This is a genomic window from Mesorhizobium sp. GW821-FHT07A06 (assembly GCF_059419085.1).
In genome coordinates this window covers 1-57,546 of record NZ_JBWKRC010000010.1, presented here as the reverse complement: position 1 = coordinate 57,546, position 57,546 = coordinate 1, and the positions used below count along the sequence as shown (strand labels likewise).

The following is a 57,546-nucleotide window of genomic DNA, read 5'->3' as shown; positions in this document are numbered from 1 at the left end:
TTCGCGATCCCTCGAAGATGTTGCCACCATCGATCTTCCGGCCGTTGATATTGCCCGCCTTGCCGGAGGTGCCGCAGGTTTTTTCGAACTTGTCGTAGTAAGGTTCGAGATCGTCATAGGTGATCGGCCAGTCCTGCAGGTGCATATCCGAAGGGATGATCTTTTCGCCATATTTGTCGACCGTCCTGGTGCGCGCCTGGTGGTCCCATTCGAGCCAGCGCCAGGTGACGCCGTTCCAGTGCACGCCGGCGCCACCAACGCCTTGGCCGGGCAGGAACGAGCCGAGTTGACGCATCGGCAGCGCTGTTTGCGATTCACTGTTGCGGAAGGTGATGGTTTCCCGCCGCACGTTCTGCATGAGATCGTGGCGGGCGGCGTAGCGCAGTTCGTCGTGGATCTCCGGGTCGATGAAGTCCGGATTGGTGTCACGCGGGCCTCCCCGCTCAAGGGCTACGATTTTCAGCTTGGTCGACGCGAGCTCCTTGGCGATGATGCCGCCTGTCCATCCAAGGCCGACAATCAGGACATCGACAGCGTTGAGTTTGGTGGTCATGCTATAGTCTCCTTTTCCGTCGGCTAGATGAGGTCCTGGATGCCCTTGGGTTCAGCCTTGTAGGGCCTGTTCCGGAAGGGTTCGATCTTGTCCATGTACATGGCGTCGGCACCTGGGAACCCGATCATCTTCCAAGCCGCCCTGTCCTTGTTCCCGCCATACATCGGGTCCGCGAAATAGCCCTCGATCGTCAGTTGAAGCAGCAGCCCGAAGAAGGTCGCGGTGGGCACGGTTGGAAGCTCGACCTTCTCGCTCTCGAGATCGGCCAGCACCTCGGCACGATCTTTTGCCGAAAGGCCATCGAAGGTGCTCTTGTGGTTCTTCTGCACGAAGGCATTGACGTCGGCGATGCCGGCCCGGATCAGTTCCGACGGCGTCATGGGCAATTGATAGCCTTGCTCGGGCGTACCCTCGCCAAATGGCCCTTCCAGATACAGGCGGTCACCCTTGCCGTATCCACCGGCCATCTGCCGGTCGATGTAGGTCGCAACGCCGAGTTCCTTTGCGCCGGGGCCAGTTGAATCGCTTGGAAGGAGCGTATCGACCGCCGCTTCGATAAAGGCGGATTCGTCCACATTGAAGAATTCATAGCCAGAGCGCCCAACATGAGGCTCGGTGGCGGCGGTCAGGTGGTGATGTTTTGTATCCGCGGCGGCCGCAGCCATGATTTCGTCCGCTGATGCGGATCCGCCAAGCGGCAGAGTGCTCGCCGCCGCTCCGGCAGCTCCGGCCGCGCCGAACAGCTTCAGAAAGTCGCGCCGCCCCACATCGCCTTGGCTCTTTTCTCTCGTCGACATGATTTCTCCTGTGACGCTGCAGGCAAAACGATGGGGAGGATGGAGAGAGCTTGCGCTCGCTCCAACCGGCGCTGCGCAGCATCCAGCGCTAGGCTTGGTGGATTTCGAAGCCTAGCGCCCGCGCTTACTATGTAGCAAACGAAATTCATTGACATTTAAGCGCAATTTTTATGCTATACGCGATATGGACATCGAGCTTGCGCGCACTTTTATCGAGATCGTTTCGACAGGGAGCTTTATTCGAGCCTCCGAGCGTTTGAATGTCGCCCAGACGACCGTGAGTGCCCGAATCCGCAACCTCGAGCAGCAATTGGGCCGACCGCTTTTTGTCCGTCACAAAGGTGGAGCGTCTCTCACCCCGGCCGGTGAGCAATTTCTGCGCCACGCACCAATGTTCGTCCAACTATGGCAACGCACCCTTCACCAGGTTGCAGTGCCCCCGGGACGCCGAGCTGTTCTGACGGTCGGTGGCGAAGTCAGCCTTGCGCAACCTTTTCTGCTCGATTGGGTCCGATGGATGCGCCGCTCGCTTCAGGATATTGCACTTCGGGTACACGTCGATGTGCCGCAGGATTTGATCAATCAGGTCGCGTCAGGAATGGTCGACTTGGCTATCATGTACGCGCCTCCGCACAGACCGGGTTTGAAGATCGATCTGCTTCTTGAGGAAAAGCTCGTTCTCGTGACGACCAAACCCGAAGCACGCGTCCTGGATGAATCCGATTATATCTATATGGATTGGGGGCCGGATTTTGGACTTCACCACGGGATGAATTTCCCGAGTGTTGCGCCGGATCTTTCTTTCGATCTTGGTCCGCTCGCCCTGAACTATGTTCTCGCAACCGGCGGCTCCGGATATTTCAGAATGAGCTCAGTGCAGGCCCACATAGCGGCCGGGCGGCTGCACCTTGTGCCCGAAATGCCCCAGCTCTCTTATCCAGTCTATGCAGTCCAGTCCGCAAATGCCGACGAGAGCATAGTTGGCCCTGCCCTGGCAGGACTGCACTCCGTTGCAAGCGACATCAAATCGCAGGATTCCTTTTCGACGCTAAGTAGCCTGTTCGATTGATGGGAATAGGAGATCGACTGTCGTGCCGACGCCTTGCTCACTCGCAACCCGGATCCGGCCACCAACCATCTGCGCCAATGCCTGCACGTGCGACAGTCCTATCCCTGTGCCCTTCTCGCCCTTTGTCGTGAAGAAGGGATCGAATGCCTTTTGCAAGACCTCCGGAGGCATGCCGCAACCGTGATCCTTGACGCGAACGCACGCGTAGGTTCCCGGCCCGGGCGGATCAGGTGATGCGTTCGTCTGCACCAATCGCCCGGTAGTGACCTGGATCTCGCCGCCATTTGGCATGGCATCCCGCGCGTTGATAACGAGATTTAGCACCGCAGCGTCGAAAAATGCGGGATCGATCAGGCAGCGCGGGATACCGGGACCAAGTTCGAGCTTCACGCTGATGTCGGGTCCGGCGCCATACCTGAGGAAAGGCTCGAAAGACCTGAGAAACTCATTCAAGTCGCCAGCGTGGGCATCGAGTTCCTGATGCTTTGCGAAGGCGAGCAGCTGCGACGTTAATTCGATCCCTCGATCGATTCCTTCCCGCGCTGCCGCGATATAGGCCCGCACACTTTCGGGCTCATCGGCTCGTTTCTCCGCAAGCCTTAGGCCGGATTCGATGACTGCCAGAAGATTTCTGAAATCATGGGCAATACCGCCAGTCATCTCGCCTAGGGCGGCAAGCCGACGTGTCGCACGCTCACGTTGTTGGGCGGTTCGGACTTCGAGAGCCATGTTCGATATATGTGCGCTCTCGTCGCGCTCCGCCTGAGATCGTGACTGAGTTTCGTACGGAAAAATATCGTCTGCCATCCACGCGCCCTTACCGATCACTGACTACAGCTAGAAAACCCGCGCTCCCGCTCGCTTCGCCGTATTCGGTCCTCCTTCTTGCTGATATCCGTGTCGTGCATGCACATCGCCTAAACGCGCCGGACGATCCCTTTCGTCATGATGTCTTCGACCATTGGAAACGCCTTGAGGGCCTCCTCTGGAAGGTCGTCATTCGCGCCGGTCAATTCAGCCCAGCCGTGCGTCGCAGGTTCGCCGACAATGATGCGGCCGACCATTCCAGCATGCTCATGCGGAATGCAAAAATAGTCATAGACCCCCTGCTCGGTGAAGGTAACCGAAAAGCTCTCGTTGGGCAGGAGGTAGTCGGAATCCCACGATCTTGCTGCCTTGGGCATGCGAAGCGGCCGCCCGAAATTTGTCGGGTTGTACGCCGTCGTTGTGTGCGAATTGCCAGGATTGAGATTGGTCCAGCGCACCGTCTGACCTGGTTTGATCAGAATGCCGATCGGATCGAACCAGACTTGGGAACCGTCGCCGCGCCCTTGCATTTTTATGTCCACCACCTCACTGGCCCATGCGGTCAACGGGAATAGGGAAAGGGCGGCGGCAAGCCCGCCGCCCGCGCCCAGCATCTCACGACGCGTGAGTGTCACTTGGCGACCCGCGCCTCGTCAGCTACAGAGACATGCCACAGCACGACGTGGACATGCGGCTCTTCAACCCCAGGATGGCCGGCATTGTAGTAGACGTCGACATGGTCGACATTGCCGCCGGGCGCTGCGAGGTTGTCAAAGCGTTTGTCCGGATTAAGATCCTTGATCGGCAGCATGTAGATGGTGCTGACGAGCTTGCCGTCGTGGTCATAGGCAAGGAATGGACCCGTCGGCAATGCAGTCGGGTCAACGAAAAGTTGGCCCATACCCGGTAAGAAGTCGGGCAGCTTCACCAGCTTGCTGACCTGTTGGTAAGGCGCTGCCGGTGGCGATTTGGCGACCTCAGCCGCCGCCACAGCGCAAAGTGGGCTGGCCATTGTCATGACAACTGCGAGGGCAAGCCTTTTCATCATGGTAACTCCTTGCTGAACCAGAACCGCGATGGCCGAAAATCTGGAAGATCGCCAAAATCCGATCTTGTTGCTGGCACGACCTGTTGGCATCCAGCCAGCAAGCAGAAGACGGTTCTGTTCGTCAAACGAAATTAAATGAGATTTCAGTGCATTATTTCTGCATGCCCTTGCGCTTTGTTTGGTATCTTTGGATCCGGTTTGCGATCGATCAATCCTCTTGCCGCATTCGACTGCGAAGATTTCGGAATTCGCGTTGCCATGACGCCAAGATCGTGCCCGACAGGTCGCGAACCAAAGCCGAGACGCACTAATGGTCGAGCGGGAGCTACATCCCGCAATACGGAAATACCGCGACGCGATCGCAGCCCTGACACCACTTGATTCCGAAAAACCTTTCACTACATTTGAATCGCTATGAATATTTTCATGCTAATTCTTCGGCGAGAGCCGCAGCGCCTCAAAGCAGGCCTCTAGCCCGGACGCGAAAAGACCCTGGCTTTGCGTTCGGGACAGCCAGGATCCCAATTCAGCCCAAGGTAAACGTTGCCTCGCGCAGGCAATGTGGCTGAACGCTCGTCCGCAATCTCGTTTGGATCGGCTTGGAGGCGACTGTAATGATCCCCAACATCTTGTCGGAAGCAGACATTTCGCTTGACCTCGCGACAAAGGGAAAGCATTCGGCCTTGTCGAGAATCGCCGTCAGGATTGCACGGAGATCGGGGCTGGACGAGCAGACGGTTCTCCGCAGCCTGTGGCACCGCGAGTGCCTCGGTTCGACGGGCATCGGCCGTGGCGTGGCGATCCCACACGCTTTGTTCGACATGATCTCTTCACCTGTCGCATCTTTCACACGACTGGCTCCGCCTATCGACTTCGACGGACCGGACGACGATCCCGTCGATATCGTTTACACGTTGTTCTGGCCACGTTCTGACGTTTCCGCCTTCCTTCCCACTCTTTCACAGGTGTGCCGGGTGCTTCGGGCGCCTCGGACTCGAGAGGGGCTGCGGCAGGCGCAGTCAGCCAGCGAGGTGATAGCGATACTCGATACCGACCCGCGTCCGCCATTTCGGCCAATTCGCACACTTGACAGGCCGGGCTTGGCATCGTCACGCCTAGGCGGCCGAGTTGCTGCGCCCCGGAATGCCCAACCCGCCGACGCTTCGGCCATGAGGCACTCCCAATAAACCTCGCCCTCCTCGGCTGAGTTCGGTTCAACAGAAAGCCTATCAATGCATCGCGTCCCCACGTCTTGATCGCCTTTCCTAAAACATATATTGACAATGTACGTTTTAACTCGGATGCTTGCTCGAGTCCAAGCCAAGGCACCATGAGAATGCGAGCCATCGATCCTCATCGCGAAACGCGGCTGCAAGCTTGCGCACTTTCGATGCTGCGTACGAGGCAATCCATTCGCGTCGGCTGTCGACCAGCACGCTCAAGGAGCCAGTACAATCGGCAGCCTGGATGTGCGGGGCGACGATGCCCAAAGGCTGCCTTGGCGTTGCGGAGATGGGAGCGCGCACATGAGCGAGCCTAGTCGGAACAAGAGAACGATCATCGTCGACGGCGTTCCGTTGCCTGACGTGCTTGACCTGCTGGACGAGACCATGATCCGCGGCGTGGTTCACGGTTTCTATGATGAAATTCGCCGCGATGAGCTTCTTGGTCCCATCTTCCACCAGAGGATACCGCCCGACGAGTGGCCGCGTCATCTGGGAAAGATGTGTGACTTCTGGTCCGCGACACTGCTGCGAACGGCCCGATATGAAGGGCGGCCCCTGCCACCGCATCTAGCGATAGCCGGCCTTGGCGAGGTGCATTTCCGGCGTTGGTTGAAGTTGTTTCGCGCCACCGTGCATCGCATCTGCCCGCCCGAGGTTGCGGCGCTGTTCATGGATCGCGCGTTGCGGATCGCGCACAGCTTTCGTCTTGCGGTCGCTTTCAATCGTGGCGAGACCACGATTGGCATCGAACCGATTGCCGAGAAAGACCTGTGATGCCGAATTGGTTTGTGAGTGTTTCGCAAAACAGCGCGTCAATCCAAGAGAGGAACGGCCCATGAGGCTGACCAACTTCTCGGACTTTGCCTTGAGGATGCTGATGTATGCGGCCGCCGCTGGCGATCGTCTGATCACGATCGAGGAGACTGCCCGCACCTTCAAGGTGTCGAAGACACACCTCAACAAGGTCGCCAACACCCTGACGCGCGGCGGCTATCTGAAGGCGGTCCGCGGCCGTTCCGGCGGCCTTGTTCTGGGGCTTCGGCCCGAGATGATCCGGATCGGCGATGTCATACGGCTGACCGAGCCGGATTTCGCGATTGTGGAGTGCTTTGCCACTGGAAACCAATGTGTGCTCACCGGCTCCTGCAAGCTTTCAAGCATGTTTGGCGAAGCGATAGCCTCCTTCCAGAGCATCCTCGATCGTTACACGTTGGCCGACGTCGCGCTGATGCCTCAACATTTCCTCGGAAGGCCCTCACCACCCCAAGCTTCCGGCGCGGCGCGAGGGGGTGGGTAAAGGTCAAGGTTTCTTTACGATCGGAGACAAAATGTTTCGCCGTGAAGGAGAACCGCACCATCTCGTCGCCGGATCAGTTTGAGGACGGAGCAGACACGCCCCAGTCACCTACGCAGGCGTCGTCCTTTACCAGACGCATGCCGATTTTTCTCGCACGGAGACGAGCCATGGTTGAACCAAAGAAGAACGATAAGCCGATGCCGATAACAAAACAGTTTGATGCTGGTATCGACCCTAACAACAGTCTGTTGCCGATGCTGATCGGCGGCCTTGTCCTGATCGTCATCGGCGCGATCATCGTCATGATGTTCGTCTAGTTTCAGCTTCATCCTCAGGAGATAGCCTGGGACTCATCCCGACAGATCGGGCGTGAGCTGAACGACCGCGCTTTGTCGCCGGTGCTAGAGCATCGCCGCTCTTGCGCTCTTCCGGTTCGTTACGCCTGGCCTCCTCCTCGATCCGGCTCCAATGCCGGCGCAGGTCTATATGACTGGTAGGGGACCGTCCACACACGGCGATTGGAATTCCAGGATGCAAGCGCCACCTCGCGCATGTCGTCAGGCGTCACGATAGGATAGCTTGGCTCGGACGGAACACTCAGGAGAAAGCGCGGCCAGTGTTTTCCAGGCAGCCAACTGCGTCGGCGGCGGGACCGACATCTTCGAAAGTAGGTCGACATCTCCTGACCACGGCTGGAGGCGCCGCATCGCATCCGCCAGCCTTATTTGCCGCTCGGCCTCCACGGCGCGCGCCTCTCGAATTTCGCGTGTGTGACTACTCTGCTTCGCCCCCGACACGGCTGCCATCAGTCTGGCTCTTGCGGGCTCGGGCACTGCCCTCTCCTCGCCAACTCGGCCTCGCGCAGCGTTGAGCCGGTCGAGCGCGGCAGCGGCTTCATCGCGGGCCATCTGCAGGCTCGTCGTGATCCCGGAGCGTTGCTCGACCATATTGCGGAGGGTGCCTACCACAAAGGCAGGCAGAGTGAGCCGGGACGGATCCTGTTCGGCCGACCTTCCGAGCGCGGCGAGACAAGTCGCCACGACCTGGTCGAGCATCTGGACTTCCATCTTGCGGGTCGGCAGATCCATGCCCGCGGACAGATATCGCGCCTTGCGATCGGCAAGTCCTCGCACCTGCTCCGAGATCGCCAGCACAGCTTCATCGACAGCGATTGCTTCGATCTTTGCCTTCGCGCGCTCGATCTCATCGGCGTTGGCCTGGAGGCGGGTTCTCAAACGGGTATCCTGATCGATCAATTCCGCGACGCTGCCACTCCAGGTCCGGGAAGGAGACGGCATGTCAGGCAGCTCAGCCAGCCTGCTTGCCTTGCGTTTTATTTCGGCAAGGAGCGGCGCGGCGCGCGCATATCGTTCGATCGTGGCGAGCCGCGCCGACAAGACCGCGCGTTCAGCCAGGCTGCGGTCATACTTGTCCTGTGCTTCCACCCTTTCCGCCTCGAGCGCCTCGAATGTCGAGGCCAGCGTGTCGATCGCCTCCTTGCGTAACTTGAGCTCCGCGAACCGCTTCTTCAGCAAGGCGATTTCGGTGCTCTGGGCCTGTTTGCGATAAAGACCGTCTGCCTCCGTATCCAGTGCAGCCAGGACGTCGCTGGCATGCCCAAGCCCGGCGCTGGCAGTGAAAAGGAGCTTGCCGAGATCGCCACGCGATTCAAGGATCGCTCTGCCGCCCGCTTCCAGCGTCTCGTCATCGAGTGAGAACATGCTGCTGTAGGCATCGCGGGACAAGCCCGTGAGGTTTGCCGAAATGGCAATTTCGCTGAGCGGCCTGCCTTCAGCGTCGTGCAGGGAGTTACCGCGGCTTTTGGTGCGTGAGACGGCAAGCGTCCGTCCCTCGAATTCCAGCAACCCGCCGATGCGCATGGAGCTGTATTCGTGCAGAAAATTATAGCGGCTGCGCTCCTCGATGCCAAAGAGCAGATCCAAATAGGCGGAAAGCGCTGTCGACTTGCCGGCCTCATTCAGGCCGAAGACGATATGCAAATCCGGGGCCGAAGACGGCTTCTCCCCGAAGTCGATCGCTTTATCGGTAAACTTGCCATAGCGGGTCAAGTCAAGGCGACGCAATCTCATCGCGTCGCGCCTGCCTTGAGCCGGGCCGTGACCAGGTCTACGCTTCCGGCAAGCACATCGTCGAGAAACTGTTCGAGCCCTGCTTCGTCCTTGCCGGCGAAGCGCCGCGCATCGGGCGGCAGGTCCGCGATCGTCTTCAACACGAATTCGCGCGCTTCGGAGCGAAATGCTTCCGAGCTCGCATTGGAGCGCATTGATTGAGCGAGCTCCAAAGTGGGATCCGCAACATTGCCCAAACCTCCGACAGCGGAAGCCGAAAGATCAAACTCCAGCTTCTCCACCCAGGTGTCGCCCACCTGCTCCGCTGCCTGCTCGGCTTCTGCGACGGCCAAGTCCCGGTCGCGCATCAGCGACCATGAAAGGGCAGACGTGCCGACCAGGCGAAGGCGGGCAACAAGGTAGCGCGACCTGGCACCCTCCCGGAATTGCTCCAGCCCTGCTCGGACACGAATGACGGCCTCGCCCCATTCCGACACCCCGGTCAGATCGACACTCACCCGCTCGAACTGCGCGACACTGGTGAGCCTCTCCTCGATCTCGACCGAGCGATCATCGCGGATAGTGACCAGCGTGACCGATTTCTCGCCTGCCTCGTTGACGTCCCTACCCTGAGGAATCCCTGGCATGACGAGCGCGCTCGCACCGGAATACACCTGGCGAACGTGAATGTGGCCAAGCGCCCAATACTCAAACCCGTGGCCGTGCAGGTCGGCGACGCTGCAAGGTGCATAAACGTCATGGCCTGGGGAGCCGGCCAGGCTCGTGTGCATAATGCCGATGTTCGCAGCTCCCTCTTGCGGCGCGGCATATTTGGGCAGCAGGCTTTCGGGCGCCTTGGGGCTGGCGAAACTCAGACCATGGAACGCAACGTCCACCCCAGGGCCAGACTGGATCACGGATTGGCAGCGGCCGCCAAAAATGATCACCGTGTCGGGCAACACAAGCTGCTTCGTAATCCGCGACATGGCGTCGTGGTTGCCGCGGATCATGTAGACCGTGACGCCAGCTTGATGGAGACGCGCCATCTGGGATGCCAGAAAGCGTGCCGTCTTCATCGAAGTCTGGTCGCCATCGTAAAGATCACCGGCGATCACAAGCGCATCGACACGCTCCGCAAGGCACAAATCCACGATCGCGGTGAATGCCTGGCGGCTGGCATCTCCGACGAGCTCGGCAAGCTCGGCGTTGCGCAACGCCAGCGAGCGCAGCGGGGAGTCTAGATGAATGTCGGCGGTGTGTACGAATCGAAATGCCATTCAGATCTCCGGTCGCTGAACATACTGCGTTGACGAGTTCTTCATAGGCCGGGCATGTGCGCGACGGGTGCGGCGGCGACCGCGACGTTCGATCAAATTGAGCGCGCAGTTCGCGACCCAGGAAACGTGTGGACAGAAATGCTGCGGAACCGTTCGGGCCAGCGCCAAGGCAACACGCTTCGTAAGCCGTCATCGGAGCGCTTGCAGGGTCGGATGCGCGAAATGGTGAAGGAGATCTCGGCCGCGACGGAGCTCACCGGCGCCGTCGACAAGGCGATCTACTGGTATCGCAACGAACCTATCGCTGACTATGGCCATCACACGGCGGCCGAACTCGTCGCTGACGGTCAGGTCGAAGCGGTTCTGGCCTTCATCCGGGATCACGAGAATGGGGCGCGCGGGTGAAAGTCACCCGCGTCGGCCCCGACGAGATCTTCCATCGCTATCTGACACCCAAATGGGCTTTCCTGCCCACAAGCGGTGCAGGCGCGGCGATGGACGGCGGTCGTTTCAACCTACCTGGCATCGAAGCGCTTTATGTGTCCCGTTCGGGCCAATCTTGTCGAAGGCGATAAGGTCACGGTCCATGATCCCGATCCCCGGCTGCCGCACGACCAGTCGTCCTGGCCGTGAGTGATCTACTGTCTCTGGGATCACAATGAGCTGACGCCCGCGTCACGGCGCTTGGTCCTCAACGACATCGTCCGTACCGTCGCCCTCCCCGCTAGCCAGCCCGGCTGGGATATCGCCGGCCAGCAGCTTGTCCTTCGACAGCAGTCCGGCATCCTCCAGCGCCTCGAAATCCGGCAGCTGGCGCAGCGTGTCGAGCCCGAACTGCGACAGGAAGTTCTTGGTCGTCACATATGTGTAAGGCGCGCCCGGCTGCGGGCTGCGCGGCCCCGACGCGATCAGTTCCTGCGCGCGCAGCACGCCGATCAGATCGCGCGACACTTCCTTGCCAAAGAAGCTCGACAACTCACCCCGGGTGATCGGCTGAAAATAGCCGATGCACATGAGGACAAGCGCCTCCGCCTGCGACAGCTCTTTTTCCCCCTTGCCGCTTCGCTGGCCGAAGGCGGCGTGTATGACGTCGCCAAAAACCTTTTTGGTCCGGTGCTGCCAGCCGCCGGCGACCGAAACCAGCTCGTACGGGCGGCTGACGAGCTCGGCGCGAATGTCGTCGATGATCAGCTCAAGATTGCAGCTTTTACCGACGACGCGCGCCAGCACCTCGCGCGGCACCGGTTCATTTGCCGCGAAGATCACCGCTTCGACGCGGCCCATCCATTCGCGCCAGCGAAGTTCTTGCGGCAGGTGCTCAAGCTCAGTGTCGACCAGCATCGGCTGGACATCATCCTTGCCCCGCGGGCGTTCGGATCGGGCGGCCTCGCTCATCGCTAGAGCCCAAACAGTCGAAAGCTTGCGCGGCCGGACAACTCGTGCACGGCTTCGAGTTGTTGCAGCCGCTCGAACAGCCGCCGCGATGCAAAGCGCGAAAGACTCTTCGTCGTCAGCGATCCAGAGATGGCGTCTTCACTGAGCAGCAGAAAGATTACGTCGCCAGCGCCTTTGGCGCGCAGTTTCGGCGCCACCGCCAGGAGCCTTTCGGCCCGGCGTGCCAGCTCGGCGGCCAACCGACAGGCGTCTGCGGCGGCAGCAACGAGCGAGACGCAAACCGCCCGCTCAAAATTCTTGTCCCCGGGCCGGATGCGCCGGCCACCGCCGGCCCCGATGCGAAAGGATGGTCCAAAAACCTGCGCCATTAGGAGCGGCAGGGGCTGCGGCCAGCCCAGGCGTTGCGCCAGCACCAGGTCGGCGAGCCACCAGCCAAAGAGTTCGGCATCCGGACGCATCGCGACGACCTCAGTGGCGATCGCCGCGGCGTCGAACGGCGCCGGACGCTGGGATACCCCGAGTTTTTCGACCTGGGAGCAAAGATCGGCGAGCGCCCCGCCGTCCCAATGGAGGCCAAGCTGGTCAAGTATCTTTCCGAGCCGGTCAGGAGTAGCGGCGGGCGACTGCCTGGCCAACTGCCGCCAGGCGCCAAAGACGGCGCCGGCGGGGCCGGGATCACCACCTGGGGGACGCAAATGCCAGGCATCGCGCAAGGCGGCGGCGTCCTCGGCGCGGCCGGCAAGCCGCATGCTGGCGGCGGCGCAGCTAAGCGCCAGCCGCTGCCGCCAAGCGCCGGCCCATGCAGGCTGCGCGCGGGCGAGCGTGTCGAGGGCACCCAGGGCGGCCCCGGCCCGGAAGGCGGCGCCGCCGTCGCTCGGCGCGCCGGAGCTTGTGATCGCCCAGGCCGGAACGGAGGGCGGCGCAGAGAAGCTGGCGGTCGCGGGATCGAGGCGAATCATGATCTGGAGAGTAAGGCGCCGGTGCGCTTTTTGCTATGATTGTTGCACCAAAACGCACAGCCTGTCGGCGTGACAAAACAAATGATAATCTTGCATTATCATTCGTTTCACCCTCCACAGGAGAAATGGCCGTTTTCGTCGAGCAGAAGCACAAAATTCACGCCCAGCGACCCTCCGGACCATCCCACAGCGCGACGGTCTTGCTGTAACGGTTACAATAGCGCGGATGCATCCCCACTGACCCTTCAGGCGTGGGGCCGCGAACCTGGCGCCACCCGGTAGAAGATCACCCGCACCGACGGAACAAGTTGGTTCAGGTAGTCGAAATCTCCAACATTGCCGGTCAGGACCGCCGCTCCCAAAAGACCAGCCTGGTGAAAGATCAGCGCGTCGTTGAGGAAGCGGCGTTCATGCCCCTCCCCTTTCGGTAGATGGCTCAGCCGGAACAACAGACCGGCCAGCATACCGGCGCGTCCCCAGGTGGTGGCGTCGGGTGCATGCAGCCGGTGCGCCGGAATATCCTCGATCGTACCCGCAACCGCTTTCAGGACCGACTTTGTCTCAGGGTGCACCGGGTCAAGCCGACCGAACACGTGGCTGAGCTCGGCAAGGCAGACGGCCGAGTGGTGACAGAGCCGATAGGTCAAAAGGTTATCGACCGCTTCGGGCGTGCGTCCCTGCAGGACATCCAGATACACGCTGGTATCGAGGAGCAACACGCCGCCGACAGGCGGCTGGTCACCTGCCCAGGACAGGGCAGAATCTGGTCGCCGTTCCAGCCCCGCGCTACGCCGCTGTGGTTTTAGGGAACGCAGTGCACTCCCTAGATCAAATGCCAAGATCGATGTCCGCGGAGATGCTCCCCTTGCGGCCGACGAGCCGCGCGCCAAAATCGTCCTCGAGGGCCAGTCGCGACAAGGCGAGCTCCAAAAGCTCGGTGTCGGAGGTCACATGAGCGCGCTTCTTTGCCGCCTCGATCAAATCCGACGGCACCCTGCCGGAAAGGCGTGTGTTTTTGGCCGCGCCAAGAAGACCGACCGCCCTCGCCTGCTCAAGCACCAGACGGTTGCGGTTGCGGGCGATCTGCTCCTCGCTTGCGGCTGCCGTTGCGCCACGTATGGTCATCTTGGGAATCTCCATCTGTTGAACGGAATATAAAGACTGTTGAACATGAAGGCAAGGAGAGACCACCCACTAAGAGGCCATCACTTGACAGGACAGGCCCGCTCCCGGTGATGCGATAACCGGACCCGACGGGACGCAAATCTCGCAGCTATGCTGTCACGCGGCTCGCGGTGGACAATTCCGCGCTTTGGCAGCACCTTGGCTCCCAAGAATCGCAGTGCTGTGACATTAAAATGGACGAGACTTGATGGGCAATGCCCGTAATTTGATGGTGCCCACGGGCGCAATCGACGCCGATGACCTGCCGGACATTGTCGACGTCGTCATGGAGATGGGGCGGCCGGATGAAGGCCCCTCCCCTTCCCCGCAGGTCTTCGACCCGCGACAGGCATCGTTGCCTACGCATCTCGAAAAGCTCGCCGACCGCGCGCGCGACTATGTCGAGGCCGCCAGTTCAGCAAACACCCGGCGAGCCTACGCCGCCGACTGGAAGCATTTTTGTGCCTGGGCGCGCCGGCAGCATCTCGAGGTGTTGCCGCCAGATCCGCAGGTCGTCGGCCTCTACATCACGGCTTGCGCGTCCGGTAAGGGAACGGGAGACAAGAAACCGAACGCCGTCTCGACGATCGAGCGACGTCTCTCATCGCTGACTTGGAATTTTTCTCAGCGTGGTCAGCCGCTGGACCGAAAGGATCGACACATCGCCACCGTCATGGCCGGCATTCGCAACAGCCATGCCTCCCCTCCCCGGCAGAAAGAAGCCATTCTTCCGGAGGATCTGGTTGCCATGCTCGAGACGCTCGACCGCGGCACGCTGCGTGGCCTGCGCGACCGCGCCATGCTGCTTTTAGGCTTTGCCGGCGGCCTGCGGCGCTCCGAGATTGTCGGGCTCGACGTTGCCAGGGATCAAACGGAGGACGGCCGCGGTTGGGTCGAGATTTTCGACAAGGGTATTTTGGTGACGTTGCGCGGCAAGACGGGCTGGCGCGAGGTCGAGATCGGTCGTGGCTCCTCCGATGCGACTTGCCCCATGGTCGCCCTGCAGACCTGGCTGAAACTGGCACGGATTGGGCACGGACCGCTATTTCGACGCGTCACCGGCCAGGGCAAGGCTGTCGGCGCCGAGCGATTGAACGACCAGGAGGTGGCGCGCCTGGTCAAGCGCGCGGCGCTCGCTGCCGGCGTGCGCGGCGACCTGTCGGAAGGCGAACGCGGCCAAAAGTTTTCCGGCCATTCGCTGCGCGCTGGCCTCGCCTCGTCGGCCGAGGTCGACGAGCGCTATGTGCAGAAGCAACTCGGCCACACAAGCGCTGAGATGACCCGCAGATATCAGCGGCGGCGCGACCGGTTTCGAATCAACCTCACCAAGGCGTCGGGATTATAGAGGACGAAGTCCCCGCCCCTGCCAATCTGGCATACCTCTCCCAAACTTGGGCGTTGCGTGCCAATAGCTCAATTACGCTGACCAATTTCGGCGTCCGTCCTTGCAAATCAGGAATTGCACTCCATAATTGCGAGGATGATCAAGCGCCGCATCGAAACGCAACTCGCCGAACTGATGGACACTATCCCTGCGGTGGCACTGATTGGGCCGCGCCAAGTCGGCAAGACTACACTCGCGCTCGAGATAGCCCAGACACGGCCGTCGATCTATCTCGATCTCGAGTCCGATGCGGACAGAGCCAAGCTTGCGGAGCCGGAGCTCTACCTTGCCGAACATGAGGGCGAGTTGGTGATCCTCGATGAGGTCCATCGGCTTCCAAACCTATTCCAGAATCTTCGTGGCTTGATTGACCGCGGTCGCCGCAGCGGCAAGAAGACAGGGCGCTTTCTGCTGCTCGGGTCCGCTTCCATCGATCTCCTCAGGCAGACTGGGGAGACGCTCGCTGGCCGCATTGCCTATCTTGAGATGCATCCGATTGACGGACTGGAGGTGCCGGCCGAACAATTGAACCCCTTGTGGGTGCGCGGCGGCTTTCCCGACAGCCTTCTGGCGGCGAGCGACCGCGCCAGTCAGCGGTGGCGGCAGGACTTCATCCGCACCTACCTCGAGCGCGATATCCCGCTGCTCGGGCCTCGCATTCCGGCCGAAACGCTGCGCCGCTTCTGGACCATGCTGGCACATCATCAATCAGGGCTCCTCAACGCTGCCGACTTTGCCCGGGCCCTCGGAGTCGATGGCAAGACAATTGCCTCGTACCTCGACCTGCTAGTCGATCTGCTGCTGGTGCGAAGGCTCGAGCCGTGGCATGCAAATGTCGGAAAACGTCTGGTCAAGTCGCCGCGGGTTTACGTGCGCGACAGCGGCATTGCACATACGCTGCTTGGACTGACAACCCTTGAGGACGTTCTCGCTCATCCCGTGGCCGGCGCCAGCTGGGAAGGTTTTGTTATTGAGACGTTGATTGCGGTCGCACCATCCGGCACAGCAGCTAACTTCTATCGCACATCCGCCGGCGCCGAGATCGACCTCCTCTTGACCCCTCCAGGCAGCCGTCCATGGGCGATCGAAATCAAGCGCAGCCTGACGCCAAAAGTGGAGAAGGGCTTTCATCTGGCGTGCGAGGACGTAGATCCTATCCGTCGCCTCGTTGTCTATCCGGGAGCAGAGCGCTTTCCGCTGAAACATGACGTGGAGGCAGTGCCACTTCATATCCTTGCGAAAACGCTGGTCCAACTTGGCTGATGGGCTCTTCGCCCGACTCTCTGTCCCCTTACGACCCGCCCCATCTGGCACACAGCGCCTTTATAGCATTTCACTCCGTCGCTGACCCGCTGAGGTCTTCTCAAAGCGTTAGTCGCGGCCTAGCCTGCGCCTCGACCCTCGCCCGAAACACTGCGATGAGCATTAGTCCGCCCAGACATTACTCGTTTCAGGCCCGCTCCGCGGATTTCTGAGAGAGCCGCTTTTGCTGTTGATCTGATTGCCCGGTGTGAGATGGCCGCGCCGGTTACTGCGGTCTTGTCGTGTCCCATGACCCTCGATCGTCCAGGACAAGGCAATCGCCGAGGTGGAATTACTACTGCTCATCGTGGCTGACAAGTTCGGGCCGACCACTACGCGCATGTCATTGAAAGGGTCTTCACTCACATCGCCCGGCCTTGCTGACGTCTATTGCTAGGCGATGCCCAGCACGTGGGCCTCGGCTGAATTTGAAGCCTTCTGCTGGTGCCAAAGGGCAACCTCAAAAGTGAGGTTCCTTGTCCGCTGACAAAATCGGCAAATTGCCTAGCGTATTCAATTCCTTGAATCAGATAATATTCGGTATGCCGCGCAGCATGCGATCAGAGGGCATTAACCTCTTGTTAACTTAAAACTTCTTGCCGGTACGAACGAATCGGACATAATGACGGTTGCTTGGCCGCATTCCGCCAAAAATCGTTTTTAGAGAGTCTTGATCGAATGAACGTGAGTTCGCCCGTTCCCGCGAAAACCCCATTGCTGTTCGAGAAACGCATCCTCGAACAAGGGGATCAGATATCAAAGAAGCTGCACCTTCTCTCGATGCAGCGTTTTCCTCCCCACGCCAAGAAGAATTTGCGTTCTTTTTCGTTAGCGGAGGTAGCGACGTATCTCGGTGTTTCTCAGAGCCATCTGAAAAAACTACATCTAGAGGGCAAAGGCCCAGTACCTGAAACCTCGTCTTCTGGCAGACGCTCCTACACGGCCGGGCAGATGATCGAGCTACGCCAATACCTTGACCAACACGGGCGCTCCGACGCCCGCATGTATGTTCCCCATCGTCGGTCGGGCGAGAAACTTCAAATCCTAGCTGTGGTTAATTTCAAGGGAGGTAGCGGCAAGACAACGACAGCAGCTCATCTCGCCCAGTATCTCGCTCTGACGGGACACCGTGTATTGGCTGTCGATCTTGATCCCCAGGCGTCGCTGTCTTCACTGCACGGGTTCCAGCCAGAACTCGACCAAACGAAATCGCTTTACGATGCGATCCGCTACGACGACGAGAAGGTTTCTCTCTCGGAAATCATCCGGCCAACAAATTTCCCAGGACTGGATATCGTCCCAGCAAACCTTGAGCTGCAAGAATTCGAATACGACACGCCTTTGGCGATGACGGACAGGACGTCTAACGTGGGAAGGGCGTTTTTCACGCGCATCTCGACGGCATTGGGTGAGGTCGACGCCCTATATGATGTCGTCGTTATCGATTGCCCGCCGCAACTGGGCTATTTGACAATTACAGCGTTGACCGCTGCAACGTCAGTCTTGATAACGATCCATCCGCAGATGCTCGATGTCATGTCAATGGGCCAATTCCTGTTGATGCTCGGGAATATTCTGGAGCCAATCCGGGCAGCGGGTGCCGAGGTGAACCTGGAGTGGTATCGCTATCTTATAACGCGATACGAGCCGACAGATCAGCCGCAGGCGCAGATGGTAGCGTTCCTCCACACGCTTTTTGGTGAGTTCATCCTCAAGAACCAGATGCTGAAATCCACGGCGATTTCTGATGCGGGGATTACCAAGCAGAGCCTCTACGAAGTCGAAAAAAACGCGATGACTCGTTCCACATACGAGCGGGCAATGGATGCACTCGATGTCGTAAACGGAGAAATCGCTACGTTGATACATAAAGCATGGGGGCGCTGACTTGTCCGCTGACAAAAACGGACTTTTGCGCAGCGCTTTCAACAGACTAGGTTGTATCCAGAGGTAGACCAAGATGGCACGTAAGAATCTTCTTTCCGGCCTCGCAGAGACGGAGGCGGACGACCAGCCGACATCTAGCTCAACTGCGGCCTATCCGATTCGCGGTGCTTCGAAATCCATGATCCGCTCCGTTAATGAGTTGGCAAAGCAGGCGGATGCGTACCTTGAAGGTGAGCATGTAGTCGAACTCGACCCGGACGCTATTGACGGCTCGTTCGTTTCCGATCGCATGGATGACGACAGGGAACAGTATCAGGAACTGCTGGAAGCGATTCAGCAGAGGGGTCAGGATTCCCCCATTCTTGTGCGCCCCCACCCGAGCATCGAAGGCCGCTTCATGATCGTCTTTGGGCATCGGCGTGTCCGGGTGGCCCGAGATCTCCAACGGAAGGTTAGGGCGGTCATCAAGGAGATCGACGACAAGGCTCATGTCATTGCTCAGGGCCAGGAGAATTCTGCCCGAGCAAATTTAAGTTTTATCGAGAAGGCGATGTTCGCAAAGCGTCTCGAGGAGTTGAATTACGACAGAGATGTCATCTCGTCGGCATTGGCTGCAAATGCCGCCGCCGTCTCGAAAATGGTGTCGGTTGCTACACGGATCCCGCCATCTGTCATAAGCAAAATTGGATCAGCTCCATCTATAGGCCGCGAGCGGTGGGTAGAGCTATCCCTGCTGGTCGCCAAGAAATCGGGCATAGTCGATGAAATCCTCTCCGAGCCCGAATTCAGCGGGCTAGAGAGTAACCGACGCTTTGAGCAGTTGTTCATGGCCCTGAACGCAAAGGAAAAGCGCGTCCGCAAGGCCAGTGTGAAACCCGGCGTCCAATCGTGGGCTCCGGATGACAAGTCGGTTAGCGTCAGCGTTCAGAGAGCAGGGAAGGCCGTCACAATTGCCGTAAAGGAGACGGATGGCAGCCGCTTTGGAACTTGGATTTCCGACAATCTGCAAGGACTCTACGAGGCCTTCAGAAAGACGGAGAAAGCAGCAACTGGAGACTGAAACCGCAAAAGAAAAAGGCCCCCAAGCGACTTTCGTCGTGGAAGCCCTTCTCCGTAGTAGCTGACTGAGAATCGCATCTCCACGAATCACTGTCAAGAGTCATTGGCGTCGTTTTGGCGAGCAGGTTTCTTTTGCCTAATCGAGGGTGAAAGAAAATGGAGACGAATATTGCGACGACGCCCTTTGGGCGGCGGCCAATGACGCTTGGCATGATTTCAAGCCAAGTCACCGCGAGGGCCGTGCCGAAGGACGCGACCGTCCACAAATGGCATGTCTTCCAAGATATCAAGGACGCCAGGATCGCTCTGGGCGCCACTGATCGCGCTTTGGCTATTCTCGACGCGCTGTTGTCGTTCCATCCGGACACGGCGCTTTATGGCGACAGGGAACTGGTTGTATGGCCATCCAACGAGCAGCTGATCCGCCGCGCCAATGGCATGCCCCCAACGACCTTACGGCGCCACCTGGCCGTTCTGGTCGAGTGTGGATTGATCATCCGTCGGGACAGCCCAAACGGCAAGCGCTTCGCCCGGAAAGGGCAGGGGGGCGAGATCGAGCAAGCCTATGGCTTTGACATCTCGCCGATCGTGGCGCGCGCTGAGGAGTTCAAGGATCTTGCGGAAGCGGTCAGATCTGAGAAGAAGGCATTTCGTCTCGTTAAGGAGCGGCTAACCATATGCCGACGTGATGTCGTCAAGATGATCGACACCGGCATTGAGGAAGGCGTGCCGGCGAACTGGGGCAGAGTTCAGCAGGCCTACCAGGCGATTGTTGGTCAGATACCTCGCACTGCACCTAGGCAGACTCTCGAGGCGATTGCCGAGGAGCTCGAAGGCCTTTGGGCTGAGGTGCGTGAGGCATTGGAATCATTTGTAAAAACACAGAAAGTGGACGCCAATGAGTCCCAAAATGGGCGCCACTTACAGAATTCAAAACCAGACTTTAAATTTGAATCTGAAAGCGGCTTAGGAAGTAAAGATGAAGCGGGCGGCAACGTTGCGGACACCGACAACGTACGGAGCCTACCGAAACGCGAACTGCCGCTAGGGATCGTGCTGGATGCCTGCCCGAACATGCTTTGGCTGGTGAAGGGCGGCGGCGGAATCCGCAACTGGCGTGAATTTCTGGCCGCGGCCGAGGTTGCCCGACCGTCCATGGGCGTCAGCCCGAGCGCCTGGGAGGAAGCGCGAACGGCAATGGGTGAGCAGCAGGCGGCGGTTACCATTGCCGCGATCTACCAGCGGCAGGACCAGATCAACAGCGCCGGCGGCTATTTGCGCAGCCTGACAGATCGAGCAAAGGTCGGAAAGTTCTCGGTCTGGCCGATGGTGATGGCCTTGTTGCGGGCCAAGCTTGACGCGTCGAAGACGACCGGAACCGGAGCTGAAGCCGCTGCCGTCGATTTGGAGGCGGCAGGCAAGGTTGTGCGCACCGAATCCCGGCTGGAAATCAGCGATGCGTTGCGCCGCAGCCTCGACAAGCCAGGGCGCGGATCATGATCAGCCGGGCGGGTTTCGATCCGTGGACGGTGGCTGCAGCGCTTGTCGGGACGAGCGTCTTATGGAGAGCATCGAAGGCATGAAAAACCAACACGACCAGGAACCGACGCCCGATGAAACCGCCGGAATGGTGTGGTGGAACTCACTCGCCGAAACCGATCGAGCGGCTTGGCTGACGCGGGCCGGCAGCGCTGTTCCAGCTGATGCCTGGGCCGGGTACAAACGGCTCGGGAATGCCGAGCGTCAGCCACAGACTGTAAACTGGACTGTTGTGCAGCGGGATGACGGTCAGCTCGCGGGTAGTTCGGCGACGAGTCCAAGCCGGCGGGCTCGATCGAGTAGGTTCTTGACTGAGGAGGCAGACCATTTTGCGCTTCCTCGTGGGGTTCGTTCATGCAGGCGCTCGAGCTGGCCAGCGATGTCGCGGAGCGACAGGTCTGGGTTAGACTGCGAAATCCCTGCCACAAGAGTCATCAGGCGATCTTCGGGAGGTAGAGGAGACGCCCGCTTTAGCAGTGTGGATTCGGCCAGGTGCTCGGTGACGAGCCACCTCACTGCCCGCCGCAGTCGTTCAGGCGTCCAGTCGAGGCCGCGCTGCTTCAGGACCCGTGCGATGTCGTCCCAGTTATGGTCTGGTCGCACCGGCGGACCGTCGGAAGCCATTCGTTCATACTTGATTGTAGCCGTCGGCCATAAGCCGCCTTTTGTATCGCGGTCATTTTCGCCAGGGCTTCGGGCCTGCGCTCCCGGATACCAGGATTGCCTGGCAGTCGCCCCTTGGATCGTGCAGCGATGATGCCGGCCTTGGTTCGCTCCGAAATCAGTGCACGCTCGAGCTGGGCAACGGCGCCGAGTACCTGTAGCGAAAACATGCCCTGTGGCGTCGACGTGTCGATTGGATCTCGCAGAGATCGAAAATGCGCGCCCTTCTCAGTCAGATCCTCGATCACCTGAAGAAGGTGGCTGACCGAGCGCGCAAGGCGATCGAGACGCACGACGACCAAGACATCGCCGGCGCCGATGTCGCTCATCAACCGCAGTAGGGCCGGGCGAGCTCTCGACGCACCGGATCCATGTTCCTGAACGACGACGTCACAACCGGCCGATCGCAGCTCAATCTCCTGCGCTTCCGTCGCTTGTTCGTCCGTCGACACGCGCGCGTAGCCGATTTGCCGGCCCTTTGGTCGTCTCGGAGCGTCGATCTTGCGCTTCACGGGCCATTTGCGGCGTCTCTCAGCACGGGAAAGGGGTGGTTGTACAAATACCGAAGATATCAACAAACGATCGTTTGTAAACGGCTCTAGTGGCACCATTGGATAGCTCCTACGGCTTCGATGAGCCTGAAAATCAACGTTTTCTAGCCTCCTGACCGCCCCAGGGCGTGGTGCTGTACAGTCCCGATATGAGGTCATTATCGATAGTGAAAAGGCCGCCAGAGAAAGTCCCACACGAGTCAACCTAACAGCGAGATAGCTTGACTATGGCGAATCAACTATCATGAAACCAATGGCTTACGACATCAGCGATTTGTCCCTGAAACCCCTCATAGGGCCGGTTTCCCGCGCCACCGAGGTTTTGGTCCGCCTCGACGAGCGCCTGGCCCGCTCGCCGGTCCGCGACGGCTTTGTCGAGCGCCAGCATTTTGCTGATGCGGCCGCAGCCCTTTGGCTCGCGGGCGAACTCGTGCACATCGAGGACCTTGTCCTGCACGACGCCCACATGGACATCCGCACCCCGACCCACGAACTCACCCGGGCGCATGCGGTACTGCGAACCCGCCGGCGAATTTTTGCCCAAAAACCGGACTGGGCGCTTAGCCGCGACGGTCTTTTGGCCCTGACCGGTCGCGGCGGCGCGACACCCGCATCGGGACAAAAGAGCCGGGAAGGGCAGGGGGCTGGAGCCAGCTCTTTTGGAGCCGACGGTCGGGATGACGTTGAGGACGATCTGCTGGCCGAAGAATTTGCCGAGATCGATGCCGTCCTGGCCCGCTCATCCAGGATTCTGAGTGGCGCCGACGTGCCGGCTCGAAAGGAGCACCGGCCGGAGCCGCAAAACGGCCTGATCTACGATCTCGACTGGAATGAAGAAGAACGCCTCGCCGAATGGCAGGACGTTATCGCCAGAACGCGCGATCTGCCGGTCGTCCTGCGCGCGGCCTTGCTTCTCGACGCCTGGCAGGACATTGAGGTGCTGCAGCATGCCGCCTGGCTCGGGTCGCTGTTGGTTGCCGCGCTGTTGCGCCAGGAGGGTCTCGCCGCCCACCATCTCGCCAGCCTGCATCTCGGTGCCAAAAACATTCCGCGCGAGCGGCGGCGGGCGCGTAATCGGTCCGACCGGTTGCTGGCCTCCGTCGATGCTATCCACGACGCAGCGCTGGTCGGCCTGAAGGAACATGATCGGCTGGTGCTGGCCAAAAGCCAGATGGAGCGAAAACTCCGCGACCGCCGCGCCAGCTCCAAACTGTCCGACCTGGTCGAATTCGTGCCGTCGCGGCCACTCGTCTCGGCTGGCATGATCCAGGAGCGGCTGAAAGTGACGAAACAGGGCGCGCTCAACCTGGTCGGCGAGCTCGGGCTGCGCGAGATGACGGGGAGGGGAAGGTTTCGGGCTTGGGGATCGTGTGATTGAGGCAGTTGGACGTGAGGATTCGGCCAGCTTACGAAATTGTTGAACTTGACGAGCTTGCAATGACGGACAACTTCACAACGGCTCTTCCGCCGACAGTCCGGTTCCTTACCGGCGGTTCCTTGTCTATGCCGACAACGCCATATCCCCGGAGACCTTCACCTCACTTATGGCAGATCACACACCCTGCTGAGGCTTCGTCGATCCCGTACACGTCATCGATGGTGGGCACCTGATTTCCAGCAAGTGGGTTCACTCGGCGCCGAGCCAACAGTCGTGCGCGGCGCTGCTCGAACTCGCGCTCTATCTCGTCAACGCGCGCCGGGGCGCTCAATTCGTCCAGTGCCTCGCCTTGGCTCCACGTAAATGGAGAGCCGTGGTCACGAGCAGTCTTCTCATAACCCTTTGCTTCATCGAACGCATCGGGGTGCTCCCTCATTAGGCGCACCCATTCGATCTTCTGCTGGAAGAAACAGAACGTGCAGCCCGATCGGGTCCGCCAACGATAATACTCGGGTTCGCCAAGGCCGGCGCTCTCCAGCGTCTCAATCACTCCAGCCCGGTTGATGCCGTCTTCGCGTAAGGGGAAGTGGACCTGCATATTGCCGTGTGTCGCCTGATAACCCTCGCGGCTAGGCTCATCTGCCCGGATGGCCACATACGAATGGATAACCACGCCGGCATCGAGGTCGTCGCGCAGCCACTGTTCGAGCGGCCGAAGCTTCAGCTGGCGTGTGCACCACCGGGTCTTGGGCGAGGGCAAGAAGTGGTTGTACTCCTTGAGCCAGAAGTCGAAGTCCCGGTCCGGGTTGAGCCTTGTGATCGACTTGCCTAAAAACCCCTCGAGCTTGTCGAGGAACGTGTAGACCTCGGCCAACTCCTTGCCGGTATCGGTGAAGAAGTATTCCAGCTCAAGCTCGGGCCGCGTCTGACGCATGTGCACGGCGAGGGCCGCGCTATCCCGCCCACCTGAAATCCCCAGAATATGACGCTCACGTATGGCGGTCATGCTCGCTCCATCCCCTTGCCATCAGAAAGGCGTTCCACAATACGCGCGAGGGCGGCGAGCTCGACGGCCGGCCGCATACCCCTGCCACGAAGCTGGGCCATGAGGTCATCCGCCGCCCTGTCTGCCGCCTCAAGCTCTTGTTCGGACACCTGGAAGGCGTGGAACAGTGGCTTTTCTTTCGGATCAAGGCCGATCATCACTGAAATTGCCTGCGACGTCGGGGAGCGACCGCGCACGGCGGCAAACGTCTCGGCCTCGCGGAAGCGCAGGCATAGTTTGGCGAGTTCGAACATCGCTTGCTCGTGTTCGCGATCCGACCAGTTGCGCGGCGGCTTGTGGACCAACAGGCTCGCCAGACCCTCGATGTCGCCTTCGGTTCCCTCGAACGCGCCGGCACGCATGATGAAGGCGTCCACTCTCAGCTCGGCCGATACCCCCGACGCCGTCGAGGATCGAGACCCAATGCCCTCGAATGTCCTGGGGTCCACCCCCAGATTCTCGGCGAGGCTCTTGCGGAGGACATCAAGCATTTTCGGATAGGCGTACTCGGCCTTGTTCAGAGCGGAAACCACTGTCACGGCTGGGTCGGGTTCACCCTCAAGGGCTGCTGCGAGGTCGGAAAACAGTAATGCCTCAGGATCGCTGGCCTTGAGAATGATGTCCCTGACCCTTCGAACTTTGTCGTCCAGCGTCTGAGTGCGCTGCGCCCACAGAGGTAGACCATGGAAGCGTTGATAAAGGGCTGATGCGACAGGCAGTGCCTTTGCCTCGATAGGGCTTGCCTTGCTCGAAAGAAGAGCAGCAAGCTGCTGAACGAACGCGTCGTCGCGCTTCGAACGCGAGATTCGGCGGAACTCGATGGCTGCGGGCTCTTGGAGGATTCGGTCCACCACCACATCATCGATGGCCGGCTGGAAGAGGCCGTCGACATATACCGCTACCGCATTTCGGTGCGCCAGCAGATAGGACAGCACCAGCACCGGCATAACACCTCGCTTGATACCGTATGGCCTGGCCGCCCATCTGCCGAATAGCTCGGCCAGATTCACCCTCTTCTCATTGAGCTCTGCCCAGGCAGGCTTTAGCGCCCTGCCCGCTTTGTCGTCTCCGGGATCTGCGAAACGCCAAATGCCCTTTTCGTCCAGCCGGTGAAGGCCTAGCGGCCGAACAATCGTGAGGTAGAGACCCCGTTCGACGGGGTAGTTCTCGATGCCCAAATCCGCGATGTCCGCCTTCGAGACCATGGCATGCATCAGCGTTCGCAGGCCCGCCATGGCGGCAGAAGAGGGCTTATCTCGATACAGCAGTTCGGATTGCACAACAGGCGCACTGCTGAAGGCGGCCGTCGAAAGCGCCGACGCGACAACCGTCAGTTCCCTGCCATCGAGTTTTTTGCCGGCCGGGTCTTTCACACTGTCGCCGAAGGCCCACCAACGTGCCGACAAGAAAGCCTTGAGCAGGTCGCTTCTCACAATCTCGGCAATCATCGCCTTGCGACCGGATAGTTCCCGGCGCGCGATACGATCCCCCTCGAGTTGTGGATGCGTTTCCTCGATCCGGTCCAACGCATAAAGATCCGTCGCATGATCTCTCAGCAAATAAACCTGCTCGCTTGCTGCTACACCAGCAAGGACCCCGAGCCTTTCGAGTTCCATGCTCAGCTGCTTCGCCGCCACTTTGATCGGCGCTTCGAAGGTTCGTGCATCGGGCAGCAGCATAATCAGAAGGCCAGCGGACCGCCGCTTTGTTTTCGCTAGCGACGCAGCCGTTCTCTTGGCCCATGTGGCGGGACTTTGCGGGCTGTCGTCGGCAAACTGTATGACCACATCGAAGGTGCGCAGGGCGCCTGTCGAAAAATAGTGGCTCTTGGCAGCGATTGGCCCGACACCCAGCCGCGACGGCAAGTCGGCGAGCACATCCGCATCGAGCTTCAGCGCGACTTTGGAGATGGCCTCGTCGAGATCGAAGTCGCTGCCGGCGAATAGAGCGTATCCGCCAAGACGCGGTTGCCGGATGAGGATTGCACGATTGACCAATTCATCGATGGCCGCGGTGACCTCTGATTTCTTCGCTTCCGGTGCGCAAAGCGCGAGGATGTCGTCGGCAACTGACAGTCCAGAGCCATTCCTGAACAGCTCGACCACGGCCGCAGCCTTCGCTAGCTTCGTGGCTAGTGGGCCAAAGAGCGCGGCTTTTTCCACGGCCTCCATCGCCAGGGTCATCCGGTTGCTCTCCGGCCCGACCGATAGAGCGCTGCCGAAATTGGCGACCAGGTAGTCCCAAAGCTGATCTGGTCCATACCAGGCATTCTCAGTGACCTCGGTTCGCGCGAGGTGCGCCTGAAATCCACTGGGTTCGGATGAGGACAGGAATCCGAAGACGCTCCGCTCGTTTTGCGCGAACCGCTGGCGCGACACCGGCCCCAGCAACAGTGCTGAAACCGGGTGCAACGGCCAGGTCTGTGTGAGGACCTCCGTGAGGCCGGCGACATCGACCGGGCGCCGATGCGAAATAGCCTCGGCCGTTCGTCCAGCGATCTCCTTGGCACTAGCCGGCGCATGGTCGCTGCCGATGGCCCGGGCGATGAGCGCGGCGACCTCGTCGGCTTGCGCGACGAAGGGAACGTTCTGGTAGCGGCCCTGTACCTTGGCCCATTCGTTCCGACCCGTGCGGCTCAGCCGATTGGCATATTGCTCGAACGACTGATGCAGGATTCCGACCAGCACCACCCGGCCATCCGAACGCGCCGCCCGTTCGGCGAGATCCTGTAGGATGTGAACGTCTCCGGCGGAGTTCGTGGCGTGCTCGAGGAACTTGCCCAGCTCGTCGACGACGATGAGCAGACCGCCCTTCTGACGCGCCTGGGCCTCCAGTGCATCAATGAGCGCTCTCTCGTCCTGGGCAACATCAATTGTCGCTTGGGGCCACTCGAATGCCCCCGCAGCCGCTTCCGCCAATGCGGCTGCCAGGCTCGTGCGTCTACCCGTCAGGGCGAGGACGTCCCAAGAACGGCCACGCCCGGGAAAGGCCGACGAAAACTGCTCTGCTAGTTCGGGTCCAACTATCCCTTCGGCGAGAGCGCGCTGCTTTTTGTTACCGGCGACAAGGTTGGCAACGAGCAGCGCAGCACAGGACTTGCCGCCGCCATAGGGGCCTGTCCAGGTGAACGCATACTGGGAACCGTCCGCAATCCCTGTCAGCATTGCTACAAGCGACTTGCGCACGCTCGCCTGCAACACGTAGCCGGTTAGGGGCGGCGTGCCATTGAGGTCGGTGTCGATCCTGGCGGAAAGCGCGAACCGGCGTTCTACCTTGACGATGTCGGCAAGCTTGGTCATGCAGACCTCCGAGACCGGTACCCGGCTCTTATGAGACCGAAGTCGTCGATGTCCGCGAGACGGCCATTCAGCGCGACCTGACGGAGCCCCGCCGTGTCGGTCCACACCATCTTTCCGCCGGTCGCGTCCCCGATGCTCATCAAGCGGGCAACCAGGCTGTCCTCATCAAGTTTGAAAACCCGACCCGGGGAGCCAGACCCATACTGCGCCTGCTCGACCGAAATGGTGGGCGAAACGGCGTGGTGACGCTCCCAGAAGGTTTTCAACACCAGAGCAAAGATGCTGTCTTCGAGCGACGGTTTCTGCCCGCGGACGAATTCGAGTTGTCCGGTCGAGCGGAGCTCGCGCAACAGGCCGAGTTCGACCAAAAGCGGTTCGGCGGCATCTTCGCCGGTATCGGCGTGGCGCGGCGCATAGCTGCGCACGAACACTTCCACGTCGCGCTTCAGAGTCTCAGCCGTGGCTCTCGCTGTTGCGCGGGCGTCAACGATGGAAGCCATCGCCCGGACGAGATCTTCGCGCGTAAAGGCAATCTGATTGAGGAGGTTGAATGCGTAATAGAACGTCGTTGCAGCGCGCGGTTCGCTCACGAGGTTGGCATGCAAGAGCCATAGGGTCGAAGGATGTTCCAGGTACGGATCCAATCCATCACCATCTGAGAATATCATCCGGCCAAATTCGCTGGCTCCCACATGCGTGGTGCTGATGTCCTTCAGAACCTTTGTTGCCAAAGCCCAGTGACGCATCGACAGCGCCATGTTCTTGCCGACACCGAAGGTGGCGATTGCGTCTTGTTCCTGAAATGTTCTACGATCGACTCCGTCCGGACCGGACGCAACGTCAAACGCCTTCTTGAGCCACAAGAGCCGAAGCGAAAAGGTCTCGTGGCCCGACACGCGTATAGCGGTGGCCAGATCATAAAGGTCGTTCAACATGGGAACGGATGCTACTGGAGGCGGTCGCCAGCGGCAATCCCTACCGGCTGACTATTTCGGACAGCACGACCGCCGCTTCCGTGGCGTTCGCCTCGCTGTTGTAGCGCGAAAAGTATAACCGGACAGTTTCTGCGGCTTCTGTCTGGGTCAATCCCATGTGGAGCAGGACGTGTGACGCAGTAATCTGTCCGCTCGTGCAAGCCGATCCCTCGGAAATCGCGATCCGGTCTCCAGATCTCGAAATAACGGACATCGCGTCATTGCCAGGAAATCTAAGGCTAAGGCTTCCTGGCACTCGATTTAGCTCGGGAACATTTGCAATGAACTGCACCTGTCTGCTGCGCAGCGCTTCGAGGAACAGTGCCGACAGGTTTCGCGAATGTACCGCATCAGGGCCAAGCCGCGTACTGGACACTTTGGCGGCCATGCCGAATCCCACCAGGAGCGGCGTGGGCAGGGTCCCCGGACGGATACCGGCCTCCTGACTGCCGCCGAAAAGCACCGGCAAAGGCCTGAGGTGGGATGCAGCTGATATGAAAAGCGCGCCAACCCCCATGGGCCCGTACATTTTGTGCGAAGACAGGCTCGCCAGATCGAACTCTGAGCAATCGAGGGCGAGCTTTCCGACGGCCTGCGCAGCGTCGACATGAACGAGAGCCCCAGCCGCGCGAGATATGCGGACAACGTCGGCGAGCGGTTGGATCGACCCGACCTCGTTGTTGACGGCCATCACCGAGACCAACAGCGTCCGGTCGCTGACGAGGCGCTCAAGTGCCGCGATGTCGATGACGCCATTGCTATCGACCGGAGCTTCGACGATTCGGAACCCGGCACTGCGGAGTGAACCGGCGGAGGCGAGCACGCTCTTGTGCTCGATAGCTGACACGACGATCTCCCGCCGGTCGATGCCGGCTTCGAGTGCGGCGAGTGCGGTGCCCCGTATCGCGATGTTGTTTGCTTCTGTCGCCCCCGACGTGAAGACGAGTTCCTGTGGGTCAGCTCCAACAAGAGAGGCGATGTCCGAGCGTGCACGCTCGACAGCCTGCGACGCCAACATGCCCCTCAGGTGAGGGGAATGCGGATTGCCGGCTTGGGCATGCCACCACGGGGCCATTGCCTCTAGGGACTCGGGCGCCAGAGGAGTTGTCGAGTGACCATCAAGATAGATCGGCATGGGCGCCTGTGACTTTGTCGTCGGATCAAGCGCAACCTAATCCGGATCAGCGGGAATTCGAAACAGGGGCCGCCGTGGCCACGGCCTTTTCCTGATAGAGTGTCGGCATAGCGGAGGGAAGAATATCATGCCGGACGGCAAGGACGTAAGCGTCAACGAAATCTACAAAGAGCAATACGCCCATTTCAGAGCGATGAATGACATCCTCTATAAAATCCCGCCGCTGTTTTCGGTGGCGATCGGGGGGCTTTGGTACTTCGCCGCGTCGCAACTCAAGTCCGACAGGCTTATCGCCGTCGGCATCTTCTTCTTCGCCGCCGTTGTGAGCGTGTGCAGCGCGTTCATCATGACCCGCTTCAGCCTGGCGTTCAGCCGCTACATCGGAAATCTGAACAAGCTGGACGGCGACTATGCGGTCTCGTTGAGGGACAAGACGTGGCCACCCTCGACGGTAAAAATAATCCAGTTCTTGTTATGGGTCGCGACGGTAATTTCGCTTGCCGGCGTCATCTATGCCATCGTCCCCCTGCTTTGCCCTCCGCTTCCTTCCTAGTTGGCACCTTGCCGACCATCTTGAGCGGCGATGGCCGACACGACCGCTTCGATATCCTCGTCGGACAGGAACGGCGCCTGGGCAAAGACGATCGAGGGCTCGCCGCTCAATCGGGCCGCCAAATGGCCTAGGCCGAGCAAGTTTTCCGCGCCCTTCATGCCCAACGCAATCTCCGAGGTCCCGACGCTCGCAACCTTGAGGATGAGTCGGTTGCCAAGATTGTCCCGCAGCTGGACCGGCATGACGCCGGCATCAGGTCGCTGCGCCGCAAAGACAAGGTGGATGCCCGCGGCCCGCGCCTTCACGCCGAGCCTCGAGACGATCGAGGTGACTGCACTCTTGTAGTCCTCGGTGAGCATCCATTCAGCGAATTCGTCATGGACGAGGAACTTCATCGGTAGGCGCGCTTCCGGCGCGGCTTTGATGTTGAACGAGCGGATGTCGCGAGCGCCGCGCTCCCTGAACAGCTCGTAGCGGCGATCCATCTCCACGACGAGCCCCTCCATCGTTTCGATGGCCGTGGGCTGATCGATGACAATCCCGCCCTTCACGTGCGGCAGCCCTTCAATGGCAGAATAATCGACACCCATCTTGGGATCGATCAGGTGGATGTGGACGAGTGCGCTCGAGTTGGTCGCCGCAATGTCGAGGATCAGCGCCTGGATCAGAACCGATTTGCCGCTGCCAGTGGCACCGGCGATGAGCGTGTGCGGGTCGTGCTGAGGTCCACCCGCAAATGGCCCTCCGAGATTCAAATACAGTATTTCGCCGTCGAGCTCGCGCAGGCCGAGCAGGAAGCTCGTGTTGAGCCCCGCCGCATTGCGGTTCAGCGCGCGCCGCGCCCAAAGGTCCCACATCGAAACGATCTGGCGTTTCGGCCTTGCCACACCCACCACGATCTCACCGGGCAGCGGAGAGACAGAGATCAGACGCAGCCCGTGCGTTGTCAGAAGAGCAGACTGCTTTGCCTCAATGTCCTCAACCCGAAGCCGGTCGCTGCCGATGAATCTCACCAAGGCAGCATTGGGCGTCAACCGCACACCGGCAATCTTGGCTTGCAGGTTGTAACCCATCAGCGCGGTCCGCAGCTGACCGGCTGTGGCCTGAAGCCATTGGTCGTCCTCGCTGGCCACCGCTTGAATCTGCCCAGCCCGCCGGGACACTAGTGCAGCAAAGCTCTCTGCGCTGCCCGATGCCGCGATGCTCACAGGCTCATGTCCGGTTTCGTGCGCAGAAGTGGATGAAGCCCCCGAAGGATATTCGACGTCCTCAACAATGGCATCGCCGACAGCGGCAGGGGCAGCATCGCCGCCCTTCGGCCGAGTCGGAGATGGCGAGGACAGAGCAGGCCGAGGGCTTGGATTGGAAGGGCTGTCGCCCGGTGCTGGGCCAGATCCTTTTGCCGCATTGTCCTTCGAGGTCCACCGCACGCGCGGTGCGGGCGCGCGGAATTCGGATTTCTCCCATGGCAGGCGATCGCCCAGAGAGCTTCTGATCCCGATGAGCGGACCGGATGCCTCATAGGCCTTGATTAGCTGCCGGAGGCCCTCCCGAGTATAGACCTCTTGCACACCCCGGACCTCCGTAACCTCGTCTTGGTCGCCAGGAGAGCCTCCTGCCTCGGCCGGGCCGGAGACGAAGACGTGGGAGTAGCCCTTGAGGTCAATTTCGACCGTGCCGTTTCGGATGCCGTTCCTCACGTCCTCCAAAGAAAAGCCCGAGCCCAACGCCGACGGCTCATCGAGCAGGATATCTGCGAGACGAGAAAGCCAGAGGTCACGATCAAGCCGTCCAGGATCGCCAAATAATGCGTCCTCCATCCTCCGCATGGTTTGGCGCAGCTGTTGGCTCGAATGGCGTTTCGCTTCGGCCAGGCCGTTCGCTTCCACATACTTTGCTTCTGTCACGACTGCCCGGAGTCTTGGCCTGCCGTCGAGGCCGGGATCCACGCTGAGGGCAAGAATGTCGGCGATTCCCTCTTCTCGCTGACCCAGCCACTGCGCATAGTCGTCGAGGAGGAACCAGGACGCCGGGCGCTTGGGAAGTTCTTCAGCGACGAGAGCACGGCTGAGAACGAGACCAATCAGCTCGCCCGCCGACACCCCACGCTTGGCAGCGCGCAAGATTATGTCCCCGGAAATCGCCGACGCGTCAGCGATCATGCGATCCGCAAGCGCCGCGACGCGATCGTCGGGAAGTCCAAGGCTGAGCTGATCCAGGCGACGACGAACAAGCACCGGCAGAACGCGCAGGTCGGCCGTCGAGGACACCACCATGTTGCGTCCGTGCGTCCGTTCGCGGCGGTATCGGATCACCTTGATCCCTTGAGCCGCGAGCTGCCGCTTGTCGAGAAGGTCGTCATAGGTCGCGACCCACTCGGCCAACCCGTGAACGTCTTTGAACATCGCTTCGAGGCCATGGTCCTGCAGCGAGATTTGCCGGGCAGGCAGATAGTGCTCATTGTCGCGATGGGACTGCTTGCGGATCACCCCCGCCAATGCATCGAGATAAGACCAACCAACACGAGGCTGGCGCGGCGACACCAGATAGCTGGTTGCAGTGAGCTGCTCCTCGCCCACGACCCTGCGATACGACCAGCGTGGCGGGACGTGATCGAGAATCGAGGGGTCGGTGTCGTCATGCCGCGGCATGGAGAACCACGACTCCCGGGCCTGCCTCGACACGACATCATGGAGGAACGCCACATCGACGCTGCGTTCATCGGGCGCACGCCTTCCGGTGCTGCCTTCGAGCATGACACCAATCCTGAGCTTGGACATGAAGTTCAGCGATGTCTCACTCACCACGATCGCGTCGGGGTCGCTGCCCGATTGATCCAGCAGATCGGTATAGACTCGGTTGAGCTTCGAGCGGTCTCGATGGCGGACCAGGACGTTGCAATGAACTTCCTCCTCGTGCACTGACCCCAATGCGTTGACGGTGGCCAAGGGCAGACCGGCAGTATCGCAGTTGTAGAGCATGATGCTGAGATTAGCGCGTTCGTGCGGCTGCAGATCGAGATAGCGGCCGATAAGTCCACGGATCTCTCGTGCGGCCTCCGCCGGATCGACATCTGTCGATGCTTCCGAGGGATCCCGAACTGGCCGTTCCATCAGGCTGTAGTCGTTATGCGTGCTCGTCTCCGTGAGCAGGACAGCTTCCCCTCCGGTAAAGCCGGGTACCGCCTCGGGGTAATAGGGGTGGGCAAGCTCGGAACGCAGATCGGCAAAGAACAGCCGCTGGTCTCCAAAGTTGATCTCCTCGGCTTTCAGGAGGTGATCAACCAATCCGCAGACGGCGCGCATCTTGACCGCTGTCGCGGCCATGCGCATCGGATGCCAAGGGGCCACGATCGCCGCTGGTGCCGCGCCGGCAATTTGTACGGCGCCGATCTTGAGGACCGGCTCCCACAGGTCTCGACGGTTCAGGTCGCCTGGGGCTGAGCCTCGGAGTTGCTCGAGAAGAGCGCCATAAAGATCGGCTTGGTCAAGTTGCGGCGCCCCGCCCATACCGTTGGACCGCCAGTCCTCAATAGCTGCCGTATAGCCGGAGGCGAAAGCGGTCCACGATTCTCCAAGATCCGCTCCGGCGGGGGGCGATAGTCGCCCGGCCGACACTGCGGCCTTGATGGCCCTGGGAAACGCCTTGCCCAAGTCCTCGACATTGGTCGAACGTGGAACGAGGGACCCCGCATCCTGACGGAAGGAGGGCTGTAGCGTGCCGACGTCGCTGAGCGACACCGACTGCATAGCGCCCTTCTTGCTAACCAGCATGCGCGACACTTCGGCTATGCCGAACGGGTTCTTCTCGAGTCGCCCCAGATCGTCCGGCAGGGCCAGCCCGATGGCATTGGGCTCGCCGCGCCAGATCAACTGCACGACGTTCTTCTCGGCGGTCGGGCCGTTCCCCACCGTGAGGGTCAGGTCAAACTTGACCTGGATATTCGCGCGCGATGTCGAGACGTTTTCACGAAACTTCCGGCTCTTGCTCGCCGCTTCGAGCAAGGCCTCGAACTCGAAAATATGCGGTGTGTCCCAGCTCACCGCGTCGGGGAGCAGGTTTTTCAGAGCCTTATATTTGAGACTGAAGGCGCGCGCGACGTCGACATTCATGTCGAGCCACTGCGTCTTTGTCCGGCGTGAGGATCGGACATCGATCCGGCGGGGTACCTTGAAGTTGCCGAGTTGCGCGAACAGGCGCTCGATGCTGCGGACCAACCCATCCAGGAAGTCTGTGCATTCGATTGGACGCCCGTAGACGAATTTCTCCCATTTGGCCCGGAGCTGGCGATTGGCCGCCAAGTCTTCCCGATGCGCTTCGAAAAACTCGCGGTCGTCCTCTCTAGCCTCCTTGAGGGACCTGCCCTTGAGATCGTTGAGATACGCTTTGTCGGCATCGCTCAGCCGATCGGGACGCTCGTAGTCGAAAAACTGAACGGTCTCCTCGGGGAGCTTCAGCTTCTTCAGCCTGAGGCCCGAAAACACGAGGAGGACGTTGTCCTGCTCCCATTCGAGTTCGGCGAGCCTTTCGGTTTCCTCGCGCCAGCCGGCCGGTGATGCGATGAACGCCTCGATGGTTGGATGCAGCTCCGCCGCGATCTCGTCGCGGACCGTCTCGAACTGGTCGCGTAGCTCCTCGGCTTCGATCAGCTGGCGATTAGGCCGCTGTTTGGAGAGCAACGGTCTGCGGTCGGCAATAAGCTTGTCGTAGAGCCGCCGCCAACGGCTTTGCAACTGAAGGTCCTTGGGCCGTTGCGAACGAAAGTATCCGGTGTCCCTTGGCAGCTGCAGCGCCGGCAGCGCCCAGCCGAGTGCATCTGCCACCGGCAGGGACATGGCCTCGATGGCATCGCGCGTCATGGAGACGTAGTTGCTGAGCTGCGCAAGCGGCCACTCATCGACGCTCGATAGCGCCTTGAGGGCCACCTGCCATGCATCGACATGCTCTGGCGGTAGTCCAAGACCATCGGCGGCCGGCAGCACCCAGAACGCCGCACCGTCCTTGAGCTCCTTGGCGCCGATCAGCGTCACGTCGTGAAGGGAGGCGCCCTGATCGTCGTCGGTGTTCGCGATGAGCAGCGCCGGTCGGTCGCACTCGGCATGCCGCCACGCGACAGTCCGCTCATCGGTGATTACGGTTTCGGGGAGCCCCTGACCGTCCACCAAAGCGCGGGGAACGGCGATCTTGACGCGCGATTGGATCGAGGGGTCCGAGACCAGTTGCCTGACGATTGCGGCGACCTGCGGTCCGGTGAGGCGATCCAGCATGAAACGGGCGGTGCCGCTGTCGGGCCCCAGGCCCTGCAGCCGCTCCTCGAGCGCCGCTGCGCCGGCGGTTCCGATGAGATCGAGCGCGTTCATACCCTCACCTCCCGGCGGAACGGGTTCTCGACATAAGCTGCTGAGTCCGAAAGGCGGTTGAGCAGGCCGAGGCTGATCAGCCGCTCCTCCAATCGGCGAGCGTTGTCGGAAAAATCTTCTTGGTCAGCTTTGCCGGCACCAATGATACTCGACGCTTGCTGGTCCCCGATAACGAAGCCATAGCGGGTGAAGAGTTCAGCCAGAAAGTCTTTGAACTCCATCCGTTCCTTGACGCAGCACACCACCAATGTCTTTAGCAGTCGATCCGTAGGTGCGTAACGCACACGTCGGCTGGAACGGCGAGAACTCAGCCCGATTTGCCGCGCCCAAGTGGCGTGGACCTTGCCAACGTGCTGGCTGTGTCGCCCTTTCGCCCGGCTGACGAGCTCGTCGATCAGGTCCTGGGGATTGCTCATCCCGGTCGGAAGTTCGTCCGGGTCCGGCCAGTCGTACTGGCGAGCCAAAACCTCCGCTGCACTAAGGACGGCATCGTCGGACGCCACGGCCACCTGCCAATCGTGGGAGGTTTCGGCGTCGCGGACATACTTTTCTATGGCAAGACCTGGCAGCGCGTTATTCGCCTGAAAGGAGTCCGCCGCCAGGTCGCGAACAACCGTCTTTCGTGGAGAGACAATCTCGCAGACCATTGTGATGGGTACAGAGTCGAGGAGTTCACGCGCGCGGTCGAGCTGGTATCGAACGAGGTTGAGGCCCGTGATGGTGACGATATGGGGCAGGGCATCGAAGACCGATATCGGGCTGTCCAGAATGGCAATCCAGTCGTCCGCGAGTTGATCGAAGATGGGGTGAGTGGAGCAGGGGAGGTAGGAGCCGGGCCGCTCGTTTTCAGCGAGCTGCGGATCTCCCTGCAGCGCCGCAACCAATCGGTCGTAGACGGTGGGCTGATCAAACAGTTTTCCAACCAGCCGTTCCTTGAGGTCAGCGGCTCGCTTTGACCGGCAGAGCATCAGATAGAGAATTTCGCCTGTACGGGCGAAAAAGCGTCGGTCGGTCGACACGCCGGACGCCGTCACGGCCGCGTCCTCGTACAGCGCGCTCGGCCCGAAGGGGAAAACGAACTTCGAGCTCCAGCGCTTATTGCTGGCCCCTTCTATGGCGGAGGACTGCAAGAACCCAACCACGGATGCAAAATCGTCGAAGGAATCGAAGCGGGCGCGCAGATAGCTGAAATCGCGGCTCTCAAGACCCCCCGTGTTCTGTTCCATCAGTTCCAGCCATTTAGACCAGGCTGCCTCGTCGGAAAGACGCTCCGCGCCGATGGTCAAGAGGTAGGGGTTGTTGAAGATGAGATTGCGCAAACGAAGTTGGGTCTGTGGCCGGTAGGTGAGAGTGTTGAACTCATCTTCGGCCAATGCACGGCCGGCGAGCTCCTCCGATCTCAGCACCCCTAGAAATTCGAGAAGGATCAGCCAGGGCGTCTGCTCGTCATGCAGGCGATGTCCCCAGATCGCTTCGTCGATCCAGAACGCGGGTCCAGTGCGATCCTCACGAGAGATCGGTCGCTTCAGAATTTCCATCGCTAGAGCCTCACCGTAACGCTACGCGACGACGCTCTACCGTCGGGATTGAGGTCGATGAACTTGAGGACGATGCCATCGCTTCGATCGTCACCATCGAGCAAGCGCCGCCTCTCGAGGGCGCTCAGGAGCCTTGCCTTGAAGGCGAGGAGGTCCTCATGGCATTCGAGCGAAAAGCTCGTCGGAAGCGCGCCCTCGGCCACGCGTCCCAAGAACTCAAATCGAGTGGTGGAAAGTTGGAGCGTGACCGCCGGCGGGTCGTCGCGCGCGAGTCTGACTACCAGGGTCATGCCCCCCGCATTGTCGCTAAGGAGCGCGACTTCCTCGCCACCCCGGCGGGCCACGGAGACGAATTCCTCCAGCAGAGGACTTGTTCTCGATTGCGACTGGCTTCCCGAACTCGCCAGAACTAGTTCGTCCTGGTTCTGGATGAGCATGCCGGTAAACACGCGATTGAGTCCGCGCATAAGCATTGGCATTACCTGCCGAGGCAGCGGCCGTTTCTCGGCCAAGGCGCGCGCGGTCTCTAGATAGAGGCCCGCATAGCGAAAGACGGTCAGGTCCCACAGATCGAGAGTTTCCGATAGCTCATCGGAAATGGTGAAGAAGAGTCGTTGACGTTGGCCGCGGAGCAGGCCGAGAAAGCGCGCAACTGCGCTTGGATCGTCACCCTCCAAATAGGACTGCTGTGCCCGCTTATAGGCCGACGTCTCGCCATAGACCCGGTCGGACTGCACTAGGGCGCGATAAGTCTCGACCAGTGTCGGATCATCGGCCCCATACACCAGCATGTTATCGACCTTGTTGCTGGTCTCCGCGCCGATCCCGAACAGATTGAGTTTGCGAAATGGCTCGGTTCTTTCCGCCCGGCTCGGCCTGAGGTTGCCGCCGAACACGTTGCGATAGGGACTGGCCCGTTCTGCGGTTCCCGCAGCCGCCGGTTCCGCGACATCGGTGCACGACATCAACCCGTCCCTCGCGTCGGGATGGCCCAGAATGATGTTCGTGACGAGCGAGAGAACCTGCCGGATAGTGAAGTGCCCGCCGTTCTGTTCACTCGCCTCGACAAGATTGCCGAGCCGTCGCCGGAAAAGGCCCTTATCATTGGTCCCCATCAAGCGTTCGCGGTTCTCACGGATGGGGCAGGTTCCTTCGCCCAAGGCGGGACAGTCCGCGCAGCCGTCCCATCCAGGATGCTGCGTGACCGCGTCGATGACCTGATCGATCATCACCGCCGCAGCTGACCGGCTGAGATCTCTCAGATCGAGCTTGATGGCCGCGTTCCCGCTGCGCCCAGCGACCAGCAGGTTCTCCACCACCTCGACAAGTGCCGTTGTGGTCTTGTCGCTACCGGCCGTCTTCATCTTCTCAAGCAGCTGTCCATGATTAGCCGCCATCAGATAGACCCGTGGTGAATTCGGGTCTGCGACGTCCCATGCCATCTGCTCGATGAGTGGCTTGCTCTCATCGGATCGAAGTTCGCTCAGATCCTTGACCACGATGAGTTGCCGAGATCCGAGGCTGAGCCGCTGGATCTTCTCCCCGCCGTTCCATGCTTCGACCGTGCCACCAAGCTCAAGCCATACGCGCCGACAGTGATACGTCTTTCCATCGCCGGCCGTGCCCGTCAGGATGATCGAATGGGGATCCCCCGAGTTGAAGTTTTCAATCAACCATTCCAGGTACTGAGCGGGCAGCTCGATAGGCTGCATTTTCGAGCGGACCAGCGCCCGTTGAATGGTCTCGTCGTACATATTGTCATTGGTGGGGATGGGGCCGTAGTTCCGGAGGAACCGGATCCAAAGGTTAGTCGGCATGCACGTATCCCCCCCACGACTGTCGCCTAGCGCTGACGACCGTCCTGGAATTCCAGCGCAGCCCCATGAAAATCAGTCGGTTGCAGACTACCGTAGAACTTGTGAAACGCAATAATACAACGGGAGCCTCGGTTGTGCGCCGTTGCGCATAGACCAGACTCTTCGCAGAGGAGTTTCGCCGGGCACGCTTTCGCGAGCGCCGACGATCCACCAAGTCATTTGGCTTTAGCCTTAAGGTTCAGATTGATCGACGCGCACTGGCAACGGAACGCCTCGGGGGTTCCGCCACGAGGCGTCACATACAGCCAGGACCCGCAACCCGGGCAGCGCAGTTTATCGAGCAGGTCCTTGAAGGCGGCGACAACCGGCTCGAAATCCTTTTTCCCGAAATTCGCCCACTCGTTGTAGTGCACGGCCTTGTTGACCGCCCACTGCTCGACGTTGCTGGCACCGCTAGACTCGCTCAGGCTGGTCTTGCGCGCGGATACAATCTGCTTGGTCGTGTCATTGCCCCATGACTGCGCGGCTTCCGATGCCTTACCATAGAGATCTCTCGTGCGGCTGAGCACGCTCGGCAAGAGGTCGCCGAGCTCATAGTTGCCGTCGGCGCGGAACACCGGGCGAGCTCCAACCTGGTCAGCAAGATGGCGTGAGACATATTCGAGGTGATGGCGCAGACCATGGGCGGCAGTTTCCACCTTGCCTTTAGCAAGTGCGGCCTGGATTTCGGTCCAAATGTCGGTGTTGGATTCAACCAAGGGCCCGGTGTCTACGCTCCAGCTGTGAAAAGCTAGCGATGTCTTGGCCGTCACAAGCCCAGCCGACCGCATCTGCTCGGCCCACAGGCGGTCATGCGTAGTGATGATGAACTGCGTGTTGGGGAAGTGGACCTTGAGCAGTCGGCAAAATTGGTAGCGATGGCCAGAGTCCACGGACATCACCACATCATCGAGTAGGGCGATAGTGAAGTCCTTGCCGAACAGTCGCTTCATCAGCGCGAGGTAAAGGCAGACGCCCATACCGTCCTGGTGTCCCTCGCTGTGGTAGGCGCCCGGCGGATAAAGCCCGCGCTCATAGAAGTTGACCTTAAGATCGACGCGGCCTTCGCTCGGCTTTAGCTCAGCCGTGAAGGTCGCCTCATCATCCTCGTTGATCATGCGGTAGAAGCCGCTGAAATCGGTCTGGATATCCGCGTAAAGCGCGTTGAGCTCTTCCTCCATCGCGCGGCAGTACTCGTCATAAGCCAGCTTAGCTGCGGCACTCGCTCTTTTTGCGGCCGCTTCCCCGCGCCCGGCCGCCCGGTAATCTTCGAGCCGCAGCTGCGCCGTGATCAGAAAGGTCTGGGCCTCCACGGCCGCGCTTTGATCGGGCTTTGCCTCGACGGTCCGGCACAATGCCGCGAGGTTGTCAGCCACGCCCGACGGCGCGGCGTGCCAATCCTCCGCAAGCCGAACTTTGAGACCGATCAGACCATCGAAATTGCCCAGCTGCGCTTTGAAAGCACCGAGTTCCTTGCCCCAGCCGTTGATGGCTTCCAGGCACCCCTTGTCATCTTCGCCTTTCGCAATGCGGTGCGCTTGGCGAAGCAGGGCAAGCAGTGCGTCTACTTGGCTTGCGATCGCCGCGCCATGTCGGAGAAGTGTCTGCTGTAGCGCGCCCGCGCTCTCGGACTTCGTCAGTTTTGCGCGAAGGTGACTAAGTAGATGTTCCTCGTCCGGCCACGGATGATCACACAGGGGGCACTCTGGACCATCGACTAGCGCCACGCCCTTCTCGAGGAGCACGCGTCGCTGCAGCGACTCGAGCAAGGCGGGGTCGCGCTCGAGCCGTTCGATGCCGGCAATAATGGCCACGCTATCACCAGCGACCAGCGGGGCGATTGCGACGCTGGCCTCATCAAGCGCTGCGAGATCGCGTAGTGCCGACGGCTTGTTGAACTGCGAGGCCTTGTCCGTGTCGGCGATCCCCGCATCCAACAGCGTTTCTGCGGTGAGCTCTGCAATGGTGGGTAGCCCCAACACCACGCGCCGCTTGTTTACCGCTTCAAGCAGATCTGGCACGGCGTTGGTCGCAATGCCCAGATGCCGCTGCAAGGTCGAGCGGCTGTTGGAGACCTGAGAATTGGCGACCTTGAGAGAACTCGCCAGCTTATTCTGTGCCGTGTTGAGAGCACCGCGGGTCTGACCGATTTCCGCGAGCTTGAGGATGGTTTGGATCTCTTCAGACCGTTTGGTCGGCTCCACCAGGATAAAGCGCAGAATATCGCGTCGCGCCAGGGTGATCTCCGGATGCTCAGCGACCTCGGCCAGGACTGCCTTCACATCCTGATCGGCTGGTACGATGATCGGCTTGCCAGGCGCCGAGAGCTTGCGGGTGATCGTCGCCTGCTTCCCCAATGACGGGATGAACACCCGCAACTCGACATACGCCGCGTCGGGGAAGTCGACTTTGTCGATATGCGGCCCGTGTTCTGAGACGCTAAGTCCTTTGGTACCGCGGCCGGCCAGTCGGCCGATGTCGCCTGTCAGACCGAACTCGATCGCATCAATGACGCCGCTTTTGCCTGAGCCATTCGGGCCAGAAATCGCGAACGTCGCCTGGTCGAAATCGATATCGAGCTTACGTATGCCGCGCACTTCTTCGATATGTGCCGCCTGGAGCTTGATCATTTGACCTCACCGCCGGCCGGCGCGGTGAAGACGCGGATAAACTCGTCGGCTTTTGGCTTCTTGCCGCGCGTCAATAACTGACGCAGCTGGGCAATCTCCTCGGCACCGACGTCCTTGTTCTCCGCTAACGCGGCGAGAAACTTCTCGGCGATCTGTTGTTGTAGATTTGCCATTCGGACTCAGCTTACATTTTCGGCGACCCGTAGCAATTCCTGCGCGGCAGATGATCGAAAGCGTTGTAGAATTAAAGTTGCATCCCGGTCCCTCTCGAGCCGTTCTTTAGCAGAGAGGCGGTGAATGCAGCGATGACTTCGAAGAGCAATGCGACCGGGAATTCAGGAGGTGACGCACCGATCGGCGCCAGTGCCTCATTTCCCTATGATCGGATGACCGTCGAACGCTTCCGAAAGAGCTTTCCGCGCGCTCGATGGAGCGATGAACTGAAGGCCTGGTTCGTTCCTGGAAAAACCGCTGCTCTGCGCTTCAATCGCTGGCTGGACCAAGAACTTGCCGGTTCGAGCGCACATGCTGATTCCAAGGGACGCGACGCCTATGCCTTCGATCCCATCGTTTCAAAGTACCTGATTGTGTACGACGATCGGCTGGAAGTCCGGACTCCTTATTCTCGTACGGTAGTCAACAAAATGGGCGAGGTGCCTTATGCGTCGTGGGACCCGGACATGCGCGTTTGGACAGTTCCCTATCGCTCCTACGAGCAACTTCATCGACTCTGGGCCGAGATCGAGGCGGCGGCCACTCGCAATGAGCCCGAAGCACGCAGGCATCGCGCGGTGCAAAGACGTGGATCCGTCCAAGAACTAGCTTCTCGCGCCCGTGCCACGGAACGCCGACGGCGGCGCTATCCTCTGGACCCCGACGATCTGCCAGCGTTCGGCCGGCCCGTGATGACCCGAGGCTACGGCATTGTCGTCTTTATCGAATGCGACGGCGAACATGTCGATCAAGAGATCCTTCGTTCCCGCTATTCCGACGTTCCAAGCAACGTGGACTATGTCTGGGGGCGATGGCGCCCCGCCGACCTCGACGAACTCATAAAGACCTGGCCAGCGCGTTCGGAAGCCAAGCCGAAGAGTGATGGCGCAGTCTGGCGGCAGCCGAGTCTCGACGAACTCAGGGTTGCGCGAAAGTCGGCTCGGGGACTGGAGGGACGGCGCAGCCGGCTGTGAAGCCTATTTGCCACCGTTGAGGCTCTTCTCGATCTGCCCGGCCGAGGCCAGGATGTCGTCAAAGCTGGGCGCTGCGCCGAAAATCATCGCGGTCGTGTTGTCGTAGTCGCGCGCAAGTGCATCGACCATCTTGGGCGTCGGGTCGATCGCGAAGCTCCCTGGTACGGCAGAAGCGAGGTCATAATCGGGCCGATCAAAAAACATGCGTGCATGACGCACGCAGTCGGCGCCGAGATCGCGGTCGGCGACCGCAGCCTTGCCGATTTCCGACTGCATGAGACAGTGCAGGTCGTAGTAGTGCCGTGAAACCCGCTGCCCTGCCTGTCGCAGTTCGCCGCGCCGCTCGTACCAGCGGCGCAGTCCATGAGCGATCACCACCTTGTCCCAGAAGGTCCGCGTCGCCTCTATCGTAGTGACGTCCGGCACGGCGAGATCAACGCCTGCTGCGTCCCCGGCGACATAGGGCGTGATCGTGAGTAGCCGGTGGGGATCGAGCGCCGATTTTGCGCCGGATTCGAGACGGATCGCCGGTCGAACATAGGCGCCATCGCGCGGTTCCACTTCGGGATACCAAAGCAGCAGGGTCTGCCTATCGGGATCGGCTTCATCGATCTCTACGCGCCCCGCCCCCGCGGTGACGTCTGCCAACTGGGCGGCGAGAAATTCATTGAGCGGGCCGGTGATATAGGTGTGGCATGCGTCGCGAATGGCGTCGAGCTTCGCGCGGCGCTTCTTGTTCGAGAGCACCTCGAGTTCTTCAACCGAGGCTGGCTCCTCGAGGTCGTCGCGGAATACGGTGACGTCGATGTCCTCGGAAAAGCGTTTGATGAGGTCATAGCTTTTCGACAGCGATGTGCCGCCCTTGAACAGCAGCCGCGGCTCGCCTGCGGGCCGTTCGTGATAGAGCGCTTTGAGCGTCCAGCAGACCCAAAAATCCTTTTCCACATTGCCGACAGGGGCGCCAATGCGGTTGGCCGTGGCGAGGAACAGATCAAGGCGGTCTCGTGGCGACGCGGCAATAATCTGACGGTAGGCGTCGGTACTCATGGCTTGCCCTCTAGCCCGGCGCCCGGGCTGAGGAGTTGGCGGAGGAACTCCTGCATCCAGATCGGGACTGCGGAGAGACCGGCGCGCAGATCCTCGCGGATCGCCTCGCCATGCTTGGGGTCAGAAAGCAGGCGGCGCAACGTCGTCTCGATCCGCCTGCGCTCGCTGTCCTTGGTCAGCATATCCTGCAGCCAATGCAGGGCCTGGACGACCCGCATACCCGGCCGATCCGCCCAATAAAGGCGGCTCGGGGCAGCGTATTTGAAATGGATTTCCTGGCTGCCGAGCTTGATCGGCTTCAATCTCGCATCGACCAGTACCTCGATCCGCGCAGGCACCGCCGTCGTGAGCCCAAGATCGTTGGCTGCCGTCATGCCGTCGATGACGACGCGCGCGTTGTCGCGGCGCGTCACGGCCCGGATCACGGCGCGATAGTCCGGCACGGTGGCGCGGCCGGTCAGAGTATTCGTACGCGGTCGGTCATAGAGACCCCGGTCGATCCGGCGAAGCTCTTGAGCGGCAACCAGGCGCTGCAGCGTCTTGTCCACCGCCGCACGCCCACCGAGATCGGCAAAGTCGCCTGGGGTCCAAACCTCGTCGGGTTTGGCCTCAATCCGTGCAAGTACGCGCGATCGGAGATCACTGTCATGTTCAACCAAGGTCATGTCCGAAATATGCAACAAGTTTCGGACAGAAGCAAGAGGCCGTCCGAAGATTGCTACAAACTTCGGACAAGTTACGCGTCTGAAGCCTGCTGCAAAAACGCCAGTTGATGTATTGGACCCCTCAAAAATAGGCCTACCCGAACTCTGCCCACGCCGGTGCATGATCGCTCGGCTTCTCCCACCCTCGGGTCTCAACATCCACCCCGGCATCGCGAAGACGGGGCGACAACGAGGGACTGACCAGCAGATGGTCCATTCGCAGACCAGAACTCCTGTCGTAGCCGCCCCCAAAGGAGTGATTCCAATAAGTATAGACCCCCTTTTCCGGATGGATGCGCCGGACCGCATCGATCCAGCCATCCTCAAGCATCCCGGCATAGGCTTGCCGACTCTCGGGAAAGTACACTGCATCCCCAAGCCATCGTCGCGGCGCTACAGCATCAATGGGGGTTGGAACAACATTATAGTCTCCGCACAACACGGTCGGCGCGCCCTCTTTGAGGAGGCCCCGGCCGTAGCTGATCAGGCGGTCGAACCAACGCAGCTTGTAGTCGAACTTGGGCCCAGGGGCGGGATTTCCGTTTGGCAGGTAGAGACAGCCGACTAGGAGCCCGCTCACCTCAGCCTCGATATAGCGGCTATGGCTGTCGTCGGGGTCGCCGGGAAGCCCGCGTCGACGCTCGATGGGCTCGGCTCCGCGAGCCAGAATTGCGACGCCGTTGTAGGATTTCTGGCCGTGCCAGATTGCACCATATCCAGCGTCGCCGATCGCCTCGGCCGGAAACTTCTCGTCCGAGGTCTTGAGTTCTTGAAGACAGACGACGTCATAGTGCGTGGCCTTGAGCCACGCGAGCAGGACCGGCAGGCGACCATTAACACCGTTCACATTGAAGGTGGCGACGCGGACCATCGCTTGGGTGGCCAGCTATTTCTTGAGCTTGTCCTCGACCTTCTTGCGGCTGTTGCCAACCGATTTCACGGCCGACCTAACCTCGGCCTTGCTGGCTCCAGTCTTGCCCGCCTCATATTTCACCTCGTGATCCTGCCCACCGGCGACCTTTGCCCGGTCCTGACTGCGTCCACGGGTTGTTTGAGCAGTGGCCATTTCTTCCTCCAAGGATTGCGTTCTAGTTCCCAACAACGCGGCCGGACTCTTCCGGTTCAATTCATCGACGCGCGTGTGGAACAAAATCCCCGGGAAGAGTATTGAATCGCACCATGTATTCGAGTTCGGTATGTCGGCCGTAGAGGCCGCCCTCAGCAAAAAGCGCGCACCGCGCCGGGACTCAGAATCTACCTCCAAATACCCGCTTCCAAGGTTTCGCCCCTTCCAGCTCTGCACCCTGACTGACGACATTCCGGTGGGAACGAACTGGCTCTTCGAGATGAAGTTCGACGGCTATCGGGCGCAGGTCGCCATCTCCGGATCGGAAGTCGTCGTCTACACCCGCAACGGGCACGACTGGACCCGCCAGTTCAAGGTGGTCCTGCCGCCGCTGCGGAAGCTCACCAAAGGCTCGGCTCTGATCGACGGTGAAATCGTCGCAATCGATAGCCAGGGCCGCACGAATTTCTCCATGCTCAAGACTGGCATCGCTGCCGGCATGCCGCTCAAGTTCTACGCCTTCGACCTGCTGGAACTGAACGGCGGCGATCTCTCGGGCCAACCGCTCCTCGAGCGCAAGGAACGGCTTGCGGCGCTTTTAGGTGAACGCGACCCGGATGACGCTCTGCAGTTTTCCAGCCATATCGCCGATCATGGGGAGAGAATCTTCGAGACCATGTGCGCCGGGGGCCACGAGGGCATCATCGCCAAGCGCGCGGACAGCCGCTATGTCGGCGATCGGACTGCCGCCTGGCTGAAGATCAAGTGCACGAAACGACAGGAATTTGTTGTCGGCGGCTACCGCCCAAGCGACACCGGCCGCGGTATGGCGTCGCTGATCCTTGGTACCTATGAGGACGGAAAGCTGATCTACCGCGGCCGCGTCGGCACCGGGTTCACCGAGGCGATGCGCAAATCCATTCTCGCGCAGTTGGAGAAGCGGCGTCTGGACAAGCCCGCCTTCGTCTCCGTGCCCCGCGACATTGCGCGACGCGCCCGATGGGTAAAGCCCGAACTCGTTGCCGAGGTTACCTATGCCGAAGTGACACCGGACGGCAGCCTGCGGCATCCAAGTTTTCAGGGCATACGCGAAGACAAGCGCGCCGACCAGGTGGTAATGGAGATACCGAAGACCCCCGCGACGCCTGGCTCCGCCGATCTCGATCCGGCGATCGGCACGGAGATCGCCGGGGCGGTCGGCGTCAAGCTCACGCATCCGGACAAGGTCATGTATTCCGGAACCAAGGTGACAAAGGCGACGCTCGCTGCCTACTACGCCGCGGTTGCCGAGAAGATGCTGCCGCACATTCAGGACCGGCCCCTGTCGCTGGTGCGCGACACCGATGGCGACCTGCAGCAGACCTTCTTTCAGAAACACAAGCTGCCTGGCATGCCGAAGGCCATCCATGACGGGCAGCTGGAGAAGATGTCCGGCAAGGAAAGCCGCATCCTCTGGGTCGACGACCTGGCGGGGCTGGTCGCCGGCGTCCAAATGAACGTGCTCGAATTCCACGTATGGGGGAGCCTGCGCCAGCAGCCGAACCTGCCACATCGCATGATCTTCGACATTGATCCCGACGAGGGCCTGGGCTTCAGTGATGTCCAGCAGGCAGCCCTCGACATCCGGGGCATTCTGGAAGCGCTCGGACTGCAGTCGTGGCCGTTGCTATCCGGCGGCAAGGGCGTTCACGTCGTCGTTCCGCTTGTCCCCGAAGCAGACTGGGAAGGGGTCAAGGGCTTCTGCCGGGACCTCGCGGAGTTGCTCGCACGGACTGATCCGTCCCGCTTCGTCGCCAATATGAGCAAGGCAAGGCGCAAGGGTCGCATGTTTCTCGACTATCTCCGCAACGGCCAAGGCGCCACGGCTATCTGTCCCTGGTCGACCCGAGCACGTGGGGGTGCCTCCTGCGCCGTGCCGGTCACCTGGGACGAGTTGCCGACATTCAAAAGCGCCAACACGTTCGACGTTTTTGCCGCTGCTGCGCGGGCTCAACAGCCCGACGCCTGGGAGGGCTATTTCGATATTGAGCAAACGCTGACTGAGCGCATCCGCAAAGCAGTTCAATAGAGACGCTGCCGTCCTAGATAGTCATCGACAGCTGCCGATCGGGCTCGAATCGCGTTTCACCCAAATTCGAGAGCGTCAGTCCGAGCAAGCGAATTCCCTTTGTAGCAGGGAACACCTGATCGAGGAGCGCGCCGCTGACGGTCGCGAGTTCGTCCTCGGTCCTGATAACGCCGGCGATCGTGCGGCTGCGCGTGATCTGCTGGAAATCGGCGAATTTCACCTTGAGCGTCACGGTACGGCCCCGGATCGAGCGTTCTTGGCAATAGCGCCAAACCTTGCCGATCAGTGGCGCCAGTTCCTTGCGAGCAAATTCGAGATCAAACAGGTCGCTCACGAAGGTGTCCTCCGCTCCCACAGACTTGCGCTCGCGATCGGCCCGCACCGGCCGCTCGTCGATGCCGCGCGCGATCCAGTAATAGTAAGGGCCAGCCTTCCCGAACTTCTCCCCCAAGAACGCTAAGCTCTGTGCGTGCAGGTCGGCGCCCGTCTCGATTCCGAGCCGGGTCATTTTGTCGGCTGTCGCGGGACCGACCCCATGAAACTTCCGCACCGGCAAGGCCTCGACAAAGGCCGGCCCCATCTTCGGGGTGATGACGAACTGCCCATCAGGCTTATTCTGGCCGGAAGCGAGCTTGGCGAGAAACTTGTTGTAGCTGATCCCGGCGGAAGCGGTCAGACCGGTTTCAGCCTTGATCTTTGCGCGGATCATCTCGGCGATCGTGGTGGCGATCGGGATGGACTGCAGATTGTCGGTGACGTCGAGATAGGCTTCGTCGAGCGAAAGCGGCTCGATCAGTGGCGTGTGCTCGGCAAAGATCGCGTGGATCTGCTGGGAGACGGCGCGATAGGCGTCAAAGCGCGGCGGTACGAAAATCAGATCGGGACATTTGCGTTTCGCGGTGATCGAGGGCATGGCCGATCGCACCCCGAATTTTCGAGCCTCATAGCTGGCAGCGGCCACCACACCCCGCGCCGCCGAGCCGCCGACTGCCACCGGCTTGCCGCGCAGCTCTGGCTTGTCTCGCTGTTCGACCGAGGCAAAGAAGGCATCCATGTCGACATGGATGATCTTCCGAAGGATGGTCGTGCCTGCCCTCAGCGTATCCGCTTCTAGGCCGTTGTCAACTCGCTCGCCCACTTCATCGTCCCTGCATCACCTGTCGGCATTTCAAGATAAATCGCAACTCGACGGAGTGTAGCCTTTGATCAACTCTCGAAGCGACGCAACGAGTCCGATTGACTCATGGATGCTAAAGAGAACAAATAAGGAACATACCAGCCCCGAAATCCGTTGGGAAGACTGTTTGAGAGTGATTTATCCATGGGTCAGCCCGCCGTCAGCCCCGCTATCGCTGCGCTTCGCGAGCGAATCGCGCGCCTCGAAGGCGGACCGGCGCGCAACCGTGCGACGCTTCCCTTCGGTGTGCCTGCAATTGACAAGGTGCTGCCGGGAGGCGGGCTGGCGCTCGGGGCGCTGCATGAGATTGCGGGTGGCCGGAACGGGGCGATCGATGGGGCCGCGGCGGCGCTGTTTGCCGCCGGCATTGCCGCGCGCGCCAAGGGCAAGGTGCTGTGGTGTGTCACAAGGCAGGATCTCTTTGCTCCTGCCCTTGCCCAGGCTGGGCTGCTACCCGGACGTGTCGTCTATGTCGAAGCCGGCGACGAGGCCGCCGTACTCGCCTGTTTTGAGGAAGGACTTCGTCACGGCGGCCTAGGGGCCGTCGTAGCCGAACTCGCCCGTCTCTCCATGACCGCCTCCCGCCGCCTGCAGCTTGCCGCCGAGACTTCCGGCGCCATCGGCATCGCCATCCGCCGCTGGCGACGGCAAACCGAAGCGACCGATTTTGGACAACCAACCGCCGCGGTCACCCGATGGCGGGTCACCGCGCTTCCCTCCCGCCCCTTGCCGGTTCCCGGCGTCGGCCGTGCTCGCTGGCAGCTTGAGCTGATCCGAGTGCGGGCTGGAGAAAGCGCCGATTTTGAAGTGGAAGCCTGCGATGCCAAGGGTCGTCTCGCTCTTTTTTCCGGCCTGGCCGACCGATCGCCTGCGGCGCGCCATGGGCCAGTCCGCGCCATCAGCTGAAACCCCGGTCGTCATGCTGGGCCGGCAGGGAAACCGGCGGCTCGTGCTGGCCGCCGATGCAGCGGCGCGCGCCGCGGGTCTGCGCGTCGGCATGCCGGCGAGCAAGGCCCAAGTCCTCGTGCCGGGGCTGCAGAGCTTCAATCTTGATCCAGCGGGCGACGCCGAGGCTCTCGATAGAATGGCGCTCTGGTCGCTGCGCTACGCGCCAATCGTCGCCGCCGATCCGCCCGATGGCCTCATCATCGACACCACCGGTGCCGACCATCTGCATGGCGGTGAGGAGACGATGCTCGAGGGCCTGGTATCGCGCATCGGGGTGTCCGGCATCGAGGCACGGGCGGCCGTTGCCGATTCGTGGGGCGCAGCCCATGCCTGCGCGCGATTTCTCGCTCGGTCGACGTTCGTCGCGCCGGCCGGACAAGCCGCCGCGATCGTGCGCGATCTCCCGATCAGCTCTCTGCGTCTTCCGCACGACATTGTCGACGGCCTCCATACGTTGGGTTTCGAACGGGTCGGCGAAGTCGAAGCCGCCCCCCGGGCTTCCCTCACGCTGCGTTTCGGGCCTGAGCTCGGCCGCCGCCTCGACCAGGCCGTGGGCGGGCGCAGCGAACCCTTCGAGCCCATCCGCTCCCCCGAACTGATCGCGGTTCGTCGCGCCTTTGGCGAGCCGATCAGCGCGGCCGAGACGATCGCCCGCTATGCCGGCAAGCTCGTCGTGATGCTCTGCGAAGGACTCGAGACCAAGGGGCTCGGCGCTCGCCGGCTCGACCTGCTGTTCCACCGCGTCGACAACCGCATCGAGGCCATTCGTATCGGCACCGCGGTGCCGGTACGGGACGTCAAACGGTTGACCCGGCTTCTCACCGACCGCATCGAGACCGTCGACCCCGGCTTCGGCATCGAACTGATGACGCTGACCGCAACCCTCGCTGAGCCCTTCGGAGCCAAGCAGATCATCTCTTCGCTGGTCGAGGAGCCGGAGCCGGACATCAGCGATCTCATCGACACGCTCACCAACCGCATCGGCGAGCAACGCCTCTATCGCTTCGCCCCGGTCGAAAGCGACGTTCCCGAACGCTCCATCCGCCGCATCGCCCCGACTGCTCCCGATGATGGGACGAGTTGGCCGGGGGAATGGCCGCGCCCGCCGCGGCTGCTCACCCACCCCGAACCCATCGAAACCATGGCGCTGCTGCCCGACCATCCACCGGTCTGGTTCAGTTGGCGCGGCATCCGTCGCCGCGTCACGCGCGCCGATGGTCCTGAGCGCGTGTTCGGCGAATGGTGGCAGCGCGATGCCGAACTGATCGCCGTGCGCGACTATTTTCAGGTGGAGGACGAGTCCGGAGACCGCTTCTGGATTTACCGCGCCGGCGATGGCGAGGATCCCGAGACCGGCTCGCACAAATGGTTCCTGCATGGGCTCTTCGCATGAGCGGACCGTCCTATGCCGAATTGCAGGTCACCAGCCACTTCTCGTTCCTTCGGGGAGCAAGCTCATGCGACGACCTGTTCGCGCAGGCGGCCGCGCTCGGCATCGAGGCCCTGGCGGTCGTCGACCGCAATTCGCTCGCCGGTATCGTGCGGGCCCATCAGGCTGCCAAGGACACGGGCGTTCGGCTGATCGTCGGCTGCCGCCTCGATCTGGTCGACGGCATGGCGGTGCTGGTCTATCCGACCGACCGGACCGCCTATTCCCGGCTGTGCCGGCTGCTGACACTGGGCAAGAAGCGCGGCGGCAAGGGAAAATGTCACCTGGAATGGAGCGACCTAGCTGCCTATGCCGAGGGTCTGATCGCCACTCTCGTTCCCGACCATGCGGATGACACCTGCGCCCTGCAATTGCGCCGGTTGCGGGAGGCGTTTGGCGATCGGGCCTATTTGGCGCTGACCCTGCGCCGCCGGCCCAATGACCAGGTCCGGCTGCATGAACTCTCCAATCTTGCCACCCAAATGCGGGTGCCGACCGTGGTGACGAACGACGTTCTGTTCCACGAACCCGGCCGGCGCATTTTGCAGGATGTAGTGACGGCCATTCGCCACAACCTGACCATCGACGAGTTGGGGTTCCGGCGCGAGCGCCACGCCGACCGCTATCTCAAGCCCCCAGAGGAGATGGCGCGGCTATTTTTGCGCTACCCGGAAGCCCTCGCGCGCACGCTCGGTATCACACGGCAATGCCGCTTCTCGCTCGACGAACTCGCCTATCAATATCCCGAAGAGAAGATGCTGCCGGTGCTGACGGCGCAGCAGGCGCTCGGACAACTCACCTGGGAAGGTGCGGAGCGGCGCTATCCCGAGGGCGTGCCTGACAAGGTGGTGGCGCTGATCAAACACGAACTGCGCCTGATCGAGGTCCTGCAATACGCTCCATATTTCCTGACCGTGAACGCCATCGTGCAGTTCGCGCGAAGCAAGGATATCCTGTGCCAGGGCAGAGGTTCGGCCGCCAACTCAGCCGTATGCTATGTGCTGGGCATCACCAGCATCGATCCCGAGCGCAACAATCTGCTCTTCGAGCGCTTTGTCTCGCAAGAGCGCAACGAACCCCCGGACATCGATGTCGACTTCGAGCATGAGCGGCGCGAAATCGTCATGCAGTGGGTTTACGAGACCTACGGCCGCGACCACAGCGCGCTGTGCTCAACTGTGGTGCGCTATCATACTAAGGGCGCCGTCCGCGATATCGGCAAGGCCCTCGGCCTGCCCGCGGATGTTACCAAGCTGCTCTCCTCCCAGGTGTGGGGCCACGGCGAGGCCATCGACGAAGCGCGTGCCAAAGAACTCAACTTCAACCTCGCCGATCGCCGGCTGCGGCTGACACTGGAACTTGCCCAGCAGCTCGAAGGAACGCCGCGGCACCTGTCGCAACATCCGGGAGGCTTCGTTCTAACCAATGACCGGCTCGACGATCTGGTGCCGATCGAGCGGGCTCGCATGGTCGACCGACAGGTCATTGAGTGGGACAAGGACGACATCGATATTCTCAAGTTCATGAAGGTCGACGTCCTGGCGCTCGGGATGCTCACCTGCATGAAGCGCAGCTTCGATCTGCTGGCTGAGCACAAGGGCGTGGACCTCGACCTGGCCACCATCCCGGCCGAAGACCCTGCGACTTACGCCATGGTCCGCAAGGCGGATACGATCGGGGTCTTCCAGATCGAGAGCCGCGCCCAGATGTCGATGTTGCCCCGCATCAAGCCGCGCACTTTCTACGATCTGGTCGTCGAGGTCGCCATCGTCCGGCCCGGCCCGATCCAGGGCGACATGGTCCATCCCTATCTTCGCCGCCGGGAAGGCAAGGAACCGGTCGAGTTCCCCACTCCTGAACTCGAGCGCGTGCTCGGCAAGACACTGGGTGTACCGCTGTTCCAGGAACAGGCCATGCAGGTCGCCATGGTCTGCGCCAGCTTCAGCGCCGGCGAGGCAGACCAGTTGCGCCGTGCCATGGCGACCTTCAAGCATACCGGCGGCGTCAGCAAGTTTCGCGACAAGCTGATCGGCGGCATGATCGCGAATGGCTACACGCCGGAATTCGCCGCGACCACCTTCAAGCAGCTTGAAGGCTTCGGCAGCTACGGCTTCCCCGAGAGCCACGCCGCCAGTTTCGCGCTGATCGCCTACGCCTCGAGCTGGATGAAATGCCACCATCCCGATGTCTTCTGCTGCGCCCTGCTCAATTCCCAGCCAATGGGTTTCTACCTTGCCGCCCAGATCGTCCGCGATGCCCACGACCATGGCGTTGAGATCCGACCCGTCTGCACCAATGCCAGCCGCTGGGATTGCACACTAGAACCGATCGGCGGGGACGGACGCTTTGCGGTCCGGCTCGGTCTGCGGATGGTGAAAGGACTGGCGAATGTCCACGGGGCAGCGATTGTCACGGCCCGGACCGACGAACCCTTCGCCTCCATCGATGATCTTTGGCATCGCGCCGGCGTGCCTGCGGCATCGCTCGTCCAACTCGCCGAGGCCGACGCCTTCCGCCCCGGTCTCGGCCTGGCACGCCGCGAGGCGCTATGGGCGCTCAAGGGACTGCGCGACGAGCCCCTGCCGCTCTTTGCCGCCGCCTCGGCGCGTGAACAGCAGACCGTATCCGAAATTCACGAGCATGCCGTAGCGCTGCGGCCGATGACGACCGGAAGGGAAGTTGTCGAGGACTATGGTCATGTTGGCCTCACCCTGCGCAACCATCCGCTCTCGTTCCTGCGGGCCGACCTTGCCCGGCGCCGTATTGTCACCTGCAGCGACGCGATGCAGGCGCGCGACGGCCGCTGGCTGGAGGCGGCAGGCCTGGTCCTCGTTCGCCAACGGCCTGGCTCAGCCAAGGGCGTGATGTTCCTGACCATGGAAGACGAAACCGGCGCCGCCAATGTCGTCGTCTGGGTCAAGGTCTTCGAGAAGTTTCGCCGTGTGCTGCTCTCGTCTTCGATGCTCGCTGTCCGGGGCAAGATTCAGCGTGAAGGCGAAGTGGTTCACCTCGTCGCCCATCAACTCTCCGACCTTTCGGGTGAACTCGCTAGTGTCGGCAACCGCGACACGCCATTTCCACTCCCGCATGGGCGAGGCGACGAAGCCCATCACGGCGGCCCCGGCCTCGATCCCCGCAGCCTACCGAAAGGATTCAGACCGCGCGATATGGTGGATCCCACATTGCAGGTCGATCCGATCAAGGTGAAGACACGGGACTTCAAGTAAACGCTCGCTTGGCGCTTTGGTGGCTCGGTGGGACCGCTTCTTGCCCGTACGGCTTTCGTTCCGAGTCCGCCTCCGACAGCTTCGGCCCCTAGCCGCCACCTAGGATGTTGCGCACTTTCCTTACAAGCCGGCATGCAGCGTATGCTGCTCATAATCATCGCACATGTCCGGAAGATAGCGCGCGGTTCAGGTGTTTCGAGCCAACTTTCTTGGCGGGCGCTGGACGGTGACGACCTCCCTTCCATATTGCGTAGCGATTACGTCAAGGCCGAGATTGTCGCTCATGCAAGGAAAAGCCAGCTGCCAGAGGAGGTGGCATCCGGCTCGAATAGAGATGCGGCGCGGGAGGAGGTGCACCGCATTCAGCGCCGGCATCGCATCTGGGAGGAGTAAATGATGTCATGGCGTGAGTGTGCTCTTTGGCGTCACGAGTCAGTGGCTTGGATGCTCCCGACATCGTTCAATTATCGAGGTGGCATCGGTGGTCAGCGGACTATCGCGTGGCCACGGCCCTGAAGAAGGCCAAAGGCTTGCCATTACCGCCATTTGCTGCATCCTATCTGACGGCAGCGGCCGGTTCGGCCAGCCAAACGGACATGTACCTGCGACAAGGAAACACCTATATGGCGACCGGAACGGTAAAGTGGTTCAACGCGACCAAGGGCTTTGGCTTCATTCAGCCTGACGGTGGTGGGCAGGACGTTTTTGTCCATATTTCTGCTGTGGAGCGCGCTGGCCTGTCGACGCTCGTTGACGGCCAGAAGGTCAACTACGAGATAGAACAGGATCGGCGGACCGGCAAATCGTCGGCCGGCAACCTGAGCAAGGCTGGCTGAACCAGCCATGTGATTTCGGCAAGCGCATCAAGCACGCAAACTACAGTGCACCAAGATGATCAAGCCTGGTGGCCTACCGGCACGTCGTTGAAGTGTCAGCTTGCTGACCTATATGCGCGGTGCGTCGGATGTTTCCTCCCATTCGTCCGGCGCGTTCCCCTCTGGAGGTTTTAACCTTCATACCTGGCCGGACCTTTGGTCCGGCCTTTTTCTTGCGCGCGAGAAATGCTGAGGCCACGACGTCCGGCCGCTGGTTGCGCGATCTGGATGCCCAGAATCGTCCAATATCGCGTTGCCACTTCACCAGGTGAATGAGAACCATAATGAGAGCTGTCAAAGTCGATGGCTTATCTTCGCCAGCCCGACAGGCGGAAGATTGATCCATGGCCGTTTTCTCGGCCTGCCATTCTTGTCGGTCCATTCGAAGGGCAATGGCAATTCGCAGCCTGCTTTTGCAGATATTTTCACAAGAGATGTGGAAGAATTGACTATTCTGCAGCCTTGTTGAAGACCATGGGCAACCCGCGTGTCGATGCCATCTCGACGACCAGTTGTTCGATTGCTTGATCGGAAAGGCGGGTCCGCAGTATCGTGCGAATCCGTTTGACCAGTTCGTGCACCGGCAAAGGCAAGAGATCCTCGGCATCATCGATAAGCCGACTGACTTCGATCACAACGTCAGCATCGATGTCGCTCGGCAAATTTCGCATATGCCATCTCCGATCGAGGTAAATATTGCCGTCTACCTGCCCGTTGTCGAGTCAAGCAGATGAACGTCGGGTTGTTTCCCACGAGGCGCGATGTTCCGCTTCGGCTACACACATCCCGGTCACCGCTGCGACCGGGCGTGAAGCTCACCTTCCCCCAATCACTTTGGAAGCCGCCGAGGCTGCTATCATTTGGACCTCAGTCGCTGCGTAGGATTTTCGCTTCTAACGCCGCTACAACGAAGGCCCGTCTAGCTACCGGCGGCTGAGCTTCACCACGCAGCACCTGAAGACATGCATCCATAGCCAGTTTTCGCTTCTTCGTCTGATGAGGGAAACTCCGCAGCAGGATCGTCGCTGCGTCGTTCACATCGAATATGACGCGCTCACGGTCATGCCGGCCAAATTGCACCACCACGGGCCGGACGAACCTGCTCGACATGCAATTACACTCTCAATTCCGACCATGACACGGTCTTCGCGTATCATGACGTGGGGTCAATTTATACATTTCTGGCTAGGGCCAGAACAGAACTGGCAGTTGCCCAATCTCAAGACAAGTTGCCTGCCCAATTTCAGCGGGCCGCTATCTGAATTCGTATGGGGTTCTGGTCTTGTTGCGCAAGAAAGCACCGCAGAATTCTGTCGCCGGAAGGTGAAGCGGCGCTTGGTCCCAGGCGCGAGCTTTCCTGAAGGCCGAGCCTTCCTTCCTGGGTGCCAGCCTTGAAGCGGCCGCTGCCGCAATGGCGACGCTCATAGTGGCGCGCTGGTGCCGAGAGAGGAAGAGGGCGGGCGGGTTGCGGTGGCGGGTAAAGGTCCGGGAGAGAGTCTCCCGGCGCCCGCCAAGGAGCAACACCCATGACCCAGATGGAAATTCTTGCGCCCAAGCGCAACGAGCGTGCCGGTTACAAGGTCGACCCCAGCCGCGGCCAGCGTATTGGCCGCGTGTCGTCAGAATGGTTCAACCGGCCGGCGGACGAGCGATACCTGTCGCTCAACGACCTTGGAAATGCGGTGAAGAGCCGGTCGGAGCGCAGCAAGACCCGCATCGTCGAAAGTGAGCTGATCCGCGTCGAGGCCAGCCGCGACGATCCGGAGCGCCTAAGGCTAATGCTGCCCGATGCGCCTGCCCCTGTTGCCCCCACGCATTGGAGTTTTGGCCAACTCGCCAGTTTGGTCGGCGCACCGGCCACCTATCTGCGGCAGCTTCCAGCCCCGCTCGCCGCGATCAACCTTCAGCACGGTCTCCTCAACCACCGCGCCTTATCCTGACTCTGTAATCCTGTCTCAGAATCAGGCATTGAGGCGCCCCACCGACTGTTCCGGTGAAGCTCTT

Annotated in this window: 45 protein-coding genes and 4 pseudogenes (1 of these 49 only partly in view); 21 read left to right on the top strand and 28 right to left on the bottom strand. The window is 60.8% G+C overall.

The window, feature by feature from the left end:
- Both AC07SZ_RS26230 and AC07SZ_RS26225 read right to left on the bottom strand, forming a co-directional pair.
- Positions 1–553, bottom strand: partial view of a GMC family oxidoreductase gene (locus tag AC07SZ_RS26230; protein WP_494916490.1) — the start only. Its footprint begins 1,217 nt before the window's first position; 553 of the gene's 1,770 nt are visible here — the first part of the coding sequence; the start codon lies at positions 551–553; the stop codon falls past the left edge of the window.
- 23 nt (positions 554–576) lie between these two features.
- Positions 577–1,350, bottom strand: coding sequence for a gluconate 2-dehydrogenase subunit 3 family protein (locus tag AC07SZ_RS26225; RefSeq protein ID WP_494916489.1), 774 nt, complete (start codon positions 1,348–1,350; stop codon positions 577–579).
- Positions 1,351–1,498: 148 nt separating this feature from the next.
- Between AC07SZ_RS26225 and AC07SZ_RS26220 the strand changes: the two genes are divergently transcribed.
- Positions 1,499–2,419 carry a LysR family transcriptional regulator gene (locus AC07SZ_RS26220; protein WP_494916488.1) on the top strand — a complete coding sequence of 307 codons (921 nt, stop codon included), beginning with the start codon at positions 1,499–1,501 and terminating at the stop codon, positions 2,417–2,419.
- Here AC07SZ_RS26220 and AC07SZ_RS26215 read toward each other — a convergent pair.
- The 3 genes from AC07SZ_RS26215 to AC07SZ_RS26205 all read right to left on the bottom strand — a co-directional run bounded on the left by AC07SZ_RS26215 (position 2,399) and on the right by AC07SZ_RS26205 (position 4,271).
- Positions 2,399–3,226, bottom strand: coding sequence for an ATP-binding protein (locus tag AC07SZ_RS26215; RefSeq protein WP_494916487.1), 828 nt, complete (start codon positions 3,224–3,226; stop codon positions 2,399–2,401). The genes AC07SZ_RS26220 and AC07SZ_RS26215 overlap by 21 nt on opposite strands.
- A gap of 110 nt (positions 3,227–3,336) precedes the next feature.
- Positions 3,337–3,840, bottom strand: a complete 504-nt coding sequence (locus AC07SZ_RS26210; RefSeq protein ID WP_494916485.1) for a plastocyanin/azurin family copper-binding protein — start codon at positions 3,838–3,840, stop codon at positions 3,337–3,339.
- Between the two features lie 17 nt (positions 3,841–3,857).
- Positions 3,858–4,271, bottom strand: coding sequence for a DUF5602 domain-containing protein (locus AC07SZ_RS26205; RefSeq protein WP_494916620.1), 414 nt, complete (start codon positions 4,269–4,271; stop codon positions 3,858–3,860).
- A gap of 617 nt (positions 4,272–4,888) precedes the next feature.
- Here AC07SZ_RS26205 and AC07SZ_RS26200 point away from each other — a divergent pair.
- The 4 genes from AC07SZ_RS26200 to AC07SZ_RS26185 all read left to right on the top strand — a co-directional run bounded on the left by AC07SZ_RS26200 (position 4,889) and on the right by AC07SZ_RS26185 (position 7,114).
- Positions 4,889–5,461 carry a PTS sugar transporter subunit IIA gene (locus AC07SZ_RS26200; protein WP_494916484.1) on the top strand — a complete coding sequence of 191 codons (573 nt, stop codon included), beginning with the start codon at positions 4,889–4,891 and terminating at the stop codon, positions 5,459–5,461.
- A 399-nt stretch (positions 5,462–5,860) separates the two neighbouring features.
- Positions 5,861–6,274: a group III truncated hemoglobin gene (locus AC07SZ_RS26195; protein ID WP_494916483.1), complete on the top strand. Its 414-nt coding sequence runs from the start codon at positions 5,861–5,863 to the stop codon at positions 6,272–6,274.
- A 61-nt stretch (positions 6,275–6,335) separates the two neighbouring features.
- Positions 6,336–6,797, top strand: a complete 462-nt coding sequence (locus tag AC07SZ_RS26190) for an RrF2 family transcriptional regulator (RefSeq protein WP_494916481.1) — start codon at positions 6,336–6,338, stop codon at positions 6,795–6,797.
- A gap of 167 nt (positions 6,798–6,964) precedes the next feature.
- Positions 6,965–7,114, top strand: coding sequence for a hypothetical protein (locus AC07SZ_RS26185; RefSeq protein WP_494916479.1), 150 nt, complete (start codon positions 6,965–6,967; stop codon positions 7,112–7,114).
- A 291-nt stretch (positions 7,115–7,405) separates the two neighbouring features.
- Here the strand turns inward: AC07SZ_RS26185 and AC07SZ_RS26180 are convergent.
- Positions 7,406–8,887 (bottom strand): annotated as a pseudogene (locus AC07SZ_RS26180) (ATP-binding protein); the annotation flags it as partial.
- Positions 8,884–10,143 (bottom strand): metallophosphoesterase family protein, encoded by a 1,260-nt coding sequence (locus tag AC07SZ_RS26175; protein WP_494916478.1) that lies wholly within the window; start codon positions 10,141–10,143, stop codon positions 8,884–8,886. The pseudogene AC07SZ_RS26180 and the gene AC07SZ_RS26175, both read right to left, overlap by 4 nt.
- Positions 10,144–10,314: 171 nt before the next feature.
- Between AC07SZ_RS26175 and AC07SZ_RS26170 the strand changes: the two are divergent.
- Together AC07SZ_RS26170 and AC07SZ_RS26165 are read left to right on the top strand one after the other, a co-directional pair.
- Positions 10,315–10,548, top strand: a pseudogene (locus AC07SZ_RS26170) (hypothetical protein); the annotation flags it as partial.
- Positions 10,545–10,718: an RES domain-containing protein gene (locus AC07SZ_RS26165; RefSeq protein WP_120145563.1), complete on the top strand. Its 174-nt coding sequence runs from the start codon at positions 10,545–10,547 to the stop codon at positions 10,716–10,718. The pseudogene AC07SZ_RS26170 and the gene AC07SZ_RS26165, both read left to right, overlap by 4 nt.
- Before the next feature lie 100 nt (positions 10,719–10,818).
- Here AC07SZ_RS26165 and scpB read toward each other — a convergent pair whose 3' ends face one another.
- The 4 genes from scpB to AC07SZ_RS26145 all read right to left on the bottom strand — a co-directional run bounded on the left by scpB (position 10,819) and on the right by AC07SZ_RS26145 (position 13,622).
- Entirely contained in the window at positions 10,819–11,538 is a 720-nt protein-coding gene (gene scpB, locus AC07SZ_RS26160) for an SMC-Scp complex subunit ScpB (RefSeq protein ID WP_494916477.1), read from the bottom strand.
- A gap of 2 nt (positions 11,539–11,540) precedes the next feature.
- The gene (locus AC07SZ_RS26155) at positions 11,541–12,497 is read right to left on the bottom strand and encodes a DUF1403 family protein (RefSeq protein WP_494916475.1); all 957 of its coding nucleotides are present in this window, start codon (positions 12,495–12,497) and stop codon (positions 11,541–11,543) included.
- Positions 12,498–12,742: 245 nt separating this feature from the next.
- On the bottom strand, positions 12,743–13,336 hold the full coding sequence (locus AC07SZ_RS26150) for a type II toxin-antitoxin system VapC family toxin (protein ID WP_494916474.1): 594 nt from the start codon (positions 13,334–13,336) through the stop codon (positions 12,743–12,745).
- The gene (locus AC07SZ_RS26145) at positions 13,326–13,622 is read right to left on the bottom strand and encodes a hypothetical protein (protein ID WP_091586235.1); all 297 of its coding nucleotides are present in this window, start codon (positions 13,620–13,622) and stop codon (positions 13,326–13,328) included. Before AC07SZ_RS26145 ends, AC07SZ_RS26150 begins: the two co-directional genes overlap by 11 nt.
- A gap of 247 nt (positions 13,623–13,869) precedes the next feature.
- Between AC07SZ_RS26145 and AC07SZ_RS26140 the strand changes: the two genes are divergently transcribed.
- The 5 genes from AC07SZ_RS26140 to repC all read left to right on the top strand — a co-directional run bounded on the left by AC07SZ_RS26140 (position 13,870) and on the right by repC (position 20,793).
- Positions 13,870–15,006 (top strand): site-specific integrase, encoded by a 1,137-nt coding sequence (locus AC07SZ_RS26140; RefSeq protein ID WP_494916473.1) that lies wholly within the window; start codon positions 13,870–13,872, stop codon positions 15,004–15,006.
- A gap of 135 nt (positions 15,007–15,141) precedes the next feature.
- On the top strand, positions 15,142–16,308 hold the full coding sequence (locus tag AC07SZ_RS26135) for an ATP-binding protein (RefSeq protein WP_352699532.1): 1,167 nt from the start codon (positions 15,142–15,144) through the stop codon (positions 16,306–16,308).
- A gap of 717 nt (positions 16,309–17,025) precedes the next feature.
- Positions 17,026–18,234, top strand: coding sequence for a plasmid partitioning protein RepA (gene repA / locus AC07SZ_RS26130; RefSeq protein WP_352699546.1), 1,209 nt, complete (start codon positions 17,026–17,028; stop codon positions 18,232–18,234).
- Positions 18,235–18,307: 73 nt separating this feature from the next.
- Positions 18,308–19,294 carry a plasmid partitioning protein RepB gene (gene repB / locus AC07SZ_RS26125; RefSeq protein ID WP_352699530.1) on the top strand — a complete coding sequence of 329 codons (987 nt, stop codon included), beginning with the start codon at positions 18,308–18,310 and terminating at the stop codon, positions 19,292–19,294.
- 155 nt (positions 19,295–19,449) lie between these two features.
- Positions 19,450–20,793: a plasmid replication protein RepC gene (repC, locus tag AC07SZ_RS26120; RefSeq protein ID WP_494916470.1), complete on the top strand. Its 1,344-nt coding sequence runs from the start codon at positions 19,450–19,452 to the stop codon at positions 20,791–20,793.
- A 288-nt stretch (positions 20,794–21,081) separates the two neighbouring features.
- Here repC and AC07SZ_RS26115 read toward each other — a convergent pair.
- Positions 21,082–22,014 (bottom strand): annotated as a pseudogene (locus AC07SZ_RS26115) (recombinase family protein).
- Positions 22,015–22,299: 285 nt separating this feature from the next.
- On the opposite strand from AC07SZ_RS26115, the gene AC07SZ_RS26110 reads away from it, so the two are divergent.
- Complete coding sequence (locus AC07SZ_RS26110; RefSeq protein ID WP_494916469.1) at positions 22,300–23,424, top strand: RHE_PE00001 family protein; 1,125 nt, start codon at positions 22,300–22,302, stop codon at positions 23,422–23,424.
- Positions 23,425–23,584: 160 nt separating this feature from the next.
- Here the strand turns inward: AC07SZ_RS26110 and AC07SZ_RS26105 are convergent, their stop codons facing one another.
- Genes AC07SZ_RS26105 through AC07SZ_RS26090 form a run of 4 tightly spaced genes read right to left on the bottom strand, consistent with a single transcriptional unit; the run spans position 23,585 to position 29,877 of the window.
- Positions 23,585–24,430 (bottom strand): phosphoadenosine phosphosulfate reductase domain-containing protein, encoded by an 846-nt coding sequence (locus AC07SZ_RS26105; RefSeq protein WP_494916468.1) that lies wholly within the window; start codon positions 24,428–24,430, stop codon positions 23,585–23,587.
- On the bottom strand, positions 24,427–27,768 hold the full coding sequence (locus tag AC07SZ_RS26100; protein WP_494916467.1) for a hypothetical protein: 3,342 nt from the start codon (positions 27,766–27,768) through the stop codon (positions 24,427–24,429). The genes AC07SZ_RS26105 and AC07SZ_RS26100 overlap by 4 nt, the downstream gene beginning before the upstream one ends.
- Positions 27,765–28,703 carry a DUF4007 family protein gene (locus tag AC07SZ_RS26095; RefSeq protein ID WP_494916466.1) on the bottom strand — a complete coding sequence of 313 codons (939 nt, stop codon included), beginning with the start codon at positions 28,701–28,703 and terminating at the stop codon, positions 27,765–27,767. The genes AC07SZ_RS26100 and AC07SZ_RS26095 overlap by 4 nt, the downstream gene beginning before the upstream one ends.
- 40 nt (positions 28,704–28,743) lie before the next feature.
- The gene (locus tag AC07SZ_RS26090) at positions 28,744–29,877 is read right to left on the bottom strand and encodes a cysteine desulfurase family protein (protein WP_494916465.1); all 1,134 of its coding nucleotides are present in this window, start codon (positions 29,875–29,877) and stop codon (positions 28,744–28,746) included.
- A 127-nt stretch (positions 29,878–30,004) separates the two neighbouring features.
- Between AC07SZ_RS26090 and AC07SZ_RS26085 the strand changes: the two genes are divergently transcribed.
- Positions 30,005–30,430 (top strand): hypothetical protein, encoded by a 426-nt coding sequence (locus tag AC07SZ_RS26085; RefSeq protein WP_494916464.1) that lies wholly within the window; start codon positions 30,005–30,007, stop codon positions 30,428–30,430.
- On the opposite strand, the gene AC07SZ_RS26080 is transcribed toward AC07SZ_RS26085, so the two are convergent.
- From AC07SZ_RS26080 to AC07SZ_RS26060, 5 genes are all read right to left on the bottom strand, one after another.
- On the bottom strand, positions 30,427–35,790 hold the full coding sequence (locus tag AC07SZ_RS26080) for an FtsK/SpoIIIE domain-containing protein (RefSeq protein ID WP_494916463.1): 5,364 nt from the start codon (positions 35,788–35,790) through the stop codon (positions 30,427–30,429). The two genes, AC07SZ_RS26085 and AC07SZ_RS26080, sit on opposite strands and share 4 nt — an antisense overlap.
- Positions 35,787–37,328, bottom strand: coding sequence for a hypothetical protein (locus AC07SZ_RS26075; protein ID WP_494916462.1), 1,542 nt, complete (start codon positions 37,326–37,328; stop codon positions 35,787–35,789). The genes AC07SZ_RS26080 and AC07SZ_RS26075 overlap by 4 nt, the downstream gene beginning before the upstream one ends.
- A gap of 2 nt (positions 37,329–37,330) precedes the next feature.
- Positions 37,331–39,145, bottom strand: coding sequence for a hypothetical protein (locus AC07SZ_RS26070; RefSeq protein ID WP_494916460.1), 1,815 nt, complete (start codon positions 39,143–39,145; stop codon positions 37,331–37,333).
- A 215-nt stretch (positions 39,146–39,360) separates the two neighbouring features.
- Positions 39,361–41,814, bottom strand: coding sequence for an AAA family ATPase (locus tag AC07SZ_RS26065; protein ID WP_494916459.1), 2,454 nt, complete (start codon positions 41,812–41,814; stop codon positions 39,361–39,363).
- A complete protein-coding gene (locus AC07SZ_RS26060) occupies positions 41,811–41,987 on the bottom strand; it encodes a hypothetical protein (protein WP_494916458.1) in 177 nt (58 codons plus the stop codon). The genes AC07SZ_RS26065 and AC07SZ_RS26060 overlap by 4 nt, the downstream gene beginning before the upstream one ends.
- 132 nt (positions 41,988–42,119) lie before the next feature.
- On the opposite strand from AC07SZ_RS26060, the gene AC07SZ_RS26055 reads away from it, so the two are divergent.
- Entirely contained in the window at positions 42,120–43,001 is an 882-nt protein-coding gene (locus AC07SZ_RS26055; RefSeq protein ID WP_494916457.1) for a hypothetical protein, read from the top strand.
- 3 nt (positions 43,002–43,004) lie between these two features.
- On the opposite strand, the gene AC07SZ_RS26050 is transcribed toward AC07SZ_RS26055, so the two are convergent.
- The 4 genes from AC07SZ_RS26050 to AC07SZ_RS26035 all read right to left on the bottom strand — a co-directional run bounded on the left by AC07SZ_RS26050 (position 43,005) and on the right by AC07SZ_RS26035 (position 45,818).
- Positions 43,005–44,048, bottom strand: coding sequence for a nucleotidyl transferase AbiEii/AbiGii toxin family protein (locus AC07SZ_RS26050; RefSeq protein WP_494916456.1), 1,044 nt, complete (start codon positions 44,046–44,048; stop codon positions 43,005–43,007).
- A complete protein-coding gene (locus tag AC07SZ_RS26045) occupies positions 44,045–44,713 on the bottom strand; it encodes a DUF6088 family protein (RefSeq protein WP_494916455.1) in 669 nt (222 codons plus the stop codon). Before AC07SZ_RS26045 ends, AC07SZ_RS26050 begins: the two co-directional genes overlap by 4 nt.
- A gap of 133 nt (positions 44,714–44,846) precedes the next feature.
- Positions 44,847–45,623: an exodeoxyribonuclease III gene (gene xth / locus AC07SZ_RS26040; RefSeq protein ID WP_494916454.1), complete on the bottom strand. Its 777-nt coding sequence runs from the start codon at positions 45,621–45,623 to the stop codon at positions 44,847–44,849.
- Positions 45,624–45,638: 15 nt separating this feature from the next.
- The gene (locus tag AC07SZ_RS26035) at positions 45,639–45,818 is read right to left on the bottom strand and encodes a DUF3606 domain-containing protein (protein WP_494916453.1); all 180 of its coding nucleotides are present in this window, start codon (positions 45,816–45,818) and stop codon (positions 45,639–45,641) included.
- A gap of 130 nt (positions 45,819–45,948) precedes the next feature.
- Here AC07SZ_RS26035 and ligD point away from each other — a divergent pair, with 130 nt between their 5' ends.
- On the top strand, positions 45,949–47,886 hold the full coding sequence (ligD, locus tag AC07SZ_RS26030; protein WP_494916452.1) for a DNA ligase D: 1,938 nt from the start codon (positions 45,949–45,951) through the stop codon (positions 47,884–47,886).
- 13 nt (positions 47,887–47,899) lie between these two features.
- Here ligD and dinB read toward each other — a convergent pair whose 3' ends face one another.
- Complete coding sequence (dinB, locus tag AC07SZ_RS26025; RefSeq protein ID WP_494916618.1) at positions 47,900–48,940, bottom strand: DNA polymerase IV; 1,041 nt, start codon at positions 48,938–48,940, stop codon at positions 47,900–47,902.
- Positions 48,941–49,207: 267 nt separating this feature from the next.
- Between dinB and AC07SZ_RS26020 the strand changes: the two genes are divergently transcribed.
- The 4 genes from AC07SZ_RS26020 to AC07SZ_RS26005 all read left to right on the top strand — a co-directional run bounded on the left by AC07SZ_RS26020 (position 49,208) and on the right by AC07SZ_RS26005 (position 55,503).
- Positions 49,208–49,969 (top strand): ImuA family protein, encoded by a 762-nt coding sequence (locus AC07SZ_RS26020; protein ID WP_494916451.1) that lies wholly within the window; start codon positions 49,208–49,210, stop codon positions 49,967–49,969.
- Positions 49,884–51,404: a Y-family DNA polymerase gene (locus AC07SZ_RS26015; protein WP_494916450.1), complete on the top strand. Its 1,521-nt coding sequence runs from the start codon at positions 49,884–49,886 to the stop codon at positions 51,402–51,404. Before AC07SZ_RS26020 ends, AC07SZ_RS26015 begins: the two co-directional genes overlap by 86 nt.
- Positions 51,401–54,667, top strand: a complete 3,267-nt coding sequence (locus tag AC07SZ_RS26010) for an error-prone DNA polymerase (RefSeq protein ID WP_494916449.1) — start codon at positions 51,401–51,403, stop codon at positions 54,665–54,667. Before AC07SZ_RS26015 ends, AC07SZ_RS26010 begins: the two co-directional genes overlap by 4 nt.
- 623 nt (positions 54,668–55,290) lie before the next feature.
- On the top strand, positions 55,291–55,503 hold the full coding sequence (locus tag AC07SZ_RS26005) for a cold-shock protein (RefSeq protein ID WP_292862605.1): 213 nt from the start codon (positions 55,291–55,293) through the stop codon (positions 55,501–55,503).
- Between the two features lie 488 nt (positions 55,504–55,991).
- On the opposite strand, the gene AC07SZ_RS26000 is transcribed toward AC07SZ_RS26005, so the two are convergent.
- Together AC07SZ_RS26000 and AC07SZ_RS25995 are read right to left on the bottom strand one after the other, a co-directional pair.
- On the bottom strand, positions 55,992–56,213 hold the full coding sequence (locus tag AC07SZ_RS26000) for a hypothetical protein (RefSeq protein ID WP_494916447.1): 222 nt from the start codon (positions 56,211–56,213) through the stop codon (positions 55,992–55,994).
- A gap of 196 nt (positions 56,214–56,409) precedes the next feature.
- Positions 56,410–56,652 carry a DUF982 domain-containing protein gene (locus AC07SZ_RS25995; RefSeq protein WP_494916446.1) on the bottom strand — a complete coding sequence of 81 codons (243 nt, stop codon included), beginning with the start codon at positions 56,650–56,652 and terminating at the stop codon, positions 56,410–56,412.
- Between the two features lie 416 nt (positions 56,653–57,068).
- Here AC07SZ_RS25995 and AC07SZ_RS25990 point away from each other — a divergent pair.
- A pseudogene (locus AC07SZ_RS25990) lies at positions 57,069–57,473 on the top strand (hypothetical protein); the annotation flags it as partial.
- Positions 57,474–57,546 lie beyond the last annotated feature (73 nt).

Coding starts and splice junctions, on each gene's coding strand:
- AC07SZ_RS26225 (WP_494916489.1), bottom strand. CDS start 1,350: ATGTCGACGAGAGAAAAGAGCCAAGGCGATGTGGGGCGGCGCGACTTT.
- AC07SZ_RS26215 (WP_494916487.1), bottom strand. CDS start 3,226: ATGGCAGACGATATTTTTCCGTACGAAACTCAGTCACGATCTCAGGCG.
- AC07SZ_RS26210 (WP_494916485.1), bottom strand. CDS start 3,840: ATGCTGGGCGCGGGCGGCGGGCTTGCCGCCGCCCTTTCCCTATTCCCG.
- AC07SZ_RS26205 (WP_494916620.1), bottom strand. CDS start 4,271: ATGAAAAGGCTTGCCCTCGCAGTTGTCATGACAATGGCCAGCCCACTT.
- AC07SZ_RS26200 (WP_494916484.1), top strand. CDS start 4,889: ATGATCCCCAACATCTTGTCGGAAGCAGACATTTCGCTTGACCTCGCG.
- AC07SZ_RS26190 (WP_494916481.1), top strand. CDS start 6,336: ATGAGGCTGACCAACTTCTCGGACTTTGCCTTGAGGATGCTGATGTAT.
- AC07SZ_RS26185 (WP_494916479.1), top strand. CDS start 6,965: ATGGTTGAACCAAAGAAGAACGATAAGCCGATGCCGATAACAAAACAG.
- AC07SZ_RS26175 (WP_494916478.1), bottom strand. CDS start 10,143: ATGGCATTTCGATTCGTACACACCGCCGACATTCATCTAGACTCCCCG.
- scpB (WP_494916477.1), bottom strand. CDS start 11,538: ATGAGCGAGGCCGCCCGATCCGAACGCCCGCGGGGCAAGGATGATGTC.
- AC07SZ_RS26155 (WP_494916475.1), bottom strand. CDS start 12,497: ATGATTCGCCTCGATCCCGCGACCGCCAGCTTCTCTGCGCCGCCCTCC.
- AC07SZ_RS26145 (WP_091586235.1), bottom strand. CDS start 13,622: ATGACCATACGTGGCGCAACGGCAGCCGCAAGCGAGGAGCAGATCGCC.
- AC07SZ_RS26140 (WP_494916473.1), top strand. CDS start 13,870: ATGGGCAATGCCCGTAATTTGATGGTGCCCACGGGCGCAATCGACGCC.
- AC07SZ_RS26135 (WP_352699532.1), top strand. CDS start 15,142: ATGATCAAGCGCCGCATCGAAACGCAACTCGCCGAACTGATGGACACT.
- repA (WP_352699546.1), top strand. CDS start 17,026: ATGAACGTGAGTTCGCCCGTTCCCGCGAAAACCCCATTGCTGTTCGAG.
- repB (WP_352699530.1), top strand. CDS start 18,308: ATGGCACGTAAGAATCTTCTTTCCGGCCTCGCAGAGACGGAGGCGGAC.
- repC (WP_494916470.1), top strand. CDS start 19,450: ATGGAGACGAATATTGCGACGACGCCCTTTGGGCGGCGGCCAATGACG.
- AC07SZ_RS26110 (WP_494916469.1), top strand. CDS start 22,300: ATGGCTTACGACATCAGCGATTTGTCCCTGAAACCCCTCATAGGGCCG.
- AC07SZ_RS26105 (WP_494916468.1), bottom strand. CDS start 24,430: ATGACCGCCATACGTGAGCGTCATATTCTGGGGATTTCAGGTGGGCGG.
- AC07SZ_RS26100 (WP_494916467.1), bottom strand. CDS start 27,768: ATGACCAAGCTTGCCGACATCGTCAAGGTAGAACGCCGGTTCGCGCTT.
- AC07SZ_RS26095 (WP_494916466.1), bottom strand. CDS start 28,703: ATGTTGAACGACCTTTATGATCTGGCCACCGCTATACGCGTGTCGGGC.
- AC07SZ_RS26090 (WP_494916465.1), bottom strand. CDS start 29,877: ATGCCGATCTATCTTGATGGTCACTCGACAACTCCTCTGGCGCCCGAG.
- AC07SZ_RS26085 (WP_494916464.1), top strand. CDS start 30,005: ATGCCGGACGGCAAGGACGTAAGCGTCAACGAAATCTACAAAGAGCAA.
- AC07SZ_RS26080 (WP_494916463.1), bottom strand. CDS start 35,790: ATGAACGCGCTCGATCTCATCGGAACCGCCGGCGCAGCGGCGCTCGAG.
- AC07SZ_RS26075 (WP_494916462.1), bottom strand. CDS start 37,328: ATGGAAATTCTGAAGCGACCGATCTCTCGTGAGGATCGCACTGGACCC.
- AC07SZ_RS26070 (WP_494916460.1), bottom strand. CDS start 39,145: ATGCCGACTAACCTTTGGATCCGGTTCCTCCGGAACTACGGCCCCATC.
- AC07SZ_RS26065 (WP_494916459.1), bottom strand. CDS start 41,814: ATGATCAAGCTCCAGGCGGCACATATCGAAGAAGTGCGCGGCATACGT.
- AC07SZ_RS26060 (WP_494916458.1), bottom strand. CDS start 41,987: ATGGCAAATCTACAACAACAGATCGCCGAGAAGTTTCTCGCCGCGTTA.
- AC07SZ_RS26055 (WP_494916457.1), top strand. CDS start 42,120: ATGACTTCGAAGAGCAATGCGACCGGGAATTCAGGAGGTGACGCACCG.
- AC07SZ_RS26050 (WP_494916456.1), bottom strand. CDS start 44,048: ATGAGTACCGACGCCTACCGTCAGATTATTGCCGCGTCGCCACGAGAC.
- AC07SZ_RS26045 (WP_494916455.1), bottom strand. CDS start 44,713: ATGACCTTGGTTGAACATGACAGTGATCTCCGATCGCGCGTACTTGCA.
- xth (WP_494916454.1), bottom strand. CDS start 45,623: ATGGTCCGCGTCGCCACCTTCAATGTGAACGGTGTTAATGGTCGCCTG.
- AC07SZ_RS26035 (WP_494916453.1), bottom strand. CDS start 45,818: ATGGCCACTGCTCAAACAACCCGTGGACGCAGTCAGGACCGGGCAAAG.
- ligD (WP_494916452.1), top strand. CDS start 45,949: ATGTCGGCCGTAGAGGCCGCCCTCAGCAAAAAGCGCGCACCGCGCCGG.
- dinB (WP_494916618.1), bottom strand. CDS start 48,940: ATGGATGCCTTCTTTGCCTCGGTCGAACAGCGAGACAAGCCAGAGCTG.
- AC07SZ_RS26020 (WP_494916451.1), top strand. CDS start 49,208: ATGGGTCAGCCCGCCGTCAGCCCCGCTATCGCTGCGCTTCGCGAGCGA.
- AC07SZ_RS26015 (WP_494916450.1), top strand. CDS start 49,884: ATGCCAAGGGTCGTCTCGCTCTTTTTTCCGGCCTGGCCGACCGATCGC.
- AC07SZ_RS26010 (WP_494916449.1), top strand. CDS start 51,401: ATGAGCGGACCGTCCTATGCCGAATTGCAGGTCACCAGCCACTTCTCG.
- AC07SZ_RS26005 (WP_292862605.1), top strand. CDS start 55,291: ATGGCGACCGGAACGGTAAAGTGGTTCAACGCGACCAAGGGCTTTGGC.
- AC07SZ_RS26000 (WP_494916447.1), bottom strand. CDS start 56,213: ATGCGAAATTTGCCGAGCGACATCGATGCTGACGTTGTGATCGAAGTC.
- AC07SZ_RS25995 (WP_494916446.1), bottom strand. CDS start 56,652: ATGTCGAGCAGGTTCGTCCGGCCCGTGGTGGTGCAATTTGGCCGGCAT.